Origin of the sequence: Vibrio superstes, from assembly GCF_003569005.1 — a bacterium.
In the GTDB taxonomy this organism is placed as follows: Bacteria; Pseudomonadota; Gammaproteobacteria; order Enterobacterales; family Vibrionaceae; genus Vibrio; species Vibrio superstes.
In genome coordinates, this window is the sequence record NZ_BCUR01000004.1 from 956,003 (window position 1) to 1,013,673 (window position 57,671).

The 57,671-nt window shown below is 43.9% G+C and carries 49 protein-coding genes, 1 tRNA gene, 1 other RNA gene and 3 pseudogenes; 26 read left to right on the top strand and 28 right to left on the bottom strand.

The window, feature by feature from the left end; all coding sequences use genetic code 11:
• Nucleotides 1–27: 27 nt before the first annotated feature.
• A tRNA-Tyr gene (locus D5I41_RS12390) sits at nucleotides 28–112 on the bottom strand.
• Between the two features lie 318 nt (nucleotides 113–430).
• Between D5I41_RS12390 and D5I41_RS12395 the strand changes: the two genes are divergently transcribed.
• Nucleotides 431–1,495, top strand: a complete 1,065-nt coding sequence (locus D5I41_RS12395; protein WP_119010040.1) for an efflux RND transporter periplasmic adaptor subunit — start codon at nucleotides 431–433, stop codon at nucleotides 1,493–1,495.
• Nucleotides 1,495–4,605 (top strand): multidrug efflux RND transporter permease subunit, encoded by a 3,111-nt coding sequence (locus D5I41_RS12400; protein WP_119010041.1) that lies wholly within the window; start codon nucleotides 1,495–1,497, stop codon nucleotides 4,603–4,605. The genes D5I41_RS12395 and D5I41_RS12400 overlap by 1 nt, the downstream gene beginning before the upstream one ends.
• Before the next feature lie 48 nt (nucleotides 4,606–4,653).
• Here D5I41_RS12400 and D5I41_RS21650 read toward each other — a convergent pair.
• The 3 genes and pseudogenes from D5I41_RS21650 to D5I41_RS12410 form a co-directional block, all read right to left on the bottom strand.
• Nucleotides 4,654–4,869: pseudogene (locus D5I41_RS21650) on the bottom strand (DNA-3-methyladenine glycosylase family protein); the annotation flags it as partial.
• Between the two features lie 216 nt (nucleotides 4,870–5,085).
• Nucleotides 5,086–5,454 (bottom strand): annotated as a pseudogene (locus tag D5I41_RS21655) (AlkA N-terminal domain-containing protein); the annotation flags it as partial.
• 27 nt (nucleotides 5,455–5,481) lie between these two features.
• Complete coding sequence (locus D5I41_RS12410; RefSeq protein ID WP_119010043.1) at nucleotides 5,482–6,039, bottom strand: outer membrane beta-barrel protein; 558 nt, start codon at nucleotides 6,037–6,039, stop codon at nucleotides 5,482–5,484.
• Nucleotides 6,040–6,208: 169 nt separating this feature from the next.
• On the opposite strand from D5I41_RS12410, the gene D5I41_RS12415 reads away from it, so the two are divergent.
• A complete protein-coding gene (locus tag D5I41_RS12415; RefSeq protein WP_119010044.1) occupies nucleotides 6,209–6,526 on the top strand; it encodes a DUF1244 domain-containing protein in 318 nt (105 codons plus the stop codon).
• 33 nt (nucleotides 6,527–6,559) lie between these two features.
• Here D5I41_RS12415 and D5I41_RS12420 read toward each other — a convergent pair whose 3' ends face one another.
• Both D5I41_RS12420 and D5I41_RS12425 read right to left on the bottom strand, forming a co-directional pair.
• Nucleotides 6,560–8,185, bottom strand: a complete 1,626-nt coding sequence (locus D5I41_RS12420) for a VRR-NUC domain-containing protein (RefSeq protein ID WP_119010045.1) — start codon at nucleotides 8,183–8,185, stop codon at nucleotides 6,560–6,562.
• Between the two features lie 123 nt (nucleotides 8,186–8,308).
• A complete protein-coding gene (locus tag D5I41_RS12425) occupies nucleotides 8,309–9,373 on the bottom strand; it encodes a PLP-dependent cysteine synthase family protein (RefSeq protein ID WP_119010046.1) in 1,065 nt (354 codons plus the stop codon).
• A 129-nt stretch (nucleotides 9,374–9,502) separates the two neighbouring features.
• Here D5I41_RS12425 and D5I41_RS12430 point away from each other — a divergent pair, with 129 nt between their 5' ends.
• The gene (locus tag D5I41_RS12430) at nucleotides 9,503–9,970 is read left to right on the top strand and encodes an Lrp/AsnC family transcriptional regulator (protein WP_119010047.1); all 468 of its coding nucleotides are present in this window, start codon (nucleotides 9,503–9,505) and stop codon (nucleotides 9,968–9,970) included.
• A 112-nt stretch (nucleotides 9,971–10,082) separates the two neighbouring features.
• Here D5I41_RS12430 and putP read toward each other — a convergent pair whose 3' ends face one another.
• Nucleotides 10,083–11,516, bottom strand: a complete 1,434-nt coding sequence (putP, locus tag D5I41_RS12435; RefSeq protein ID WP_119010048.1) for a sodium/proline symporter PutP — start codon at nucleotides 11,514–11,516, stop codon at nucleotides 10,083–10,085.
• A gap of 266 nt (nucleotides 11,517–11,782) precedes the next feature.
• Nucleotides 11,783–12,640 carry an acyl-CoA thioesterase II gene (gene tesB, locus D5I41_RS12440; RefSeq protein WP_119010049.1) on the bottom strand — a complete coding sequence of 286 codons (858 nt, stop codon included), beginning with the start codon at nucleotides 12,638–12,640 and terminating at the stop codon, nucleotides 11,783–11,785.
• Between the two features lie 150 nt (nucleotides 12,641–12,790).
• Between tesB and D5I41_RS12445 the strand changes: the two genes are divergently transcribed.
• Nucleotides 12,791–13,237, top strand: coding sequence for a YbaY family lipoprotein (locus D5I41_RS12445; protein ID WP_119010050.1), 447 nt, complete (start codon nucleotides 12,791–12,793; stop codon nucleotides 13,235–13,237).
• A gap of 53 nt (nucleotides 13,238–13,290) precedes the next feature.
• Here the strand turns inward: D5I41_RS12445 and D5I41_RS12450 are convergent, their stop codons facing one another.
• Nucleotides 13,291–13,593, bottom strand: a complete 303-nt coding sequence (locus D5I41_RS12450) for an MGMT family protein (RefSeq protein WP_119010051.1) — start codon at nucleotides 13,591–13,593, stop codon at nucleotides 13,291–13,293.
• Nucleotides 13,594–13,652: 59 nt separating this feature from the next.
• On the opposite strand from D5I41_RS12450, the gene D5I41_RS12455 reads away from it, so the two are divergent.
• The 5 genes from D5I41_RS12455 (at nucleotide 13,653) to D5I41_RS12475 (ending at nucleotide 19,448) form a co-directional block, all read left to right on the top strand.
• Nucleotides 13,653–14,387, top strand: coding sequence for a VP0952 family biofilm-associated protein (locus tag D5I41_RS12455; RefSeq protein WP_119010052.1), 735 nt, complete (start codon nucleotides 13,653–13,655; stop codon nucleotides 14,385–14,387).
• 112 nt (nucleotides 14,388–14,499) lie between these two features.
• Nucleotides 14,500–14,596: signal recognition particle sRNA small type (gene ffs / locus D5I41_RS12460), an RNA gene on the top strand.
• 151 nt (nucleotides 14,597–14,747) lie between these two features.
• Complete coding sequence (locus D5I41_RS12465) at nucleotides 14,748–16,766, top strand: site-specific integrase (protein WP_119010053.1); 2,019 nt, start codon at nucleotides 14,748–14,750, stop codon at nucleotides 16,764–16,766.
• 841 nt (nucleotides 16,767–17,607) lie between these two features.
• Nucleotides 17,608–18,534: a LysR family transcriptional regulator gene (locus tag D5I41_RS12470; RefSeq protein ID WP_235868964.1), complete on the top strand. Its 927-nt coding sequence runs from the start codon at nucleotides 17,608–17,610 to the stop codon at nucleotides 18,532–18,534.
• The gene (locus D5I41_RS12475; protein ID WP_119010055.1) at nucleotides 18,531–19,448 is read left to right on the top strand and encodes a LysR family transcriptional regulator; all 918 of its coding nucleotides are present in this window, start codon (nucleotides 18,531–18,533) and stop codon (nucleotides 19,446–19,448) included. Before D5I41_RS12470 ends, D5I41_RS12475 begins: the two co-directional genes overlap by 4 nt.
• 205 nt (nucleotides 19,449–19,653) lie before the next feature.
• On the opposite strand, the gene D5I41_RS12480 is transcribed toward D5I41_RS12475, so the two are convergent.
• On the bottom strand, nucleotides 19,654–20,040 hold the full coding sequence (locus D5I41_RS12480; protein WP_147094845.1) for a hypothetical protein: 387 nt from the start codon (nucleotides 20,038–20,040) through the stop codon (nucleotides 19,654–19,656).
• Nucleotides 20,041–20,251: 211 nt separating this feature from the next.
• On the opposite strand from D5I41_RS12480, the gene D5I41_RS12485 reads away from it, so the two are divergent.
• The gene (locus tag D5I41_RS12485) at nucleotides 20,252–21,205 is read left to right on the top strand and encodes a DUF2860 family protein (protein ID WP_119010057.1); all 954 of its coding nucleotides are present in this window, start codon (nucleotides 20,252–20,254) and stop codon (nucleotides 21,203–21,205) included.
• 94 nt (nucleotides 21,206–21,299) lie between these two features.
• Here D5I41_RS12485 and D5I41_RS12490 read toward each other — a convergent pair whose 3' ends face one another.
• From D5I41_RS12490 to D5I41_RS12515, 6 genes are all read right to left on the bottom strand, one after another.
• Nucleotides 21,300–22,235 (bottom strand): LysR family transcriptional regulator, encoded by a 936-nt coding sequence (locus D5I41_RS12490; RefSeq protein ID WP_119010058.1) that lies wholly within the window; start codon nucleotides 22,233–22,235, stop codon nucleotides 21,300–21,302.
• A gap of 244 nt (nucleotides 22,236–22,479) precedes the next feature.
• Complete coding sequence (locus D5I41_RS12495) at nucleotides 22,480–23,745, bottom strand: BamA/TamA family outer membrane protein (RefSeq protein ID WP_119010059.1); 1,266 nt, start codon at nucleotides 23,743–23,745, stop codon at nucleotides 22,480–22,482.
• A gap of 264 nt (nucleotides 23,746–24,009) precedes the next feature.
• A complete protein-coding gene (locus D5I41_RS12500; RefSeq protein WP_119010060.1) occupies nucleotides 24,010–25,359 on the bottom strand; it encodes a patatin-like phospholipase family protein in 1,350 nt (449 codons plus the stop codon).
• A 245-nt stretch (nucleotides 25,360–25,604) separates the two neighbouring features.
• On the bottom strand, nucleotides 25,605–28,664 hold the full coding sequence (locus D5I41_RS12505) for an efflux RND transporter permease subunit (RefSeq protein WP_119010061.1): 3,060 nt from the start codon (nucleotides 28,662–28,664) through the stop codon (nucleotides 25,605–25,607).
• Between the two features lies 1 nt (nucleotide 28,665).
• Nucleotides 28,666–29,751 (bottom strand): efflux RND transporter periplasmic adaptor subunit, encoded by a 1,086-nt coding sequence (locus D5I41_RS12510; RefSeq protein WP_162892832.1) that lies wholly within the window; start codon nucleotides 29,749–29,751, stop codon nucleotides 28,666–28,668.
• 104 nt (nucleotides 29,752–29,855) lie between these two features.
• A complete protein-coding gene (locus D5I41_RS12515) occupies nucleotides 29,856–30,095 on the bottom strand; it encodes a hypothetical protein (RefSeq protein ID WP_119010063.1) in 240 nt (79 codons plus the stop codon).
• Nucleotides 30,096–30,403: 308 nt separating this feature from the next.
• On the opposite strand from D5I41_RS12515, the gene gltS reads away from it, so the two are divergent.
• Complete coding sequence (gltS, locus tag D5I41_RS12520; RefSeq protein ID WP_119010064.1) at nucleotides 30,404–31,603, top strand: sodium/glutamate symporter; 1,200 nt, start codon at nucleotides 30,404–30,406, stop codon at nucleotides 31,601–31,603.
• A 357-nt stretch (nucleotides 31,604–31,960) separates the two neighbouring features.
• Here the strand turns inward: gltS and D5I41_RS12525 are convergent, their stop codons facing one another.
• Complete coding sequence (locus D5I41_RS12525) at nucleotides 31,961–32,296, bottom strand: hypothetical protein (protein ID WP_119010065.1); 336 nt, start codon at nucleotides 32,294–32,296, stop codon at nucleotides 31,961–31,963.
• 1,180 nt (nucleotides 32,297–33,476) lie between these two features.
• On the opposite strand from D5I41_RS12525, the gene D5I41_RS12530 reads away from it, so the two are divergent.
• Complete coding sequence (locus D5I41_RS12530) at nucleotides 33,477–34,289, top strand: integrase domain-containing protein (RefSeq protein WP_235868912.1); 813 nt, start codon at nucleotides 33,477–33,479, stop codon at nucleotides 34,287–34,289.
• 286 nt (nucleotides 34,290–34,575) lie between these two features.
• Nucleotides 34,576–34,866, top strand: coding sequence for a hypothetical protein (locus D5I41_RS12535; protein ID WP_119010067.1), 291 nt, complete (start codon nucleotides 34,576–34,578; stop codon nucleotides 34,864–34,866).
• Nucleotides 34,867–34,984: 118 nt separating this feature from the next.
• On the opposite strand, the gene D5I41_RS12540 is transcribed toward D5I41_RS12535, so the two are convergent.
• The 3 genes from D5I41_RS12540 to D5I41_RS12550 all read right to left on the bottom strand — a co-directional run bounded on the left by D5I41_RS12540 (nucleotide 34,985) and on the right by D5I41_RS12550 (nucleotide 38,361).
• Nucleotides 34,985–35,338, bottom strand: coding sequence for a hypothetical protein (locus D5I41_RS12540; RefSeq protein WP_119010068.1), 354 nt, complete (start codon nucleotides 35,336–35,338; stop codon nucleotides 34,985–34,987).
• 669 nt (nucleotides 35,339–36,007) lie between these two features.
• A complete protein-coding gene (locus D5I41_RS12545) occupies nucleotides 36,008–37,273 on the bottom strand; it encodes a dipeptidase (protein ID WP_162892833.1) in 1,266 nt (421 codons plus the stop codon).
• 89 nt (nucleotides 37,274–37,362) lie between these two features.
• Complete coding sequence (locus D5I41_RS12550) at nucleotides 37,363–38,361, bottom strand: helix-turn-helix domain-containing protein (RefSeq protein WP_119010070.1); 999 nt, start codon at nucleotides 38,359–38,361, stop codon at nucleotides 37,363–37,365.
• A gap of 344 nt (nucleotides 38,362–38,705) precedes the next feature.
• On the opposite strand from D5I41_RS12550, the gene D5I41_RS21660 reads away from it, so the two are divergent.
• Nucleotides 38,706–38,891 carry an RluA family pseudouridine synthase gene (locus tag D5I41_RS21660; protein ID WP_235868965.1) on the top strand — a complete coding sequence of 62 codons (186 nt, stop codon included), beginning with the start codon at nucleotides 38,706–38,708 and terminating at the stop codon, nucleotides 38,889–38,891.
• 250 nt (nucleotides 38,892–39,141) lie between these two features.
• Complete coding sequence (locus D5I41_RS12560) at nucleotides 39,142–39,612, top strand: hypothetical protein (protein ID WP_119010071.1); 471 nt, start codon at nucleotides 39,142–39,144, stop codon at nucleotides 39,610–39,612.
• A gap of 179 nt (nucleotides 39,613–39,791) precedes the next feature.
• Here D5I41_RS12560 and D5I41_RS12565 read toward each other — a convergent pair whose 3' ends face one another.
• Both D5I41_RS12565 and D5I41_RS12570 read right to left on the bottom strand, forming a co-directional pair.
• Nucleotides 39,792–40,151 carry a VOC family protein gene (locus D5I41_RS12565; RefSeq protein WP_119010072.1) on the bottom strand — a complete coding sequence of 120 codons (360 nt, stop codon included), beginning with the start codon at nucleotides 40,149–40,151 and terminating at the stop codon, nucleotides 39,792–39,794.
• Nucleotides 40,152–40,213: 62 nt separating this feature from the next.
• The gene (locus D5I41_RS12570) at nucleotides 40,214–40,915 is read right to left on the bottom strand and encodes a helix-turn-helix transcriptional regulator (protein ID WP_119011505.1); all 702 of its coding nucleotides are present in this window, start codon (nucleotides 40,913–40,915) and stop codon (nucleotides 40,214–40,216) included.
• Nucleotides 40,916–41,630: 715 nt separating this feature from the next.
• Between D5I41_RS12570 and D5I41_RS12575 the strand changes: the two genes are divergently transcribed.
• Together D5I41_RS12575 and D5I41_RS12580 are read left to right on the top strand one after the other, a co-directional pair.
• Entirely contained in the window at nucleotides 41,631–41,948 is a 318-nt protein-coding gene (locus tag D5I41_RS12575) for an HPF/RaiA family ribosome-associated protein (protein ID WP_119010073.1), read from the top strand.
• Between the two features lie 133 nt (nucleotides 41,949–42,081).
• Complete coding sequence (locus D5I41_RS12580; protein ID WP_119010074.1) at nucleotides 42,082–42,621, top strand: MAPEG family protein; 540 nt, start codon at nucleotides 42,082–42,084, stop codon at nucleotides 42,619–42,621.
• A gap of 393 nt (nucleotides 42,622–43,014) precedes the next feature.
• Here D5I41_RS12580 and D5I41_RS12585 read toward each other — a convergent pair whose 3' ends face one another.
• Nucleotides 43,015–43,800, bottom strand: coding sequence for an AraC family transcriptional regulator (locus D5I41_RS12585; protein ID WP_119011506.1), 786 nt, complete (start codon nucleotides 43,798–43,800; stop codon nucleotides 43,015–43,017).
• 99 nt (nucleotides 43,801–43,899) lie between these two features.
• On the opposite strand from D5I41_RS12585, the gene D5I41_RS12590 reads away from it, so the two are divergent.
• Nucleotides 43,900–45,018 carry a multidrug effflux MFS transporter gene (locus tag D5I41_RS12590; protein ID WP_119010075.1) on the top strand — a complete coding sequence of 373 codons (1,119 nt, stop codon included), beginning with the start codon at nucleotides 43,900–43,902 and terminating at the stop codon, nucleotides 45,016–45,018.
• Between the two features lie 372 nt (nucleotides 45,019–45,390).
• On the opposite strand, the gene D5I41_RS12595 is transcribed toward D5I41_RS12590, so the two are convergent.
• Nucleotides 45,391–46,422, bottom strand: a complete 1,032-nt coding sequence (locus D5I41_RS12595; RefSeq protein ID WP_119009197.1) for a linear amide C-N hydrolase — start codon at nucleotides 46,420–46,422, stop codon at nucleotides 45,391–45,393.
• Nucleotides 46,423–46,621: 199 nt separating this feature from the next.
• Between D5I41_RS12595 and D5I41_RS12600 the strand changes: the two genes are divergently transcribed.
• From D5I41_RS12600 to D5I41_RS21590, 4 genes and pseudogenes are all read left to right on the top strand, one after another.
• Complete coding sequence (locus tag D5I41_RS12600; protein WP_119009198.1) at nucleotides 46,622–47,527, top strand: LysR family transcriptional regulator; 906 nt, start codon at nucleotides 46,622–46,624, stop codon at nucleotides 47,525–47,527.
• Between the two features lie 97 nt (nucleotides 47,528–47,624).
• Nucleotides 47,625–47,756, top strand: a pseudogene (locus D5I41_RS12605) (transposase family protein); the annotation flags it as partial.
• A 268-nt stretch (nucleotides 47,757–48,024) separates the two neighbouring features.
• Nucleotides 48,025–49,545: an ISNCY family transposase gene (locus tag D5I41_RS12610; protein ID WP_119008727.1), complete on the top strand. Its 1,521-nt coding sequence runs from the start codon at nucleotides 48,025–48,027 to the stop codon at nucleotides 49,543–49,545.
• 49 nt (nucleotides 49,546–49,594) lie between these two features.
• Nucleotides 49,595–49,936 carry a DDE-type integrase/transposase/recombinase gene (locus D5I41_RS21590; RefSeq protein WP_119010076.1) on the top strand — a complete coding sequence of 114 codons (342 nt, stop codon included), beginning with the start codon at nucleotides 49,595–49,597 and terminating at the stop codon, nucleotides 49,934–49,936.
• Between the two features lie 32 nt (nucleotides 49,937–49,968).
• Here the strand turns inward: D5I41_RS21590 and D5I41_RS12620 are convergent, their stop codons facing one another.
• Nucleotides 49,969–51,411 carry a CoA transferase gene (locus D5I41_RS12620; protein ID WP_119010077.1) on the bottom strand — a complete coding sequence of 481 codons (1,443 nt, stop codon included), beginning with the start codon at nucleotides 51,409–51,411 and terminating at the stop codon, nucleotides 49,969–49,971.
• 85 nt (nucleotides 51,412–51,496) lie between these two features.
• Here D5I41_RS12620 and D5I41_RS12625 point away from each other — a divergent pair, with 85 nt between their 5' ends.
• The gene (locus tag D5I41_RS12625) at nucleotides 51,497–52,384 is read left to right on the top strand and encodes a LysR family transcriptional regulator (RefSeq protein ID WP_119010078.1); all 888 of its coding nucleotides are present in this window, start codon (nucleotides 51,497–51,499) and stop codon (nucleotides 52,382–52,384) included.
• A 177-nt stretch (nucleotides 52,385–52,561) separates the two neighbouring features.
• Here D5I41_RS12625 and D5I41_RS12630 read toward each other — a convergent pair whose 3' ends face one another.
• The 3 genes from D5I41_RS12630 to D5I41_RS12640 form a co-directional block, all read right to left on the bottom strand.
• Nucleotides 52,562–54,067 (bottom strand): CoA transferase, encoded by a 1,506-nt coding sequence (locus D5I41_RS12630; protein ID WP_119010079.1) that lies wholly within the window; start codon nucleotides 54,065–54,067, stop codon nucleotides 52,562–52,564.
• Nucleotides 54,068–54,150: 83 nt separating this feature from the next.
• The gene (locus D5I41_RS12635) at nucleotides 54,151–54,555 is read right to left on the bottom strand and encodes a hypothetical protein (protein WP_119010080.1); all 405 of its coding nucleotides are present in this window, start codon (nucleotides 54,553–54,555) and stop codon (nucleotides 54,151–54,153) included.
• Between the two features lie 100 nt (nucleotides 54,556–54,655).
• Complete coding sequence (locus D5I41_RS12640) at nucleotides 54,656–55,420, bottom strand: hypothetical protein (RefSeq protein ID WP_119010081.1); 765 nt, start codon at nucleotides 55,418–55,420, stop codon at nucleotides 54,656–54,658.
• Nucleotides 55,421–55,751: 331 nt separating this feature from the next.
• Between D5I41_RS12640 and D5I41_RS12645 the strand changes: the two genes are divergently transcribed.
• Together D5I41_RS12645 and D5I41_RS12650 are read left to right on the top strand one after the other, a co-directional pair.
• Nucleotides 55,752–56,354 (top strand): CoA transferase, encoded by a 603-nt coding sequence (locus tag D5I41_RS12645; protein ID WP_119010082.1) that lies wholly within the window; start codon nucleotides 55,752–55,754, stop codon nucleotides 56,352–56,354.
• Between the two features lie 15 nt (nucleotides 56,355–56,369).
• The gene (locus tag D5I41_RS12650) at nucleotides 56,370–57,170 is read left to right on the top strand and encodes a CoA transferase (RefSeq protein ID WP_119010083.1); all 801 of its coding nucleotides are present in this window, start codon (nucleotides 56,370–56,372) and stop codon (nucleotides 57,168–57,170) included.
• Nucleotides 57,171–57,671: the final 501 nt, after the last annotated feature.

Genomic DNA, 57,671 nt, shown 5'->3' on the forward strand with positions numbered 1-57,671 from the left:
TCAACTGATAAATCAATTAAGAGAATATGGTGGTGGGAGATGGATTCGAACCATCGAAGGCAGTGCCGTCAGATTTACAGTCTGATCCCTTTGGCCACTCGGGAACCCCACCAGGGTATTTTATACTTAAGAGCAGATTTCCCAACGCTATTCTCAAGTTCGGAGCGCATAATATCCAGACCTGGATTTTCTGTAAAGCATTTTCTTAAAAAAACAGTTTGTATGACCGATTTTTGCACGCAATGGCTAAAAAGCGTCATTTTTGATGCTCAATTGTACGCAAAGCTTAGCCTTAACGCCGATCGTATAATCACCTCAAAACGTATTAATGCTTCTAAATCCCAATACTTTACATTGATTGACGTTATGAACCCGTCCAGCTGATAAAATGAGGCCAGATTAGGAAAATCTACGAATTATTATGAAGAGAATGACTCAACAAATGGCAAAACCACTTTCTATCGCCTCTGCACTTTTGCTTGGCACTTTACTCTGTGCGCCATCTTTTGCAAAAGGACCTCGCGGGCCTTCACAAGTCGCAGTTACCACGCAAGACGTGGGTGTGCATGAGATTTCTCAAAGCTTAGCATTGGTTGGTAAGCTCAAAGCATCGCAATCTGTAATCATCGCCCCTGAAGTCAGCGGCACAATCGAACGTATTGCGGTTGGAACGAATCAGAAGGTTAAAACCGGACAGGTGTTGATTCGACTTAGTGATGACAAGGCAAAAGCATCGGTCGCTGAGGCGCAGGCGTATTTGAATGACGAGCAGCGTAAGCTCAATGAATATGAACGCTTGAGAAAGAGCGCAGCGATTACCCTGACTGAGATTGAAGGGCAAAAATCGAGTGTCGATATCGCGAAAGCTCGCCTAGATGCAGCGAAAGCTGAGTTACAAGACCGAACTCTTAGAGCCCCATTTTCTGGTCAGATCGGCTTTGTTGATTTTAGTTTAGGTAAATTAGTGAGCGCGGGCACTGAACTGCTTACCCTCGATAACCTAGAAAAGATGGAGCTGGATCTTCAGGTACCTGAACGATACTTGCCAATGCTGTCCACTGGCATGTCGGTTTCGGCTATCTCGAATGCATGGGGCGACCAGTTGTTTGAAGGTACGTTAGTGGGCATCGACTCACGCGTAAACCCAGACACCTTGAACCTTCGTGTGCGTATCGATATCGATAATGATACGGGTAAATTGAAGCCGGGTATGCTGGTTCAAGCTACGATGAAATTCCCACCGATAGAAGCAGCAATTATTCCTGTTCAAGCACTTGAGTACATGGGAACGAAGCGTTTTGTGTATGTGGTTGAGGAAGGTAACAAAGCGGTGCGTCGTGAGGTGTTCCTTGGTACTCGTGTAGAAAACGAAGTTGTTATCGAAAAAGGCTTAGAAGTCGGCGAAACTATCGTAGTGCAGGGCGTGGTAAATATGCGTGGCGGCGCTTTGGTTAAGGTGGTTGGCGAAGAAGAGAGCAGTGAGGTTAGTCAGTAATGTTGTTATCTGACATTTCGGTTAAACGACCGGTTGCCGCTATCGTTCTGAGCTTGTTGCTGTGCGTGTTTGGTATTGTGTCGTTCTCAAAGCTTGCTGTACGAGAGATGCCAGACATCGAAAGCTCAGTGGTGTCAATTAATACTCGCTATGACGGCGCTTCTGCCACCATCATTGAAAGCCAGATAACCTCGGTCATTGAAGATCAATTATCGGGTATCAGTGGTATCGATGAGATCACCTCCACCACTCGAAATGGTATGTCACGTATTACCGTGGTGTTTGACCTAGGCTATGACCTCAATACCGGGGTCAGTGACGTTCGTGATGCGGTGGCAAGGGCTCAGAATCAGTTACCCGACGAGGCCGATACCCCCACCGTTTATAAAAACAACGGCAGTGGTGAAGCCTCTATCTATATCAATTTAAGTTCCGACTTTTTAGATAGAACAGAGCTTACTGACTATGTAGATCGCGTATTATTAGACCGCTTTAGCCTTATCTCCGGCGTGAGTTCGGTGCAGGTATCTGGCGGTTTGTATAAGGTGATGTACGTTAAGCTCAAGCCAATCTTAATGGCAGGTCGAGCGGTGACTACTGCGGATATCACCTCAGCACTGCGCTCTGAAAACATTGAGAGCCCAGGCGGGCAAGTACGAAACGATGCCATCGTCATGTCAGTGCGAACCGACCGTACCTACAACAGCGCGGAAGATTTTGATTACTTAGTGGTAAGAAGAGCGGCAGACGGCACACCTATCTATCTAAAAGATGTGGCGGACGTTTATCTTGGCGCGAAAAACGAAGACTCTACCTTCAGAAGCGATGGTGTCGTCAACGTAAGCTTGGGTATTGTACCTCAGTCGGATGCTAACCCCTTGGATGTGGCGACAGCCGTTCACAAGCAAGTGGATGATATCCAAAAGTTCTTACCTGAGGGTACGCGCCTAGCGGTAGATTACGACTCCACAGTGTTTATCGACCGTTCTATTTCCGAGGTTTATAACACCTTGTTCATCACTGGTGGTCTAGTGGTGTTGGTGCTGTATATCTTTATTGGTCAGGCGAGAGCGACGCTGATCCCGGCGGTAACGGTGCCGGTATCGTTAATATCCTCATTTATCGCTGCATATTACTTTGGCTTCAGTATTAACCTCATCACGCTGATGGCGCTTATCTTGTCCATTGGTCTGGTAGTGGATGATGCCATTGTGGTAGTTGAGAATATCTTCCACCATATTGAGCGCGGTGAAACGCCATTGCTTGCGGCCTATAAGGGCACGCGAGAGGTAGGCTTTGCGGTTGTTGCGACCACATTGGTATTGGTGATGGTATTCCTGCCAATTTCCTTTATGGATGGCATGGTAGGTCTGCTATTTACTGAGTTCTCAGTGCTGCTGGCAATGTCCGTTATATTCTCGTCCTTGATTGCTTTGACCTTAACGCCAGTACTGGGTAGTAAAATCCTCTCGGCCAATGTGAAGCCAAATCGATTTAATCGTGGCGTAGAGTTCTTGTTTAAGAAGCTTGAGCGAGGCTATCGACGCGTACTGACTGTCGCCTTGAAGCTTAGATGGGCTGCGCCTGTGGTTATCCTTGCCTGTGTGGGCGGTTCATATCAATTAATGAATCATGTGCCAGCGCAGCTGACCCCGCAAGAAGACCGCGGCGTTATCTTTGCCTTTGCTAGGGGCGCAGACGCAACCAGTTATAACCGCATGGCGGTTAACATGGATATTATTGAAACACGTCTGTTACCTCTATTAGGGCAAGGGTTGCTTAAATCTTTCTCTATTCAATCGCCAGCCTTTGGCGGTAATGCGGGTGACCAAACAGGTTTTGTCATTATGATCTTGGAAGATTGGGAAGAGCGAGACCAATCAGCAAATGAAGCTTTGGGCGTTGTACGAAAAGCCCTTGGGGATATTGCTGATGTTCGCATCTATCCATTTTTGCCTGGTTTTAGAGGCGGTTCTAGTGAGCCTGTGCAGTTTGTTCTCGGTGGTCCAGATTATAGCGAGCTAGAAAAGTGGGCGGAGATCTTAAAGAACGAAGCCGATGATAGCCCATTCATGGATGGCGCGAGCACCGACTACTCTGAGAAAACCCCAGAGCTTGTGGTATCCATAGACAAAGAGCGTGCCGCCGAGCTTGGTATTACTCAAAGCGATATCTCTGACACCTTAGAGATCATGTTGGGGGGTAAAACAGAGACCACCTATGTTGACCGTGGTGAAGAGTACGACGTTTATCTGCGTGGTGATGAAAATAGCTTTAATAACATCACCGACCTGAGTCAGATTTATATGCGCACGGGTAATGGTGACCTAGTGACCCTAGATTCCATTACTAAGGTGGAAGAGATTGCCTCTGCCATTCGTTTGTCGCACTACAACAAGCAAAAATCAATTACGGTTAAGGCGAACCTAAAAGAGGGTGCGACGTTAGGCGATGCACTGGACTTCTTAGATCAGAAAGCCATTGAAATTTTGCCAAGTGATATCTCAATCTATTACTCCGGAGAGTCGAAAGACTTTAAAGAGAACCAATCGTCAATCTTGATTGTGTTTGCGTTAGCACTGCTGGTGGCCTACTTGGTGCTAGCGGCGCAGTTTGAGAGCTTCATTAACCCGCTGGTGGTAATGTTCACTGTACCTATGGGTATCTTTGGCGGTTTCCTTGGGCTAGTGATCATGTCGCAGGGGCTGAATGTGTATAGCCAAATCGGCATGATCATGCTTATTGGTATGGTGACCAAGAATGGTATCTTGATTGTCGAGTTTGCTAACCAGCTTCGAGACAAGGGCGTTGAATTTGAACAAGCGATCATCGATGCCTCGGCACGTCGTTTAAGACCTATCATGATGACTGCCTTTACTACTCTTGCGGGTGCTATTCCGTTGATTCTATCCACAGGCGCAGGTTATGAGAGTCGTATTGCGGTGGGTACTGTTATCTTCTTTGGTATGGCATTTGCGAGTTTAGTGACCTTGTTTGTTATCCCTGCGATGTACAGACTATTGTCGATTAAGACTCAGTCACCAGGTCATGTAGAAGAGATGCTAAATCAAGATCTTGAACATGATACTAAGGGGCGCATCAGTCACTAGTTGCTTACATAGCTGACTAAACGAATAAGCCAGATCTTCGGATCTGGCTTATTGATTCCACAGATGAAAAGTAGCGTAACTCCCATAAGGGTGGGCGGTGTTTTCATTCAGCCTAGCAAAATGAGCTAATGCCTTTTTCACCACCAAGTCTCCACTAAGAAAGCAGTCTTGTTCTGATAGTCCTCGTAGCTGCACATATTGCACAGTCCACGGCCCAATGCCTTTGATGGCTAGCCATTCATTGGGCGACGCACTTGGATGTTTAATTAGGTAGTCGGCAAGGGCGCTTAGGGAGTCTTTTCGGCGCTGAGGCATCTTTAGAAATGATAGGTCTGCACTCGCGACTATCTTTGGGCTAGGAAACTGAGTAAGGTCAGTCAATTGTTCGGTCAGCCTGTTTAGTTGAGTAATGGCGGCAGTAACGGAGACTTGCTGCCCAAGTACGGCTCTAACCCCTGCCTCCCATGAGCTCCACACTCCAGGGATACGAATACCTGTCCTTTTGATGAGATCAGGCTCAACAGCTTTAAGGTGAGCCTCAATAGCGTCAATGTCCGCATCAAGATCCAGCATCCTTCTTAGCTTGGCTATTAATGGTCGAAGCTCGGTATCAGACGCAACATCGTATTCTAGAGTGAGGGATTGAGGGCGGTTTTGGGTGAGCCTAAACCAAATAGGTTTGTCATTTAAAAAGGCGTATCGAGAGTAGCTATTTTCGTCAATGGACTCGATATGCTGGATCGCTCTGCGTTGATAAAACGACAGCATGAAAGACCAGTCTAGCGAGCCCTTATAATCGAGTTCTACGCTAGGTAAGACTTTTGTTTTAGGTAAATCCGATGCTGGCATTTTAGTGTCTACATAAACGCAACGACATCAAAAGTCGAGTCCAAGGCTGATCTGTAAGCCATCATAATCTGCATCATAATTGCCTACACCTGAGTTGGCATAGCCATAAATGTATTCAGCTCTTAACCAGTAGTCAGTGTTGATATTCCATATCAAGCCTGCTCCCACGGTAAAGACACCACCGGTAGTATCACCAATATCCTCTCTTGAGCCATTACTTATATCATGGCCTTGGATATTCGTCGCTATGGCACTGGTACGGCCAAAGATCTCTAGTGGGGTATCGCCCAATTCGCCCGTGGATAGCAATAAAGATAGGCCTAACTCGTAGTAGTTGATTTCATAGGTCTTGGCATCGTCAGAGGCCTCTGAATAACGAAAGAAACCCTCCATGCTGAGGTGCTCGTTGAAGGATTGTCCTCCGCCGATAATAAAGCTAGGGCTGGAGAAGCTATCGGTAGAGTCACCATCAGGAGAGAAGCCTACATCACCGACACCGAGGAAAAATGAGTTGTTACCTGCAGCGGCAGAAGAAAATGAGAATAGGGTTGCAGATATCAGGCTAATGAGCCGCAGCTTGTTCATAGTCATCCTTGATTACGTGTTAGTATTAACATTATCGATACTTAGCTTAGGTAAATAACAAACTGTTCGAAAGTGTATTTACATCATAAGCTTAACAGTTATATTACAACTAGGTTTCTATAAATATCAAAAACGTTATCTAGTGCTGTTTAGCATAAGGAGAAGAACATTGACTCAGGTAAAACATCAACAACTGTCTCAAGAAGAACAAGACAAGCTGGATGCTGCTGTATTTCGTCGTCTACTGGCTCATTTAGACAACAATAAAGATGTGCAAAACATCGACCTAATGATTCTGGCTGGGTTTTGCCGTAACTGCTTTAGTAAGTGGTATGCCGCTGAAGCCAAAGAGAATGGCTTAGATCTGGATATCGATGATGCTCGCATGCGCGTGTATGGCATGACCTATGATGAGTGGAAACAGAACCATCAATTGCCGGCTACACCAGAGCAACTTGCCGCATTCGAGGCAAAAGACAAGAAGTAACCCTCTTCGCTAGCTCTCTAAGATGGCAGAGAGCTAGTGATTCACGTAACACACCTCAGCCTTGATACCTAAATTAGAAAACTGCTTAAACCATCGAATCTGGTTGTCTTGCAATTTGTCTCCCGGTCCTTTTACTTCAATCCAGCGATAGTCATTATTCTTAAAGGCGATGAGATCCGGCATGCCGGTTCTAAAGCTGCGCACATCAGCGAGTATGATCTCAAATAGCCCTAACAATTCTTTCATCCTAAAACAGTGCTTAGCATGTTGCAGAACCGTCAAATCAAACATTGGCCAATGCACAAACGGGTTAGTGAGCCCTTGCTTGCATTGATAAACTCGTTCCAGCTCTGCAAAACCTAAGTGCTGCAATTCCTCTTTCCGAGTATCAATCAGCGGCTGACGCTTCTCGGTAAACTCAGGCGTATAGAGATCCTTTGGGCCAATCTGATAAGCATTTAGAAAGGCCCCCTCAATGGGCGCATAGATCACATCCCAAAAAGCCAGCCCAAATAGGCCCGTCAAAAAGGTGTTTTCCAGAAAGTAGGCTTGCCAACCCGTTTGTTCTAGGTGATGCACGACAGCGGACTCAACCCTTTGGGCGGTGAGATCGAGCTCAATATGGTATGAAGCGATAGTCGGTTTAGAAACCCTAGCTGTCTTTATGCCAAGCTTACGATTTAGCTGCTGGTGCAACCGCTGTGCTACCTCATGCTCGGGTTCGTCTTGTGGCGCTTCTAGCATTTGCTCAACAAGGGATTTAGCCTCACTCAGCCTATCACGCTTAATGAGTATACGTACTCTGCGTTCTCTTGAAGGGGCAAGAGTCGATTGCTCAAATAATTGAATCGCTTTGTCGAAGTCTTCTAGGCGCTCTAAATCACGAGCAATATTATTGATTAACCTTTGATGTCGTCTCGTTACATAAGAGTGTTCTATGTTGACTGGCATTGCATCGAGTAGTGCTGACAGGGTTTCAATCTTATCTGTCTTTGAGGCAGATTTTTCCATTTGGTAATAACGGTCGCTAACCTGTGCCAGCGATAGCAATTGCTCGACCTCAACTCTGCGGTTAAAAAAGCGTAATTCCTTGCTTAGGCTGTACTGCTCAAATTGATGAAGCCCGAGGTCACTAAGGACAAATTGACTCAAATCCTGTCTTGCGTTGGCAAAGAACAGTGTGGTTAATGTGTCGAGAAAGGCGCTGTACTCTAGGTGTACCAAGGTAAAATCGAGCTGGTCGGTCGCAATTTCCTCGCACTCTTCAGCGGCCTGTTGCACGAGGTTTGATTTAGATAAGGATTTGCCTAGCTGGGGAAATAGCTTAAGAACCTCTGGCTTGGTGAGGATAGAGCGGCAAAGAACCTCGGTGTCTATGGCATCGGGTATGGAGATAAAACTAAGGCGTACAAGTTGCTCAAACGCTCGATCTAAATCGGGGATTTCAGCATAGTGTAATTTGTCACTGCGAAACCACTCTCCCTTTCTTGAATACAAGCGAACGAGTAGTCGCTGCGCTTCTCTATCGAGAGCGTAATAATCCTTTATCCACTGAAGTTCTTCCCTGTGCAACAAATCAGAATAATGATTTTGAGCATGCTCAATTAGGGCATTGAAATTGCGATGGTAATAGCCTTCAGGAAGTTCCATTTGCTGCATTGTGTCTTTAAATAAACCCAAGTATTTTAGTTATGGATTAAGGATACAACAAAAAGATAGGGGCTTATCTATCTCTAGTTAAGCCCCTATCCTTTATAGCCTTGTTTAGCTCTAATGATTAGATTATGCCAATAGTGTGAGCAGGTGATCGCGACTGGCGCTGATGTCACCAATGGTCTCTTTAACCCACTGCGGATTGTAGTAAGTGTCAAGGTAGCGCTCGCCACTGTCACACAACAAAGTGACAATAGAACCCGTTTCGCCATTATCTCGCATCTTTCTTGCTAGCTGGAAAACACCGTATAAGTTAGTGCCAGTAGACGGACCAACCTTACGTCCCAGTTTTTCTTCTAGCCATTGCATAGTCACGATAGAGTGCGCATCAGGCACTTTGATCATCTCGTCAACCACACCAGGAATAAAGCTTGGCTCAACACGAGGGCGACCAATGCCTTCAATGTTACTGCCACGATCTAGGGTGATCTTAGCATCACGCGATTGGTAGTAGTCGTAGAAAACAGAGTGCTCGGGATCGACAACACAAAGCTGAGTTTCACATTGCTGATAGCGAATGAAGCGACCAATGGTTGCAGACGTGCCACCTGTACCTGGGCTCATTACGATCCACTTTGGAATTGGATGTTGTTCCATCTTCATTTGACCGAAGATAGAGTTTGCTATGTTGTTGTTACCACGCCAGTCGGTGGCGCGCTCAGCGTAAGTAAACTGGTCCATATAGTGACCGCCTAGCTCATCAGCCAAGCGATGCGACTCTGCATAGATCTCATCAGAGCGTTCAACAAGGTGTGCCTTACCGCCGTAGAATTCAATTTGCTCAATCTTTTTCTTTGCTGTGCCTTTTGGCATAACCGCAATAAACGGCAGGCCTAGCAAGCGGGCAAAGTAAGCCTCTGAAACCGCAGTGCTCCCTGAAGAAGACTCAATGATTGGCGTTTTTGGGCCAATCCAGCCATTACATAGTGCATACAAGAACAGTGAACGGGCAAGGCGGTGCTTAAGAGAACCGGTTGGATGGGTGCTTTCATCTTTTAGATAGATATCAATGCCAGGAAACTCGTCCACATCTAGCTTAATAAGGTGAGTGTCTGCAGAACGTTGATAGTCAGATTCAATGATTTGAATAGCGCGATTGATCCAACTGTGAGTGCAAGTAGATTCAGTGTTCATGATGTGATTCCAGAAGTCTTTGACCGAATACAGATAATTTACCCCTTCCCCCTGAGAAAAACTTACCCATAAATGCAGTGTTTAGCCTAAAATGTAGAATAATTTTCTCTTTGTGTGGGTTTTAATGAAATGAAACTGGACCGAACGGACAAAACACTACTTACTATGCTGCAAAAAGATGCCACGGTATCTCTTGCTGATCTTTCAGAAGCTGTGAACCTGACGACAACGCCGTGCTGGAAACGACTCAAGCGATTGGAAGAAGATGGGGTTATTCAAAACAGAGTGGCATTGCTCGACCCTGAAAAGTTGGGGTTGTCTTTCACTGCCTTTGTATTGATAAAAACCAGTGATCACTCCCATGAGTGGTATCAGCAGTTTGTAGAGACGGTTTCTGAGTTTGAACAGGTGATGGAGTTCTACCGAATGGCAGGGGACTATGACTATATGCTCAAGGTATTGGCGAAGGATATGCAGAGCTTCGATAACTTTTATAAGACCTTAGTGAACTCGGTCTCAGGAATATCGAACGTAACCTCAACCTTTGCCATGGAGTCCATCAAGTACACGACTGAATTGCCACTTGGTGCGGTTTAACCTTTGGTTGGTATTACTCTGATTGCGGACCATGAATAGAATGAAATCTAGATACAAAAAAGCGAGGCACTAGGCCTCGCTTTTGACATCCGTTTTTAAGGTCTAAGTTTAATTAGATCTTAAATTGTTCCAACGTCTTTTGCGATGGAGCTTGGGTTACCTTGCTCACAACAACAATAGAGATGAATGACAGAATGAATGCAGGTAGTAACTCATAGAAGTATTCGCCTTCAATTGAGATGTAGTTCTTAACGATAAAGATACTCAGAGCACCCACGATCATACCGGTAACCGCGCCGGCCTTAGTGGTTCCTTTCCAGCAAAGAGATAGAATCATTAGTGGACCAAATGCCGCACCAAATCCGCCCCATGCATAACCCACCATGGATAGGATTGAGCCATCATCGTTTGCTGCAATTACTAGTGCGAACACGGCAAAACCAACCACACCCATACGACTAATCCATGCTTTCTTCTTCTCGTCCATCTTGCTAATGAAGCCAATGTCTTCAGTAAGAGAGGAGGTCAGAACTAATAGCTGTGAATCAGCAGTAGACATAACCGCTGCCAATACTGCAGCAAGAATAAAGCCTGCGAATACAGGGTGGAATAGGGCATCCGTTAGCGCTAAGAAAATGCGCTCGCTGTTACCGCCTTCTCCAGAAACGCTCTGCAGTGGGTGGGTAGCATCGTAACCGATACCAATAAGAGCGATAGACACGGACAGCACTAGTGTCAGGATCATCCAAGTGATACCAATGCGGCGCGCTTTAGGGATGTTCTCAACCTTGTCGATACCAATAAAGCGAGCAAGGATGTGTGGCTGACCAAAGTAACCTAGGCCCCAAGCAACGAGAGAGGCTCCTGTAATAAAGCTGGTTGAGAACTTAAATGCTTCAGGTCTCACCTCACTGATCACAACACTTGAATCAGCAATCGCCATGTAGCCGAGCAACATACAGAAGAACAAGGCCGCTAGCATTAGAATGCCCTGAATAAGGTCAGTCCAACATACCGCCATGTAACCACCAAGGAAGGTGTAGGAAATCACGACAAACGCGGTGACATAAAGAGCCACCTCTTCTGTTGCACCAAAGCTATGAGCAAATAGCAATGTGCCGCCTTTCAAACCCGAAGCCACATATAGAGTGAAGAAGAAAAGAATAACTAGGGTAGAAACGGTTTTGATCAAACCTGAATTATCTTCGAATCGTTTTGAGAGGAAGCTAGGCAGGGTGACGGTGTTGCTTGCTTCTGTGGCAACGCGCAGACGCGGAGCGACGATAAGCCAGTTTAGGTATGCACCCATGGTGAGACCAAAACCAATCCAAACACCTTCAACCAAACCACTGGCAAAAACGGCACCAGGTAGTCCAAGTAATAGCCAGCCACTCATGTCTGAGGCGCCAGCACTGACCGCTGAAGTTACAGGGCCTAAAGAACGACCACCAATAATGAAGTCTTGGTTATCGTGTGTTTTTCTCATTGAGTAATAGCCAATCCCTAGCATAAGCACTAGGTACAGGCCGAATTGTATATAGATCATGTTCTGCCTTTACATCTGAGGGAGAAAAGAAATGGAGGATTTGCAATATTAATTGCTAAAGGGATGTTAACAGTGATGTTGTGAATGTTAATCCAAACAGCCATTTATAGTCGGCCAGCTCACAAAATAAGCAAGTAATTCCGATGTTTAGCGTATTTTACGGATAGTTATGCGGATAACAAACAGATTAGATCAACATTTGTGTCGAAACCAAAAAGCACACCCCAATATGAGTGTGCTTTACTATGTTTTGCGTCGGTGTTTGGTTATTTAAAGCGCATTACACCTTCTTGAACGGCGCTTGCTACCATGTTGCCAGAGCGGTCGAAGATTTCACCGCGCACTAAGCCCCTTGAGTTAGCCGCATTTGGACTCTCAATCGCATAAAGTAGCCAATCATCCATCTTAAATGGGCGGTGGAACCACATAGAGTGGTCAATAGTAGCCACTTGGAACTTAGGAGTGAACAAGCTGACTTCATGAGGATGAAGCGCTGTTACCAAGAAGCCCCAGTCTGATGCATAAGCCATAATATACTGATGGATTAATTGGCTCTCAGGAAGTTCGCCATTCGCTTTTATCCAAAGATATTGCTTAGGCTCTTCTTTATGCGGCTTGAGCGGGTTGACTACCTTAACTGGGCGAACCTCAATAGCCTTCTCACCGCAAAAGGTTTGACGAATTGGCTCTGGCAAAAACTCAGCAATCTTGGAAGCAAGTTCGCCTTCTGATGCAAAGTTATCAGGGCCCGGGATGTCAGGCATTGCATTTTGATGCTCAAATCCGGGCTGATCGCCATGATAAGATGCTGTGAGATAGAAGATGGGACGGCCGTTCTGTATGGCTTTTACACGTCGAGTGCTAAAACTTCTTCCGTCTCTAAGATTCTCAACATCATAGATGATGCTTTTGTTGGGATCGCCGGGGTGCAAGAAGTAGCTGTGAAAAGAGTGGACGCTGCGATCGCTTGGCACGGTATAACGAGAAGCCGAGAGTGCTTGCCCTAACACTTGACCACCGTACACTTGCGGTAATCCAAGGTGTTCGCTTTCACCTCGGAACAAACCGAGTTCTAGTTGCTCTAACTGTAAAAGTGTTAATAGTTCATTTAGTGGCTTGCTCATCCGACCTCCGATTCAGTTGCAATCCGAAAATACCCGTTAATGACCTATTAAACAAGAGCTATTTGTGACAGAGCGCGCGTTTTATATTGAGTAACATCGGTAACTAAGCGTAGGATATAGTTAGAAAAACCCAACAATAAGAGAGAATCAATGACCATGAACTTACGAAATTGGATGTTGGCATCAGCAGTGGGCGTATTGCTAGTAGGGTGTGCACAAACCGAGAGTGACGCAATGAAAGTGAATATGGCAGAAAGCGCAGAAATGGTAGAGGTGACAGGGACTCTTGCCTATAGAGAAAGAATAGCCTTGCCGGATAATGCCGAGGTAACGGTGACCCTTGAAGATACCTCCCTTGCAGATGCGAAAGCTGTGGTTCTAGATACTCAAACCTTTACCACAGAGGGCAAGCAAGTGCCGTTTGGCTTCAGCCTAAGCTATAACAGCGCGGATATTGACCCTAGACACACCTACAATGTTCGAGCGCAAATTCGTGTGGACGGTAAGCTTAGATTCACTACCGATACGGCGGTAAGAGTGATTACCGATATCGAACAAACTCACGACGTAGCGATTCAATTAGTTGGAGTTCGTTAGTTTTTTACATTTGGATAACATCTGATGAAAAGTGGCGATCCTGAGCTTTTGGCTTAGGGTTGCCAGCGAAACTGCCTTAACTTCACTTTTCCTGCTGTACTAAACACAATTCCTTCTTCAACTAGCCGTAATTTCTGGCGTTGTAAATCCTCACCTTTAAGCGAAATCTCCCCTTTACTATTGATTACTCTATGCCAGGGCAGGGCTGAGCCTTCTGGTAAATTACTTAAAATGGCGCCTACCTGCCTCGCGTAACCCGGATAGCCCGAAAATTTAGCAATATCTCCGTAGGTACTGACCATTCCTAGCGGAATTTGGTGAACTACCGCAAAGACTTTGTATTTTAATTGGTGCATAATGTTATCGACTGTTAAATAAATTGAGGAATAAAAACAGTAATCGCAAGGAGGCGAGTATGATGTTTTCTACAGTTCAGTTCTTTATTACCACGTTGTTGGCCATTATATGTGCTCAGTCCATCGATGTCAGTCAGGGAAATGTTCCCGTTCTGGCTCTGGCTATCCCAGCACTGTGGATTATCTCGCGCTCACGTGCATCAGGCATTTTCCTACTTGTCGGCCTCTGTCTATACGGCTTCACTCTCTCATATCAACCTACAGCACTTTCAGTATCGATGTGGATCTTATTTCCTCTATTGATGGTGGCGTTTTCTAAGCGTTGTAACATTGGCGCTCGATTGTGTGTGTTCTCGTTTTTCTTATTCATGCAGTCAGGGATTATCTACTCCCAAGTTATTGGTGCGCTAAGCGGAGAAGCTATCTACACACTGCTGCAAATAGTCAGTGTGGCGATGATTTGGCTGGCGGCCGTATCATGGAAAACCTCCTCTAAGCACGGCTGGTGGGCTCTTTTCTTAGTGCTGCCTTTGCTGGTGGCTGATATGACTCACGCAGCGCTTATCTCGTTGACGATTGTCGGTATCATGTTCTCAATGGAAAGCATGGTGAAGAGCAAGTCTAAGCTTCTTAAACTGCAATGCTGGACACTGCCAACCGCAGCGTTCGCTTCACTGGTTGCAATGCCAAGCGGAAATGTACAAGGAATCGTACTGCTGGTTTGGTTACTGATTTTGGGTGCAATCTGGATGACAGATTACATCCTGCGTATAAATGAAGAGATTGGCGATTAAACTTTCAACGGTTAACACCAAAGCCAGAAAAAGCGCTTGTATAAACTCAGGGGATGATGAATAATCCCCACACTTCTTTAGCAAAGCTATTTGTTGGAGATGCTCTATGGAGGCCTGGTCCTCCCGCAACAATAGTTCGTGAACTCGGTCAGGTCCGGAAGGAAGCAGCCGCAGCGGATGACTTGTGTGCCGGGATGTGGCTGGGTCTCCACCCAATCTAAAGAAGCCGCTTTTATAGCGGCTTTTTGCTATCTAAAGCATTGAAATAAATCGCTATTTACGCAAAGTAAACCTTTACCTCAAATTATTTTTGCGAGTCTTCACGCATTTCGGACTGGTACTAAACCTTGGTACTACACTATGCGATATCTTTCTCTCAGCTCAAATGGGATCTGGCGTTTTCGATACCAGATCCCTGTGCTTGCTCGGCCGTTTTTTGGCTTTCGACGTGAGGTAAAAACGTCCTTAGGTTCGATATCCAAACAGGCGGCTCAAATTAAAGCCTTGCAACTTGAAGTTGAGATAAAAATAAAGATGAAGACACTGCATACTCATTGTATTACCAGTACTGAACTTACGCTCCAGACTGTGCCAGTTATCATTCACCTGTGTGCTTTGGATAGTCAAAGGCTAATAGAGAAAGCGTTGGAGCTACTTGAGAACGTTCCCGAGAATCAGGAGAAATTACGCCAGCTGAATCAGGTATTTACGAAAGAGCGTATACCACCCAATAAGATGTATCTTCTCGACTTGAGCCTCACTCCATCGCTTGCGGTAGTGAATGAGATTTATGCGGGAGGATTAGCTCCCTCACAGTTTGTTAAGAACATGATGAAGCAGATCAGCTTTATTGACGGTACATCACCTGCCCCTGAAGCGATGGATCTGCTGATGATGAAGTTCACGAATCTACTTGATTTAAGGTTGGATGCACGCCGAGCATTCGAGTCACTGGATTTTCCATTGATAAAGAAGATCCACAATCAGTTAAGTCAGCTCTCTGAAAGTACCCAATATCTTGATAATGAGTGTTTTGATCACAGCTACACAGAGCCGATTGATGTAAAGAGTCGACAAGATGAAGCCTCGCAACAATGCCCAACGAGTTCATCACAACCGTTCAGCCAACCGCAGACCAGTGCCACCGTTTCTCACTCAAATGCAGAGGCAGATCCTATGCCTGCTCCTTCGTGTCCTCGCCATTGGCATATCCAAACGGTGCTTGAGGCGCAGAAGAAGGAAAAGGAACAGCTGTTGGTTGTGAATTCGAATAGATCAGAGCTTCCCCCTGAGGGAGATCGTGCACAGCGTCGATGTTTGGTGGTGCATGAAGTGCTAGGTACGGATGATGTGCGTAACATTTCGCGAGATCAGGCCATTAGAGCCGCCGCGATCATCACCACTTTGCCTGTTGACCCACTAAAGACACGTCATAAGGCATTATTTGAGGGGCGTTCGAGAACCGAATGGCCTGAGATTAATGTGAGCCTAGACTCGCCATTACCCACGCTGAAACAAAAAACGGTCAGCGACTATATCGGCTCGATATCTACGCTTTATGCTTGGGCCTCGAAGCATTATGACAAAAAACACATACAGAATCCTTGGGTAGGCATCGTTAAGAAGCGTCCTCAAGGGCAAAAGGAAGTGGATGACCGATTACCAATGGACGAGACTGATTTAGCCATGGTCTTTGGCCATCGGGTGTTCTCGAAGGGGCAACTTGGGGTGAATCCACGTACGAAAACCCCTTGTGCTTATCAATATTGGCTACCACTGCTGAGCTTATATGATATGTTGCGAGGCAACGAGGGGGCGCAATTATATCGCGATGATATTAAAACCGAGTGCAGCATCCCCTATATTGAGGTGCGCGCGGGTAGGGAGCTTCAGAGTGTCAAGAATCCTCAATCCATTCGGAAGCTGCCGATACATGCACGATTGATAGAGTTAGGGTTTATCGATTACGTGTCTTTGTTTGAGCCCAATGAACGTATTTTTCCAGAGTTAAGTTATCACCAGAAAGATAAATACTTTCGAGGTGCCGGTGACTGGTTTTCACGAACGTTCAGTAAAAAATATCAAGAGAGCCCTGAATTAAAGTCATTCTACAGCTTGCGCCATAATTGCCTTGGTTTCTATAAAGATAACATCGGGATAAATCAACCCCTGATAAAGGCGCTGGCCGGGCATATTAATGCAGACATTACGTTTGAGCGATATGGAAAAGAAGTCGCGCTGAAAATGTTAAAAGAACAGCTTGATGCGCTGCATTTTCCGTGTGTTCCTGAGCACATTACCCCATTTTTTGAGGGGAATTACCTGCAATACCACAAAGAGCATCGTGAGAAATATCTCGCCATGCAGTCTAAAAAATAGATATTGTATTCGAGCTCTTATCAGTTCAGCACCATCGCTATATAAATCGCTTATGTCTCAAACGTGCTTAAGGACTCTTCGCTAGCAAGGTTTTGCCCCATTTCGTGCTAGCACCGCTTACCTCTTCTTGGGATATCCGTCCTAATTGGCTAATTTTTCTTTATGTCTGTAATGCAAGGTAATACCCCTTTACTCTTTCTAGAATTTTTTAGGTTTATTAATGTCAATTCATTTAGGCTTCTTAAATACACAGTTAGATTATCGTGAGAATTAATGGCTGTATACTTAGCGATGTTTTCTTATTGGGCAAATTTCTTAAAGATTTTATTTGAGAATCATTGTATTTTGGTACTAACGCTGCTTGATTGTAACTACAGCTAACATCGATAAGAACGTCACTTAGCGAACGTAAACCTAGTCCAGAGACAGTGCTGCAGTGTGCTTTCTATCTAGTCGCTCTTCAGTTGCTGGGTCGAATCGTATGAAATGTCTTATGAATATTAAAGCTTCCTCAGAATCATAGAGTACTATGATCGGATGCTGCGTTAACCCAATCCCTTATTTGAAAGGTATTTCTTCGCTTAATCAAAATAAGAACTTAGTTATTCTATAATTAAAGAGCATTTCTTGTTTTTGTGACTTAAAGCTCTAAAAACCAGACAGGTTAGTTACTATAGTAAATAGTGTCCTACTGCATGGTCAGCTAAGAAAGTGATAATTAATTACGCAGAATAATTTGCCAAAACGGACTAAATGGTTTACGTAATCAGTAGATTCTTCAGCAAGGTTAATGGGGAGAGGCTTATTAGGATGACACACATCGAGGGTGTAATATATTAATATTCATGATTTAGACCTAAATCTATTAAAAGTATTACGAGCGATCGTAGAGACGAAAAGCGCAAGTTCAGCAGCGGTGAGGTTAGGGATTTCTCAAGCCAGCGTGAGTCGTGGAATAGTGAAGCTCAGAGAGCATTTTGGGCCACAGTTCATTGTTCGACAACATCACGGGTTAGCACCCTCTGAATTAGCGATTAAACTAGCTCAAGCTTCTGCAGAAATTCTGTTGCCTATTGAGAAAGTACTGGACGCCTATTTAGACTTTGAACCACAGCAGTACACTGGCAAGATCACTATTCTGGTGAATACGTTTTTGCTCGAATTTTTTGGCCCAGAATTGGTGCTTCAATTAAGGCGATCTTTCCCAAACGCGACGTTTAATCTATCTCAATGGCAAAAAGACTCATTGAACGACGTGCTCAAAGGCAACGTTGATTACGTTATTCAATTGCAATCTTACCAATTCCCACAACAACTGCACTGCCGCGGCTTAGCTCAGCTAGAGAATGTTCTTATTGCGCGTAAAAACCATCCAGTGCTATCGAAAAGCAGCGATTGGGAGAGCATTCATCACTTGCCCATAGCTCGGTTGTATTTGGATGGCATCAATCCTAATAAAGGCATTTTAGAGACTCTCTACGAACAAAGAGGTTACAAGGCGAATTTCTTACTGACTACGCACAGCATTCGTGCGGCTGTGGCTTTGATAAAAAATAGCGATGCGATTCTATTCTCAAACCGATATGTGTGTGTGAACGATCCGGTACTCTCAGAATATGCGCTTCCACCGACGCCAGAGACATTCAACCTTTTGGACATCAATGGCTTGTATTTGCAAGACCGACGAGGGAACCCCTTAACTCAGGCCCTTCATCAATCAATACAAACCTTTTTTGACTCCAACTCTCTCATTAAGGGTAAGCAATGAAAACAAAACTGCACGACCTCGACCTTAACTTACTGAAATATCTGGAAGCTATTGTCCATTCAGGCAGCACCGCAGCGGCAGCGGAACACTTAGGTGTCTCACAGGCGAGCGTGAGCCGAGGTTTAGCGACACTGAGAGAAACGTTTGGTGATGAGCTTTTTATTAGAAGAGCTCATGGGGTCGAACCTTCTGATTTGGCGGTTAAACTCGCTGAAGCCAACGCTGAAATGCTTAGGCCATTGAGCCAAATCATTGACTCATACCAAGACTTCGACCCAAAGATGTTTGAGGGGACAATAAGAATAGCGATCAACATCATCATATTAGAGTTGCATGGGGATGGGCTCTTTAGTCAATTGAGAAACACCTTTCCGAAAGCTGATTTTGAATTGATTTACTGGCAAGAAAATTCATTAAGTCAGGTATTAGACGGCAACATTGATTACATCGTTCTTTTTGCCTCTCAAAACCTCCCACAAAACATCTATCGTCATACTTTAAAGGAAGTCGATCTTTGTCTTGTGGCTAGGAAAGATCATCCGATCCTTAGTTTAAACTCAGATTGGGAGAATATTCATGACTTGCCGATCGCTAAAATCATTGTTGATGGCGTCAAAACTAAACACTCAAAGATAGAAGAGTATTACGCCTACAAGGGCTATCGAGCTAGAGTCTCACTATCCACACACAGTGTACGTGTAATCATTAACAAATTAGTGAACTCCGATGCCATTATGTTTGGCAGTCAGTTTGTCAGCACATTAGATGAGCAGTTATGCCGTTATAGTTTGCCGCTTTTACCCGAAGGGTTGAGAACAAGTGAAGTGTGTGGTGGGTACTTGCAGTCCAGAAGAGGAGTGCCTTTCTACTCCGCGTTACAGCAATCTGTTCAACACTATTTCACTAAAATATAGAACAGCCAACAATTCAACAGCCTTTTCGGTAGGAAGCACTCCTATTGGCCAAATATGAAAATGCCATGCCATCGTTTAGGCGCTGTTTAAGCACGATGGCGACACCTCTTTTCTCATGTCGCTTTAAGCCTAATTAAATGTGTTAGCAGCCTCTCTATTTTTCAGAGTTATATCACATTGGTCGATGGCCTTTGGTGGCGTGAAACTAGAAATTGCTTTTTAGCAGTGAGCGTGAGTACTTTCTCAATGCAACAACGTCAAAAACGGCAGTCATATCGACATGCTTGACCTCTGATTTTATTTGAACATCCTCTAGCCAAAAAACATCAAAGAGGAGGTGAAGGTCATTCGCCAGCAATTGCGAGATCACTTCCTTTTTATCGATGTACTTTTCGAGCATTTTGGTAATGTCCACCAAGATAACACGATTTTTAACCCTCGCTTTAGTGAGCTGCTCGATGTGCGATCCAATATTGTTCACTATGATGATTGAACACTGTCCTTCTCCAGTATCGAAAACATCATAGGGTCTGTCGTTCAGATAGATAGTTGTTTGGTATTGCTCTTCTTTAAGCATCAAATTTAGGGTCATTTTAATTTTCCAAATAAGAATAGATAGCGACATATTATATTTAGCAATGGACAGTAAAAATGAATAAGAGATATTCATTTTTACCATTGAAGATAAACAAATTTGCATAGCTGTTATTCATTTTAAAAATAAAAATAACACTTAATATAGCGCTCACTAAATGGATGTAACGAAGTCAACATAAGGAAAGAAATATTAAGAGAGTTATAAAATGAAAACTAAAAGCATACTATCCGCAGCCATTCTATCTTCATTAGCAGCAGGCGCTTTCGCCTTCGATTCTTCACGCTTGAGCGGTGAGATCATATTAGCAACAGGTTATGTGTCGACAAACTCAAACCTCAGCACTGAAAGCGATGCGCAGCTAAACGATAGAACGAGTAAAGGTTCCCATAACGATGACGTTATTGTGATGCCTCTAGGTCACATCTCGTACGAACTGGTTGATAACCATACTCAGAGGGTTTATATGGGTACTTCTCGTGACGATTTGGCTGTTGGTGACCTCGCTTTTGAGATTGGCTATCAGTTTGATATGCAAAACGGTACTCAGGTAGATATTGCTTACCTACCAACCGTTCTATCTGGTGAAGTATGGAAAGACCCATACTTACAAGGCCGTCGAAGCAAAACGGATATTGATGGGCACGCTTATCGATTGAAGTTGAATAACATTGTAGGCTCTGGCTTCTCTGTTGATATGGCGTACGCAACCCAAGAAATTGATGAAGAGCACATTCAAGAAGCAGAGCTATTGCGTGACAGCGATATGTACGCGCTAAAAGGTAGCTATTTAGCACACTTTGGACCAAACATGGGACTGAGTACAAGCCTTGGCTATCTAAATAATGACGCAGATGGTAAAGCAGAGACGTTTGAACAATATGAATTAGAAATGACGTACTTTGTGACTCATGCAACGCACACACTTGCTGTGACGAGCAGCTACGCGTACCGAGACTACGATGGCCATAACTCTTTGTATGGTAAAACGCGCTCAGACAACAAATACAAATTGTTTGTCGCTTATGAGTACGCTAACTTTGCTGGTTTAGATAACTGGAGCTTAGTGTCGTTTGCGGGTGTGAACTATAACGATTCCAACATCGATTTCTACAAGAATGAAGAGTATCTCGCATCAGTTGGTATGAGCTACAAGTTCTAAGTTTATAAAGAATTAAAGCCTCTTATGTATTTCCTTTCCCAACTCCCCTTTTGAGTTAGGAATACAGAGAGGCTTTTTTTGTTTGGATAAACCACTATTCAATTGTTGGTTGGACAATAGAATTAAAAAAACCTTGCACTGCTTGATGTAAGTGTTGATTAAGTGGATAACCTCGCTTGGACTGCAAATATCCCCCCGACACACTGATCTCTTTTAGTCGCTCTGGCAACGGAGGCAAGGCATAGCAAGCCAGCTGGTCATCATGGGTCAGCAGGTAGCTGCTGTTAAATGCGATGGCATCCGAGTTGATCAGCTTATCCACCAGAATCGGAACACTATGACTGACTAATACGACGTTTGGCTCTGCGCCTTGATCTAGAAACAGCTCATCGTAAGGGTCGTATCTACCTTTCATCGAGTCCGATACATACTTCACTAACGGGAGGTGTTTAATGGACTCCCAATCTGATGTGTTGCTTAACACAGGGTGATCTTTCTTGGCGACAAGGTTGATAACGATGTTCGATAGGTGGTGAGTGTAAATATCTTGCGGCAATTGGAACATGGTGTAATGAAGGATGTAGTCGACTTCTCTGTTTAATGTATCTTGCAAGGAGTTTTGTTGCCAATAAGTAATCTTGAACTTTGTCTTTGGTAATGCTTTTGTCAATGCTTGATAGAGCCCTTTACCAAATATGTCGAGTAAGGTTAATTCACACGCAATCACAATGTTGCCATCATATTCAAGTGGGTCAAAATCTTGATAAGACTCTAATACTTGACTAAAAGGCACCAACATATGCTCAGCGGCTTCTGCTAGTTTCTCTGCTAATTCCGAAGGTTCAACCCCGTGTGCTTTGCGGATGAACAATTGATCACCAAACGTTTCTCGGAGCTTCGCCATTCCACGACTGACACTGGTTTGAGAAATGCCAAGTTTTTCCGCCGTGATCGAGGTGTTTTGAGTCTCTACCACCACCTTTAATAACCTGAGTAGGTTTAAATCGAGGTTTTCTAGATTCTTATCCATGTCTGACGTCATCCTCTTTAAAGTCTCATTCTGACTCACAACATAGCATAAATAGGTGAAAAATAGAGACTTATCCGCTGAGAAAGCGAGCTTAGAGATTGGAAGCAATCACATTGAAGAAGATGGGAGATAAATCATTGAGAAGAGATGGCAGTAGTTACCTAGATAACGCTTATCCTTGATAGTCATAGGTATTACTGCTGATACACGAAGAGATGGATTCGATGCATCAGCAATCGCAATGTTAGAAGGCTTGGTTAACCGTGAAGCGAAGGATTGAATCGTCTTGACTGAACGCAAAGTCAGCGCGAGCGACGATGTTCTCTATGAACACCCTTACACCCACACCACTGCTCCATTGCATGTCTTTGTGTAGCTCGATCATATCGAATTTGTTTTCAACGCTCCCAAGTTCTGCAAACACGGCAAATTGCCACCAAGGAAAATTGTAGTGCCTTAGCAGTGGCGCTGTGGTTTGCGGTTGCCAGTTCGGAACAAGTCGATATTCCGCGCCATAAAAGAGTGCACTGCGATCATGGAAGTAATTATCGCCATAACCACGCATTCGGTCAGGGCCACCCAATGTTGACTGTGCAAACCAATCTGGCTGGGTACTCGCGACACTGTTTTTCCAGGTGGGCATGTCTGATAGATACCCAGTTAATGAGAGCGTCTGCTGTTGACTCCATGTGTTGCTACCAAGGTCTAGATATTGTGTATGTTGCGCTTCCCATCGAGTGTAGCTAGCTCTCGTTGAGTTACCCCAGTCACGGATAATGCTGGCGTAACTATGGGAGCCATTGCTTGCCGAAGGCGCGTAATTTCTTGTGTCACGGTCTAGCTTCATGCTCATGCCATACGTTACACCTTCCACATTCTCAACGTCAGGAGAGATAAAATCTCGACTTCGGTAAAAGGGCTCTATTTCGAAGACTGTCCGTATGGGGTTGGCAGAGTAGGTTGTTAATGAATTATGCGTGGTCGGATAGCTCGTTTTAACCTTGTCCTGAGAAAGGAGATACCGAAAGGTCATGAGCACATCTCTTTGAAGGTGGGACGCATTACTTGAGGCGTTACTCTCTCGATCACCAATAAAAAAATCGGTGTCGGTAAACTCAGCCTGAAGTGCAGATATATCAAGGGTCCAGCGATCGGACAATCCATAGTTGAAATAACCTAGGTAGCTAAGATAGCTGTCATTGACTGAATAGGCGCCAAAGGCTACGGCTTGGGCTTGACGCTGTCCAACGCCTGTTTTCGAAATCAGTGAGCCTGCGAGTAAACCGGTACTTTCCATCGCCCCTACAATAGGGATGATGACCGTATCTTTCGTCGATTGGGAGGTTTCAATTGGGTAAACTTCAAGATCGCCTTCGTCAGCACGTAGTTCAAACCCAGCCACGAAAAGAACGGAAAAGCCAACAGATAGAGCGGAGCTCTTAACCTGGCTAAGCTTGGCTTTCCTTAGCGAAACTCTATTTGTATTGTGTTTGTGTGCACCAAAATTCATTGTCGTTTACTCAAGTTTGCTTGCTAAACCGCGAATGTGGCGATCATTTAAAACATTAATGATTTTAAGGTTTACGGCGGTTTTAACTATGAATTAGAGATATCCAAATATGAGCATTCGGCGACAATTTGGTGTTTGGATTGGCAGTAGGAAATGACCGCTGAACATGGGTTTGTGTTCAGCGGTACTGATGGGTTTGTTTTAAGTTGAGATAGCTCTCGCGGGTGTTTTTAAAGGTGTGATCTTATCTGGGATTGCTGGCCTTTATTCGCTGTCTATAGTGAGCAAGCATGTCTGTATTTGCTTGCTCAATCCGCTGTCAAGTTGCTCCCAGTCAAAATCACGAATACTAGTCGCACCATTTCTCATTTGATGTGCCGCGCCTTCTTCGTGGATCTGAGCGTAATTGGGAAGGTCGCTATTCCAGTGGCTTTGATTTAAACCTAGAGCGTAACCGTAACAATAGAGATTTTGCATGTAGATCTTATCAAAAGGCGCGTCTTCAGGTGCGTCGGGTAGACGGTCGGGTATGTATGAGTAGTTAAACGATGATTCCGTTAACTGACTTTGTTGGTAAACTTGAGCAATGCTGTTTCGGCCTTGGAATTTGATCATCGTGGATATTGAACGGCTGACAATATCTGTGATTGAGAGTGCCGTGGGGTGCCAACTGGCTCCAATTCGAGCGTTGCTGATCAACCAAACATAGCTCTCTTTCCCACGTTGAACATCAAGGCCTCGCTGTTTAAGATTAAGCTTTTCCACTTCGGCTACCGCTTCAATATCCAGATCTTCAGGGATAAAGAAGACTTGTGCGATCACCCCACCATCCACGTGCATTTCATCATAGAGAACACCGTCGACATTAACTGGAATTAATACGGGCTCAAATATGCCAGGAATCGAAGCGGACGCTAAAATAACACTCTCAAATAAGGCTTCTGCTTCAGGACTGTCGTGCATCGCAATCGCCCCCATGTTCCAAATCACGGGGCGTTGCTCGTCAAGATTGGTGGTTTGAACGAGGAAACTTCGGCCTCTTAAATACTGCTTTTTCACCTCATTGAGTAATTCCCTGTCGATTTCCTCTCTCACACGCGTCTCAAATGCTGCAGTATCAAGCAGCGATGAGCTAGAAAATAGCTGCCAAATGTAGCGAGTTTGATAGAGGTCTTGGTCAGACAGCTGGGTATAGAAACTCTTTAGTTTGTCATCGTATTCTTCGCCAAGAAAGGCGTACAAGCCAATGATTGCTCCTGTGCTGATCCCCGTGACTAGGCGGTATTCAGGACGTTCACCGCTTTGTGTTAATCCATTCAGTAAGCCCGCACCATAGGCCCCATTTGCACCACCACCAGAGATAGTTAGGTGATGTTGCGGCTTGGGTTGCCCATCTTCGTCAATGATCAAAGAAATATCCAAACTGTCTTTGCGCTGTGTTTCACTCTCAATCAACTGTTCGACGGATAGAGGAACGTCTCCCCAAACCCTTATTGTGGGGTCACTGAACAGTGAATTAACGGACATTGGGTTCGCTGGGGCAGCTACACGGTTTACTCCACTACTGCACGCAACAAGGAGTAGGGACAGACAAACAACACTGAAAATTTTCATTATGGTCAATAAGTTCCAATCATTTTATGGCTTTAATGGAGTATAGGTTTTTATCTCTACTAAAGAATGCTTTTAAATTCGAGATAGTTATAAGTGCTGGCTTGTATCACTTTGTCGATTGTTAGCATACTTACTCGCACTGAGCGCCTTCTATCTACTTGACAGTTCTTCAGAGAACAGCAGATAAAAATAAAGCCCAATAAGATCTTGGGCTTTATTATTCGACGATTTTCCTTAACCCACGGTTAGTGCGTAGCTAGCGATTTAGGCTTCACTCTGAAGAAAAGCGCATAGTTCAATGGAATCACAACAAGAGTCAGCACCGTTGCGAACAGCAGACCAAACATAATGGTCACAGCCATACTCTTGAAGAATGGGTCGACCAGCAGCGGCGCAACACCAAGAATTGTCGTGGTTGCTCCGAGTATTACTGGGCGAGCCCTGCTCATTGCCGCATCAATAATCGCATCGTAGGCTTCTTTACCTTGTTTGATTTCATTCTCAGCTTGGTCGACGAGAACAATCGCATTTTTCACCATCATGCCCACAAGACTTAAGAAACCAAGCGTCGCCATGAACTCGAAAGGTGTTTGGAATATCACCAAACCAACAGCAACACCTAATACCGCAAGTGGCACCGTACACCAGATAACCAAGGCCTGACGAATGCCGTTGAACATAAACACGACCGCAAGCACCATGGCAGCGAAGCCATAAGGGGCTGAAATAGCAAGCCCTTCGTCTGCATCTTTAGCGTCTTTGTATTCACCGTGCCATTCCATTTGGTAACCCAAAGGCAGTGGCATCTCTTCGATCTTCGCCTTGATTGCTTCGAGCGCTTCTGATGAAAGTACGCCTGTTTGAGGGTCGGCTTGTGCCTTAATTGTTGGCACACGGTCTACACGGCGCAGCATAGAGTCTTGCCAAGTAAGGTCAACACGCTCAACAAACTGCTCTAGTTGTAAATATTGGCCAGCGGTTGGGCTAAATACTTGTGTATTCTCAATGGTTCTATCGTGTGTGCGCTCGTGCTCTGGCGATCTCACCACAATTGGAATCAAGTCATTACCTTCGCGGAAAACACCCACGTTCTTACCAACCAACGATTGCTCTAACGCTTGGTTCAACTCTTGAGTTGTTAAGCCAAATTGTTGCGCTTTTTCTGAAGAGTAAACAGGGGTAACAACAGGGACTTGTTGTCTCCAGTTATCTTGGATCGCAATCAGTTCAGGTGTTTCTGCCATCAGCTGTTTTGCTTGCTCAGCCAGTTCTCTGAGTACTTTACTGTCTGGGCCGCTAAATGCCGCTTCAATCTTTTTACCGCCGCCTGGACCAAGCACAAATTTCCAAACGTTTACGGCTGCTTCTTCGTATTGTTCATTTAACTCAACTTGTAGCTTTTCAATTAGAGGAGCGATTACATCAAAATCGTCAACATCAACCAACATTTGAGCATAGCTGGTGTTCTGCGCTTCCGGCGAGTATATCAACATAAAGCGTAAGCCGCCTGAGCCGATGAAACTTGTCGTATTGGTTACGCCTTCGTTTGCACGAACATCGCGTTCAATATCCAGCATCACACTTTCAGTGGTACGAATATCGGTACCTTGAGGCAGAAATACATCAATGACGAACTGTTCTCTTTGAGATTCAGGCATGAACCCAGGAGGCACGTGACCAAACATTTTGACACCAAGTACAAACAGAAGAACGACAACACCTAGACTTCTTTTCTGGTTGTTTAGCACCCACTCTAGAACGCTTTTGTACCAGATACTCAGCTTACTTGGTCCTTTGTCCTTCTTATTTTCACTTACTTTTAAGAAGTCATGACAAAGCAGTGGAGTCACCGTAATAGCTAGTACCCAGCTCAGGAACATTGAATACAGAATGACCCAAAACAGTGAACCCGCATATTCGCCCATATCAGAAGGTGAAAGGCCGATTGCGCTGAACGCACAGATACCGACAATGGTGCCACCCAGCAGAGGCCATTTTGTTTCGTTCACAATGTCATTAACAACGGCTTTCTTATCCGCGTTAGGGTTCTTTTGTAAACGAGTGATGACGCCATCGGTTACAACAATCGCATTATCAACCAACATGCCAAGCGCGATGATCAGTGCGCCCAACGAGATACGTTGCATAGCAATGTCGTCTATCAGCATCACAACGAGCGTACCCGCAACGGTGAGAATTAAGACAAAGCCAATCACAATACCCGTTCTCAAGCCCATGAATAGCAACAGTACAACAAAAACAATAACAACAGCGGCAATAAGGTTGTTAATAAAGTCAGCGACGGAGTCTCGAACCGAATCTGATTGAATGGAAATATCGTGAAGCTCAATGCCATGGGGGCGCTGAGTTTCTAATTCTGCAATTCTTGCTTTCACAGCGTCGCCCATTTCGACAACGTTACCGCCAGCAATGTTAGAAATACCTAGCCCCACTGCGCGCATGCCGTTAAAACGCATGAGTTCTGAAGCGGGCTCTTCAAAGCCGCGAATGACAGTAGCAATGTCTTCAAGACGCATCACAGTGTTGTTGTCGCCAAGACTAATTTGCAGCGATTTCAACTGTTCGAAAGAGCTAATGTTGGCACTAGGAATGACGGAAACTCGCATGCCATCAGCGTTCATCGCGCCAGCCACCGTCACCACGTTTTGCTTTTCTAATACCTGGTAGATCTGCTGAGCTGATACGCCAAATTGAGCTAAACGATCGTTAGAGAGCTCGACGAAAATCGACTCTTGTTTCTCTGCGTAGGTAGCCGTCTTCGATACTCCCGGAACCAGAACCAATTCTCTTCTTAGCTCGTCGACGTAGTCTTGTAATTGTTTGTCAGAAAAGCCTTCACCTGTCACCGCATAAAATTGGGCATAAACATCGGCAAAGTCATCGTTAACAATAGAGGGTGCCGCGCCGGGTGGCAGTGAACGTTGGGCATCGCTGATCTTTCTTCTTAACTTATCCCAAACTTGTTGAAGTTCAGCTTCGTTACCGGAAAATTCACGTTTGATTTCAACCGTCACCTCAGACATACCTTGCTTGGATACCGAGGTGATTTCATCGACTTCTTGCAGTGATTGAGCTGCACCTTCAATGATATCGGTGACCTCGTCCGCGACCTCTTGAGCGGTAGCGCCAGGGTAAGGTGTGACGATGACCGACTGACGAATAATAAATTCTGGGTCTTCGAAACGTCCTAGTTTTAGGTAACTGATGTAGCCGCCAATGAGCATGAGCGCCACGATAACCCAAACACTGGTTCGTTTAGCTATGGTTTGTTGAGCGATATTCATCTTATTGTGCCTCTACAATTTCAGGTTGTACAACAAGCCCTTCTTGCAGGTTTTGAGTACCAGAAACAACAATCTGCTCTCCCAATTGCAAATTTGACTCGATGGCAACTCGCTCTCCATTTAGGCTGCCGGTAGTGATGGTTCGTTTGCGCAATACGTTTTCATTGTCTACAACCCAAACATATTGGTTGCCAAGGTTGTCTGGATTAATTGCAGTCAGTGGAATTTGTATCTCTTTCGAATCCAGTTGTTCTGCGCTTGAGTACAATTGAATTCTCATTCCTGGCAATAGGCGAGAGTTCTCAGAAGTAGCGACAGAAAAGGTAATCGAGTATGTACCGGTGACCGGGTCTGGTTCCGTTTCATACTTCTTCAGCGTTAATTCATAGGTTTCGTTAGGAATGATGGAAGAGCGTGCAAAAGTTTTTAGTGCGCCACTGTCACGAGTCATTACACTTTCAGGAACATGAATTTCGGCTTCAAGATTATTGAGGTCATGCAAAGAGACAACCATTTCGTTCGATTGAACCAAAACATGATTGTCAACGAAAGTACGGCTAATAACACCCGCGAATGGAGCACGAAGATTGGTATCATCAAGACGACGCTCCGCTTCAGCATAATGATTTTCAGCAAGTCTAAAGCGCAGGGTTAGCTCTTCAAATTGGCTCTTAGATATGGACTGTTGTCTTTCAAACAGCGTTTTTGCTCGTTGATATTCGGCACGCGCATTCATTAATTCATTGTGTGCAGAGGTCAGAGCAAGCTGGGCGTCAACAGAATCAAGCTTTGCGATGACTTGGTTTTCTTCGACCGAATCCCCTTCCTTTATCAGCATTTCAACGATACGACCGCTGGTTCTAAACGAAAGGTCGGCGCGTGAGGCAGAGTGCACGGTACCGCTGAATGAGAGGTCGCTGACTTCAACAGTAGAAACGACTTCGGTAAAGACAGGGCGAACAACCGGGTCTAGGGCTACAACTTCAGACTCTGATTTACAACCCGCTAAAAATACAGTCAGGGACATTGCTACCGCTATGGCTGTTGGTCGAAATTTTTGTGCTGTTGTTGTGTTTAAATTGTTCACTACCATCTCCAAATGAGTTCGTTGATTGTTCGCGTGATTCGCCGTGTACGCCTATCATCCTTAATCGCTTTCCCTCATGCCGAGCAGTTTACCGAGTTAGATATTTATCTCGATGGATAAGAGTTATTCATTTTTGCATTGAATGGTTCTTTAGTGACCGATTCAAGTCTGTTCTTGTTTTCGCCGCTATTATTTTGCAGTGATTCTTTGTCCCCTGAAGGGGTGTGAGAGTTCTCTGATACGAACTGTAGGTACGACGGAAATGAATGATCCGTCAGTAAGTCAGTACCGGTGTAGTAACTCATCGAAGTGAGTGTAGAAAGAAGTTCTCGAATGTATCGCATACCGTTTCTCCTTTGAGATTTGTGGCAATGCACAAACCTTAAAGTATTTTTATCGGTAGACGCCACGGTTTAGAGATATTCAATATTGAGGAATGTCAGTTTTCATAAATGAATACCTCCTATTCATTTTTACTTGATATAAAAAGAAGCAAGATATAACCAAATACACTAAATGCGAATTAAAAAATGAAAAAGCACCTTCCAATTATTATTATATTTTCTAGTTATTTAGCGTTCTTTTTCTTACTTGTTGGAAGGTTGGCTTAGCCATTATTAATATTTAAATAGTTCAATACGGTTATTAATTTATGCAAGTTTTAGAAATAGATGGTTTTATCTCATTTACGTTGGCAATCGTGCTGTTATTTATCGGTAAGTTTGCAACAATGCGATATCAATTATTACAGAAATACAGTATTCCGGAGCCTGTGATCGGTGGTTTTTTATGTGCTATCGTGGTGGCGGCGGTGTATTGGTTATTCGATCTGACCATTGAGTTCGATTTGGCCATTAGGGACACATTGCTGCTGTACTTCTTTGCGGGAATCGGCCTCAGTGCCAATCTGAAAACCTTGGTGTCTGGAGGAAAGCCGCTATTGATTCTGACGTTCCTTGCGATTGTCTACATAGTGCTTCAAAACATTATTGGCGTGAGTGTGGCTTCGCTGCTTGGGTTAGAGCCAATCTTAGGTCTGATGGCGGGATCGATCTCTTTGATTGGTGGCGTGGGCACGACAATGGCTTGGTCTCCAATCTATGCGGATATGGGCATTGAAAGCGCGGCAGAAGTTGGGTTAGCGGCAAATACGCTCGGTTTAATATCAGCCTGTTTGGTTGGTGGCCCAATTGCAAAATACTTAATCACCAAACACAAACTCACCCCAAACCCAGACCACAATCTGGATATTGGTGTGTGTCACAATGAAACCACAAAACTGGATCACTTTGGCTATCTTTACGCTTGGTTAATGCTCAACCTGAGCCTGATTTTTGGTTACTTCCTCAATATTGGATTTGAACATATTGGCTTACAACTGCCTATGTTTGTCGCATGTTTGGTTGGGGGCATCATTCTAGGCAATGGCAAGTCGATGTTGCTGAAAAAGAAGAAGAGTAACAATGCGCACCTTGGGCAAGCGCTTATCTCTGACATCTGTCTGGGTATGTTCTTAACCATGGCGTTAATGGGGCTTCAGCTGTGGCAACTGCAGAGTACTATTCTGTTCTTAACCATTGTTATGTTTTTCCAAATTGTTCTGTCGATTGTGTTCACCATCTGGGTTGTCTTTCGCTTCATGGGCAAAGATTACGAGGCCGCGGTTATTGGTTCCGGCTTTGGTGGTATTACCTTGGGTTCAACCGCAACAGCGATTGTGAATATGACAGCGGTGAGTCAGCGATATGGCGCAGCTCATAAGGCGTTCATTATTGTCCCGTTGGTGTGTGGATTCTTCATCGATATTGCCAATGCCTTGATCATCAACTCTTTTATCACCTTTAGTTTTTAGGGTGTGTTGATCTTTTGAGGTGTTCATTAAACATACATTGGACACCACATGATTATAAATGTCAGTGATAGCAGGCTGGCATGAATTTGGGCTCATTAATCGTTAGGACTATATGTAGCCCAAATTAATAACGAAAGATTAACGTGCAAGTGTTGTGTTAACCACTAGGCGATGTTGATGATGAGTAGTTCTATTGTGTGTCGGTGTGAAAGTAACAATATTCTTATAGTGGAAAATTGACACTAAATGATTTCTGTCCAAAAACGTTTTACGACACTCGTAATCAGGCTCGCTCGTGAACAATTATGAGTTCAGTCACTAGTAATCTGACCTTCACACTAGTCATAAGGATTGAAACTACGCCTTAATATTCAGGCGCTTCTCACGGTGCAAACATACTAATAGAACGCTGGTTTTGCCCTGGTGATCAGTACATAAGGCAACCATTTTCCAATGTTCAATAACGTCATTGTTAGAGAAGGTTATGATCCTACTTTTGGGGGCGATGGACATAGGCTTTCGTTTCGAATAACAAGCATTCATGTCGAAGAAACAGTAGGCCAGCAATTGCTGAGAAGAGGGTGTACCAAAAATAGGTCCTTTGATTTCCACGAGTTGTAGTGGAGCGTTGTGTAGGAGACTGAAATCAGTCTCTTCAAACAGTGTTAGCGTATGGCTCTTTGAGTTATTCATTAGGCTCTCCAAAAAATAAACGGTCTGTATCCACTTTTTGAGTACCTAAGGACCGTATCATTAGTCATCTTTCCCGAAAGTCTTCGCAGCCCCTTTTTTTGGGACGTCTTTTTCTTCTAGGTGAGAGGGGGATTTACCTTGTATTTGATGGTGTTGAAATCAAATACAAAGGATTTAAGAAATAGCGTCGAAGAGAGAGGGAGTCGCTATCCATTAAATCGAAGGCACGCTATGTCACTGGGCGATAAAGCGCCAAAATAAAAGCATCACTTCTTCATCAACCTTAAAAGCGAGACATACTCTTTAGTGAGGCGCAGCAGCGTCGTTCAAAACCTCCTCTACAGAGGACACACCGAGAGGTCAGTTAAGGTTTCATCATTCCTACTCGCTCGGAGATATCCGCTTGCACAGCGAACTCGAAAGAGTGAGCGAATCAGTGCAAGCGACAGGCTCAATAGAGCGCACGCTTAGACTTCGTCTAATTATCGAAAGAAATTAGACGAAGTCTCCCACTGTAAGCCCAGCCCTTGAATTACGGGAGTTGCGGAATCAAAGACTCAGAAGTATTCGGAAGTCACGGTATTCAAGCTTACCCTTGAAGCCCATCTCTGAATTTCGGCATTCACGAAATCCACGGACTTGGTACAGATAGAAGCAACTTCGGTTTGGCGTTCTATCTCTAATGCAATCCAAGTCGATTTCATGAATCAATCATTGAATACATAGCTCTAGGTAGAGGATGCAATAAGCCGCCTGCTGATGCCAACAGCACTGCCTAATGGACCGAGGATGCAATAAGCCCACAGCCCTTAAAGTACAAGGGAGCGGTCACCACACTGATGCGAGGATGCAACAAGCCCTTCAGACTCTGCGATGGAGTAGCACATCAGATAAAAAAGGCGTCATCATTTATCGAGACAGAGGTGAAACACTCTGCGCAACATACGCTATGTGACACAGTAAAAAGGCCATAACATGACAAAAAGACAATACAGTGGGGTGATGCCCAGCCCCCATCAGGAACTTCAATAAGCTCAATTTTGGCTTAGGTGCTAGGCAAATTGATCGAGGTTTAATTAATGCGTCTCTTGAACGGGTAGGGGACTTAAAAGACAATACGCATAAAGCTAGGATTTCAGCTTGCCGCGACTTTGCGCAGTATTTAAAAGACGAAACTGACGTGAAGCGTTTAATTGACATTGAAAAGGCCCACGTCGTGAATTACGGCGAGCATTTGAGAGCACGATTTGAGTCTGATGTGAAATTTACGGCCAGTACGGCGAGAGATTATATCAGTCATATCAACGTGTGTATGGCGCAGGCTCGAGGTGACGACAAACTGAACGTCACTGCGAGTAAAGAGTTAGATTACCCTCCCAAGTCAGGTATTGCGACAGTAGACCGCTCAACAACACTCGAGCAACATCAATCCATTCTTCATCATGCCAGTGAGCCAGTGGCGCTAGCTGCGCAACTGGAGCGCACTCTGGGTCTTCGAACGCGAGAGGCTTGCTTGCTGGATTCACACAAGGCTCTGGTTGAATATAAAAAGACGGGCGTCATCACCGTAGGCCGCGGGACCAAAGGGGGGCAACCACGCATGATACCGATTGAGAATGATGAACAAATTACTGCTCTCGAGCGTGGAGAGAAGCTTCAAGAAACCACAGGACATAACAACCTAGTGCCTGTTGACCAAAGCTTCAAAGCGTTTCAGAGCCACATCTATAAAGAAACCAAAGCGATTGACCCCATCTACAACTGTCATGGCGAACGAAAGTTCTTTGCTTGTCAGTTCTATCAAACCCAAATGGGAGTAGAAGCGCCAGTTCGAGTCGGGATTGAGCATGGCCGTGCTCATCATGAGTACATTGCTAAGACCTTGTGCATCTCTTTGAGCGAGGCTAAAGCGCGAGATAAAGCCGTGCGCTTACAACTGTCAAAAATAATGGGTCATCACAGACCTGGGATCACCAACGCCTACCTTGGGTAATGAAAAACGTTATGTGTTATGAATAGAAAAAAGCCTGCAAAAACAGACTTGTGATTAACGTTGCTGTAGGGCACTCTCGTTATCTAGACGCGGACTTTAACCGATAACGTGTTACGTGTTCCATCTTCATCAGACCATACATATTGCCAGCCGAATCAAGCGCTTTCATTTTCCCAAAACTCACCTTGAAAGACATCTCCTGTTTCTACAACGTTAAAACCTAATTCAAGATTGATAGTTGCGTCAGGAGCATAACATTCCTCTAAGTAATGAGGAGAAGAATGTTATGAACCCCACAACCTATAAACAAATCCGTACTGTCATGGCGCCATTTATGAAAAAAGGCATCCCGTATCGCAAGAAACAGCTAAAGCGATTGCTGGCCATCATTGAGGACATTTTTGAACATGAGTCTTATCTGCACGAAAACTTAAGCCGGATTGGGCGTAAGCAAATGATGGGCTATTGGAGAAGAACGGCACACGAAACACGCAAGACGCGAAAAGAAAAATACGACGTACTGAAGCTGTTTTTTGATACAGCAAAACTTCAAGGAAAAGTGCCTCGTCCCAAATAGGCGCAAGGTCTACCTCGGGTGTTCTGATCAACATCAAAAAGAAAGGGCATAGCTCAGGTGCTGTGCCCTTTATGCGTAAACGTATGTGCGCTTTGGTCTCTATTAAATGCCGTCACTATCACCCATTGAAGCTATGTTGCCTCTTTGCATTGGAAGGTTCCATAAGGGTAAAGACGGCATGAACAAGCCCTACGTTATCGGTTGAAAAACAAAACAGCTCCCACGTTTGAGTGAAGGTACCACTCTTTACTTGAAACCTCCCCAGACACAGGTCGATATCGAGCAATACCCAACCTGAGCGTGCGAGTGATTGAATGAGGTATTCTGCATGCCGTTCTGCGCCCAACTTGTCGGGTGCGTTTTGGTCCACTGCAACAGGCACAAACAGAGCAGGCCTACTCGCAATGATGTTGCTCAGCTGCGCGTTCATTTTCATGAGCGGGACGAGTTTGGGTTGAGTTCGTTCAGACATAGTGACTCTCCGTAGTGATAGTGAATGAAAGCAATCCATTGATTGCATGTAATGACGTTATCATTTGATTTCGGTCCGGAAAGTGAATGGTGCATTTTAATCGGGTGGAAGTGAGACGCTAACGAATCATAAAGCCTTGCCGATATCAAAAATCCAGTGATGCCAAAAACGAAGAGGGTGGCAATCGAGCTCATTCGAACTAAGATTAGAGGGTACAATGCAGGGGTACTGAACTCCGTAAACTCAACTCTACCACCGATGTGAATCTCCGGTAAGTAATTGAATTATAATGGTTTTATTGTGTGATGCATGGGAGTGGCTGGGTCTCCACCCAATCTAAAGAAGCCGCTTTTATAGCGGCTTTTTGCTATCTAAAGCATTGAAATAAATCGCTATTTACGCAAAGTAAACCTTTACCTCAAATTATTTTTGCGAGTCTTCACGCATTTCGGACTGGTACTAAACCTTGGTACTACACTATGCGATATCTTTCTCTCTGCCCCAAGGTACGATAGCTCTGTTAACAAGACATGAGATTAATCATTAGAAACCGCTGTTTCCCAAATGCCCAAAATCTGTCATGCACCATTTGGTATGACAGATTGATTCATTGTGGCAAGACTTTATATTCTTCCCCTAACGCCTTACTGCATAATTGATAGCGAATGGTTATTTTCTCCAGTTCGCTTCGTATACCCGCATGAGGTTCTCACCTAGGAAGCCAACGATCTCATCATGCGTCCACTTGTACTTGTCCTCTAGAACAGAGACAACCGACCAAATATGCTTTGCGTGCAGGTTTGAGATAGGTGCGGCCATGCCAAGCTCAGGCGGGTATATATCAGCACGAGGCACAGCCACGGCATAAAAATCAGCCACGTTGTGCGCGACGTCTGTCGAGTAGCAGGTCTTGTCTTTACCGATCAGCTTAGCGATATGAACCACATGTTCAGCAAACACCTCAGGCGTTGCCTTGCCATCTTCAGCCAAGAAACCACCTGCGCCAGTAGGGCATACAGCGCCGTCCGTCTCACCAATTGCAAGGATAGCATCATCGCTTAGGTTACGCGTATGGTTATACACTGCCGCAGCGTTGCTGTGCGAAGCAATCATAGGTTTGTTTGTAGCTTCTGCCGTGTCAATACATGTCTGGTTTGAGGCGTGTGAACAGTCGAGCACAATACCCTGTTGGTTTGCATACTTAACAAAGCGCTTGCCAGCGTCAGTCAGTCCGGTTTCAACCTTATCCGAGCCACCGCCCGCCAGTGCATTGGCGTTGTTGTATGTGGTGTTCATCACCTTGATCTGGTTGCGTGCTGACCAGATGGTTTGACTCTCAATGTCACCAACCACATAGTCAGCGCCTTGAGTGTTGAACATAACTGCGACCTTTCCTTCCTGCTTAGCCTTGCGAATGTCCGCAACCTTATCAACGACCACACCACCGTAATTCACAGTCGATGCCTTGCTGTCTTTTAGAATCGTCGGCATCGTATCACCGAAGATTTTCTCGGTGTTGTACACAGACGCAGAGATGAGCGTAATGCCTGCCTCTTCATTATCGCGCACACCCTTTTGGAAGTGTGACTCATTCATCGCCATAGCGGGAGCAACCGCTGTCGCCATTAATGAGTTAATCGCAATATATTCTGCGTAATTCTTGCGCGCTAAAGCGTCTCTTGCTTCCTGTTCTGGGGTACTCGGCGGAATATACGCCTCGGTCAAAAATTGGATACGAGTAGCAATCTCTTCCTTGCTTTTTCCCCTTGGGTTCCAGAGATAAGACTTAGGATCCGTGTCTGATACATAACCGGCTTTGGAATTCCAGCCTCCATCAAGGTGTTCATGCTCATGGCCAATATCATGGCTGTGAACGGCCGTTACGTTAAACAAAGACGCCATTATGGTGCAAAGGGAGAGAGTTAGATTTTTCATGTGAATTCCTACGATGGAGAGACTTTGCATATCTTATCGCTCATCCTAGGTTGCGATTTATCTATTGACGCCAGAGTCATTAACCAAGTTTATTTATCGGACAAGACCCTCATGTACTCTGTGGCAGTCACACCGGTTATGCGACGAAATGCCCGAGAGAAGTGAGATATGTTTTGGAACCCAAGTTGCTCGGCAATGTATGTAAGATTTTGACCTTGCTGCATCATTTGACAAGACAGCGAATAGAGGACGCTGTCTTTAATGTTTCTATAGGTGGTACTCTCCGCCTTCAGTTTACGCTGGAGTGTTCGCTCTGATAAACCAAGAATATCGGCAGCTTCTGTTATAGAAAGATTCTGCTCTCGTGAGTAACTCTCGACTAAATCAAAAACAGTATCCGAAAAGGTGGTGTGCCATTTGGCAAATATCTCTGGTTTGGTCGCGTTGTTATCTGAGAACGATATTGCCTGGTCTAATATATCTTCCGAAATATAGATAGCCGTATGGGCTTGGTTGATATAAAGCTGGCACTGTTTTCCTACGAGAAGGTCTACAAGATCGCAGTTAACCACCTGTAACTTCAGCTCTGATGGCACCCACTGTTTTTGAGTCAGTGCAAAAATCAACTCCATCACATAGGCAATGACAAAGGGTTCATGCCATTGAATAGAATCGACAGGTTCATTGTATGGAGAACGACAGAACCAGCTTTTACCATACTCTGAATGCAAATAAACCGAGCTACCTGGTGAATCTAGTGTGAAAATCGATTCAGCATTGCTCAGGGCTTCGCGTATGGTGGAATACTCAGAGAACAGATGCAGAACACTTGGGATTGCCTTGTTTCGAAAAACGGATTGGATAATCTCTAGTGTCACTTTGTCACCTAACTCCTTGGCTGCAGAGTAAATCAGACGCCGTAAAGACAAAGTAGGGATAAGCTCTTGTTCATCACTCACTATGTCAGCGGGTAGACGATTCTCATTAAGCAGCTTTACTTTGTTAAGACCCGCATCTGTAAAGGCGGAGACAAAAACATTGATATAGGAAGAGCGTGTTACAGGGACATGATAAGCAGTAGACGACATAGTGACACAAGCTTTAATCAGGAATATCTTTAAAGCTAGTTGAAATATAAGATCATTTAAAGGTTCATGTTATCCAGTAGTGAAGTTGTATTTGAGACTGACATATAGCAAAGAGTGGATGTGTAGTTGCATAGTGAATTTGACCACCAGATTAGATATTTGCTATATCTCAGATAATCCATGAATGGCTAATTTAGCAAGGTCTCTGGCACGGTTTTGTCCAAAAGAGTGTTATATCACTCAGTAATGTTAACGGTCAAAGTGCTACCTTAACTGAAAAGGCAACCCCCGCTTTTTTGAGTGCTAAATTACCACACCGTCTAGACTTGGGCATTTCTGGCATTATGGTCGTAAGCCTTAACAGTGCGGCATCCAAGAGTCTGAAAAAACAGTTTCAAGAACGCACCGTACAAAAACGTTACCTTGCTATGTTAGCTGGGTGGGTTGAAGCTGACAGTGGCCAAATATCTGCGCCTATTGCTAAAGATAGGGCGATATTCCCACGGGTAAAGATATGCCACAACGCTTAATGTTGCATGCCAGTGATATCTATTTTACTCACCCAGCAAGAGGTGAAGCTATCCATGGACAAAGGCCAAACCCGTTTTAAGTAGACACTCTCCCAGACTTATTCTCGATAACCTTTGCTTTAGACCCTATGTCGACAAACCTAAAGGCAAGTAGGTAACAATGTAAGTCGTTGCATAAAATTACGAAAGGTAACACGTGTATGCTATAGAATCTGGAACCCCATTCCTGAGATAATATAAGAGCATATAAATGCCAAATAATAATCTTCCATCGTCAGTTATTACGATTCTTAAGCAGACCCTCTATGACGGGTTACCTATTTTTATTCACCCTAGTATGGGGCCCTCAAAAACCCATTTTGTAGAAGCCACCGACTGCGTTAACTTGCGGTTCGGAACGTCCACCAGCGAAGGTCGCTTTAACCTCTTACCCCAGTCAACAAAAGAAGCCTGCCCATCATTGATTAATGCAGGGTTTGAGCTGTGGCATGAAAACACATTGGTTGGTCTGTTTGTTGTGACGATCAACGATATGGCTCATGAAGGAAATAACTATAAAGTGATTGCATCTATGTGTATGCACTTAGAGCCAGAGTATCGCTCATACACACTATCAGCTTACACCCAAGGTTTGATTGAAAGCGAAGTAGAGAAGGCTTGGAAGAGTAATTCAGGTGACGACTCGTTAAGAGTCATGACCTACATGAGCCCATGCTGTTAAGTTGAACCCCTAGGTTTCGTCTAGATTAAATGAGAAAAGCTGCGTCAATAATCATTCGACAAGCTCTTATATCTTGTGCTGTCTCAATATCAGCTTGGGACAGTGGCACGATGGCAATTTACCATCGTGCCAATTAAGCATCGGGAAGCTAACATCTTTGTTGGCCTCGCAAATCTGGTTTAAGAAAATACTCGTAGACGATGACCATCAGGGTCAACAGCCACAAAGTTAACACCATATACTGATTCTTCACGCTCTTGAGAAAATTCAATCCCCTGCTGTTGCCAATTATCAAATAGAGTATCGAATGTTTCTCTATTTGCTATTGGGATAGAAAGTTCAGTGCCTCCGCCTCGGACTGGACTGCTTGGTGTCAGTGCATCCGCCTGCTTCAGGGTGATCTTAACGTTGCTGGCAAAATCTAGAGTTGCAAACGTCGGAGACAAAAGCTTGGGTTCGCAATTGAAGGCTTTAGCATAGAACGCCATGCTAGATTGGACATCTTCAACATACAGAACGATGGAATCGAGAGTAAACATAATAACTTCTTCACTGGGTATAATAGAAACGAGAGTATAGTAAGAACGACTGACAGTTTTTGTCAGTAGCGATAAAACCTATTATTGATCTGCTCTAATTTTTCCCATTCTAGAAGTAACTCATGCCGAGACCGTTGATATTTTTGTTCTACGTGTTGCCAAGTCTTTATTCTGTCTAGCCTAAAGTTGCGAAAAGCTTGCCTTGTTTCACACCATGCAACTAACACGTGGTATTGCTCAAACAAACCAATCAGCATGGGCCATATGATTCGTGTGCTTGTGTTCTCTTTGGCATCTAGATAAGTAATTTCCGCTTTGTGCTCTTTTTTAATCGCTTGCTTGATTTCGGATAGTTCAACCAACACTTTGGGAATATCGATGATAGAAGCGACACGCACTATGTCTTCGCTGTATTTGACTTGATGCTCTGGCGGTAAAACAGCTGAAATCTTAGCAAGAGCATTACCCACAGCCTCACTAAACTCACCATTAGCCTGTTTCGCAACCCACTGAGCTCCGAGCCTTAGAGCTTCAAGTTCCTCCAGGGTAAACATCATGGGTGGTAAATCAAAGCTAGGCTTTAATATATAACCAAGACCCGCTTCTCCCTCGATATCAGCACCTTGAGATTGCAAGGTAGCAATATCTCGATAGATAGTTCGTACGCTAACATCTAACTTTCCTGCTAATTTTTCTGCAGAAACGGGAAATTTATAACAGCGAAGTAGTTGGAGGAGATCAAAAAGGCGTTGGCTTCGAGACATAGCAATACTTGAACCTGACAAGATAGATAATAGGTATAACACATTCATCTTGATTTAAAAAAGAGAAGCCAAAGATAGGTTGCTGTAGCTCTAGTTGGCAGTGGAACCGTTTAAATACAACAAGACAATGTCACTGTACCCTACCCCAACTAGTACACCCTGCATAGCAACCGAAGGTGGAACTGACTATGGCACAGGCTTAGTAATTCCGTTTCGAGGGTTTGTTATAACCGGACTTTTCACACTGCCACTCAACAACCAATTATCACCCAACAGCCTGTCTCTTGATCACAAATCGGACTTTAGGGTATCCGTCATGCCCTCGGGACGACGTTTATTAATCGCTTGAACATCAGAGTAGTGATCTAATAAGGCATACACTCTGTTCGATCACATTTAGATCGACTATCAATACTTATGTATGAAAGTCAGCCCTGCAGTTATTCGCTCGAATCATTAGAATACAACCAACCTTGAGTGCTCTGCTTAAGTCAAACACGATTCATATCTCTATTTAATATTAGTTAATCTACATTAAAGACTTCTTCAATAGTGCTCAGAAAAGAGAACAGGCATGCTTGTATCTCAAAAGAAATATGGACCAAAGGCATGACGAATATGTCCTAACCAGGAGATGCAGCAAAGCTTTTCTCTATGCTGAACCTCCTTCGAACTAGCGCATATTCACTCGCCCATAAATAGCACGAGAGGCACTATGAATATTACAGCGAAAGGCGTAACCCTAACTGAATCAATGAAAACATTGGTTGCTGAACGGTTTACTCATTTAGAGAGCCATACACCTGATATGGACAAAATGCATTGCCATATTACCTACCATGAGAGTTATCAGGAGTTCGAGTGTGAAGTGTCTGTTCATCATGGAAAAAAGACGTTGTTTGCTAAAGAGCGTGGAGCTGAGTTTAAGTCTACATTGATGCATACTTTTTATGCTGTAGAACATCAACTAGAGAAACAAAAAACACAACAAATCTCTAAGCAAAAACACAGTTCAATGCCTCTAGAGCAGTAAGAATTTTACTTTCGAGGATTGATAGATTTCTCAGCGCTCTTGGTACCGTCCAGCGTTGAAAGCTTCAGCTAGAAAATAGCTAACCCCATCAGCAGAGAGTTAGCTATACGCAATCAATATTAAGGGGATATCTATGTCACTTACCGACAAACAAGTTGGTGTTTTGAAAGGAATGATTAAAGGAGGAGCAATTGCAGTTTCCATCGTTGCACTTGGCTCTTTTTTCAATCCTTTCGGATTCGAAGAATTGATGACTCCCATCGAAAAGATCAGCATCGCTATTCTATGGAGCTTGATTCCAACACTATTCTTAGCCGTTTCTATTGGTCGCCTAGCTAAGCATCGCTTTTTCACAGCGGAAGACATCGATGGTGGTGGCTTATCTGCCGGCACCCAACAAGCAAAGTTATTGCAGTCCCTCTTACAAAACACCTTCGAGCAGACGGTACTTGCTGTGCTCGTATATTTAGCCTGGTCAGTCGCAATGCCAGCCTCTTGCTTGTCTGTAATTCCAATTGCAGCTCTGGCTTTTGGTTTAGGCCGTATCTTATTTTTTGCAGGTTATGAAAAGGGAGCGCCTTCGAGAGCCGTCGGGTTTACTATATGCTTTTACCCTTCTATCGCAATGCTAATTACAATAGCGATTGCTATTACTTATCAACAGCTTAGCTAGTAAAGTGTTCAATCGGATCTGATAACTCGGAGTCAGGTAATAATCTGGGTGCTGTTGTCTATATCATTTCGACCATATCAAAAGTAACCCTGAAGACTGACGCAGATACACAAAGAGTTTAGCGCGAAAGGACGCAGAGATAGGTTGCCATTATGTGGCTTTGAGTATTTTCGTATGCTCTCTTAGGCGAATTAGGGCAAGCATATTTAAGCATTACCCTAATATAAACCAAACAAGTAATGAATATCGTCATCTTATTTAGTTCACGATCATCCCTTATTTCAGTAAGTCTTGGGGGGCATGGCATCTAGAACAGCACCCCGCAACAGTTCTGCATCACCACCTAGTTCAAGAGGGTGAGCGTAATAACAGTAACCTGTCTATTTGATTATTTTAACTCAATATAACAGTGTTACTTTTTATAAAGTTCAATGGTGTCTGCCCTGTTTGTTTCTTAAAGAATGCGATAAAGGCACTATCAGAACAAAAGCCTAGGCTATGAGCAACGTCGTTAACTTGCATTTCTCTAGACAGCAACTCAATCGCCTTTAATAACCGCCATTGATGCCTCCAATCTTGGTAGGACATTCCAGTTTCTATTTTAAATAGCCTAGTGACGGTTTTAGTGCTAGCTCCAACGGAATCTGCAATCGAAGTGAGGTCTGGCACTAAAAAGCTTTCTTCCATCAATTGCTGTCGGAATTTTGTAAATCGACGGTTTGATGGCAAGGGTAGTTGGAAAGAGTGGCGTTTAGCGTCATAAAACTCTTCCCAAAAAAGGGCTGCGGTATTCTGCATCTCATCTTCAGGTTTATCCCATGCCCATAATGCCATCCTATCAATGAGCGCTTTTAGCAGAGCATTCACTTCAATCATTATTATGTCACTGGGGCATTTAAACGCAGTGCAATCGAAGTACAGGGAACGGTAAGCAACGACATTTGTCATCATCGCGCGATGTTGGGTAGATGGAGGAATCCAAACCGCTTTTGTAGGAGGTAAAATGCAGATGGAGTTCCCTAATGCAAAGCTCATACAACCTTGAGGTGCAAACAGTAATTGGCCTTTCTTATGTTGATGCATGCCAGAGTCATGCCTGCCTACCTCGGCCGCTATCCCAACAACGCTAATGTTTAAACTATCAGGGTTGAATTGGGTTTTCTGATCAATAATTGCCATTTGTCCGAATTTTGATGTTTTTGGTTTTAATGTTGTTAATGGGTAAAGAGTAGTCCCATTTATACTGTGCGCCAAGTTAATTCATAGTCAGGACTCAAGATGAATACTAAACCTTCTTTATGGCTGATGGTTGTCATGCTGATGTTTCCACAAGTCGTAGAAACCATTTACAGCCCTGCATTGGGCTCTATTGCCCAATCATTTTCTGTAAGTTATCCGCAAGCAGCGCAAACGTTATCTATTTACTTTTTAGCCTTTGCCGTGGGTGTTGTTGCTTGGGGGATATTGGCGGATAAATTGGGCAGACGGCCAACAATGATGATTGGTCTATTTATTTACGGTTTTGCCACTTTAGTTGCAATGCAGACCGACAGTTTTTTGACACTTATGCTGGCGCGAGCACTGAGCGCATTCGGAATAGCGGTTGGCTCTGTCGTCACACAGACGATGCTTCGTGATGCGTTTACAGGCGAGGACTTAGGCAAAGTATTTAGTTTAATGGGAATGGGGATCTCAATTAGCCCCGTGCTAGGAATGCTATTGGGTGGTCAACTAACTGCAGCTGGTGGTCATCAATATGTGTTCTTGGCCCTTTTTACCATGGCACTGGTGTTATTTGTTTATAACCTGTTTAAACTCCCTGAGACGCAACAAGAAAAACGACCGATAAAATTAACGCAGTTAGCCATTAGTATGCTGAAAGACAAACAAATATTGCTGTCAGCACTCTTAGTAGCGCTATACAACATTGCCTTATTTTCTTATTACCAACTTGGCGCGTTTATTTTTTTCGGTCTAGGTTTTGACTCGGAGCAATTTGGTTACAGCGGCATCGTATTAGGTATTAGTACATTACTTGGAAGCTATACAAACAAAGTTCTACTATCAAGAAACATGCCTGCGCGTTTTCTATTGTGGGTATCCGCTGCACTGCTAACAATTGGCGCTTTTGGGGTTTACCTTAGACTGGGTTCAATCTGGTTTATTGCCCCCATGATACTCGTGGTTATGTCATTTGGTGTTGCTATCCCAAATTTACTGAGTGTTGCTTTAGCCGAATATAAACAACAAGCTGGTAGCGCAGGTGCACTCTTCGGACTCATGTATTACCTTATGATTGGTGGCGGCTTGGCACTAACTGGCGCAGTTCAGCATTTAGGTATTGTACTCATCACATGCAGTATAGTGACTGTGTTGGCAACAGTGTTACGTAAATAATAAGTGACCGATATTGATATGCTAAATCTTCCCTTACTTCTACTATTTTGAATATGACAGTTTTAAGTAGAAGTTCTAACTCGCTTTTGTCCAAATCTGTGTTGGCGGGGTAGATCACCTTAATTCAGAAATGCCCCATTATCATCCAGAGTAAATACTCTTTCACATATTGTTCAAATGTATTTCCCCTACTAAATCTAAGGGGCTAGACAATGCTATTTTTGTGTAAGAAGTTAAAAATCGTATTTTTAGGGCGGGAGGATTACCGTACAGAATGAGAATTCTGTCTGTTTACTGGAACATCTAAAAGCAATTCAACAGAAAATGAGTATGGAAAAAGGTCGCAACACGCGACCTTCTGTATACTTTATCTTACCACTGGATATCACTGTACTCAGTTTTTGACTTGTAGATATCACGATGCGTAAACTTGACATTGGCAAAGTCAATTTTGTTCAGATCAATTTTCTGGATATCCATATTGTCAAAGGTGCGTAGGTAGTAATCAGTGTTTTTCAGATCCACTACGTTAAAATAGCCCACCATCTGTGGTTTCGCGTCTAGCCATTTCCAGTATAGAGAACCTTGTGGAATATCCATGGTGTTGAGCATGGTCCAAGCGTGGTTGACTGCATCAAAGTCATTTTTAACACGCGCAAAATCGTTGGTGTAGTTCATTGAAACAATGTGTTTAGTACGACCAAATGGGGTGCGCTCAAACGCAGGGAAACCCAAGTCAGACCATTTCACATCAGACGCTTCATAATCAGCTACACCGCCCAAATGTAATGCCGCTTCTTCCATTTGCAGTGGGTATGCTGGCTCATTAGTCATAACACCTAGTTTATTTTCATGGATTTCTGGGTAGCCAGAGCCATCCGTCCACTCAACCACAATGGCTTTCTCGGTGTCAGTGATCGCTAGGTGTAAGCCCACATCGATACCATGTGCAACAGGCAGATCAGAGTTTTCAACTTTCACTTTCTTCAGCAGTTCAATGGCTTCATCAACTGACTTTGCGTTTGCCAAAATATAAACTGAGATATTCTGTTGATTGTAATCACCCTCACCAATTTCAGCGTATTTACTATGGTTTCCACCACCGCCTAGACCGAGGGTTTCAACGTTTAGGCCTTGCTCGTTTAGACCTGAAGAAACCCAGTCTGTATCGCCGTGCATGATGCCAACATAACCGATGCTACCTGTAACACCACCGAATCCTTCATAGTTACGTGGTGCCATGAAAACACGTTCTTCCAATTTAATTGGCGATTCCATAGAACGACCAACGATGCGGTTGTCCTGTGGAGTGTCAAAGAAAAAAGTAGAACATGCGTTTGCAGTGCCAGCCAAACCAGCAGAAACTGCTGCAGCGATAGCTAAAGTTTTAAATGTGTTTTTCATCTCAATTACCTCGTGGATTTAAATTCTTCGACATCCGTTGCCGTGTTGTCCTTGCGTGGTTTGAATTATTCCAACAAACAAGTTCCTCAACAAACCGCTATGAGCACCTTTTGGGTGCTCTAAAATCATTGATAGCCCTTTCATTGTCAATTACACTTTTACTCAATGAGAAAATACGACACTTTCACAAAGGGCAAACATGGAATACTCATTGAACCAAATAGAAGCCTTTGTTCACACCGTCGAAACTGGCAGTTTTAAAGACGCGGGCATTCGATTAGACAAGCGCCGACAAGTGGTTGCTCGCAGCGTGGCCTCGCTTGAAGAAACATGTAACGTATCTTTATTTACAAGACATACGCGTCACGTAGAAATAACTGAGGAAGGAAAAAAGTTATATAGAACCGCAAAAAGAGTACTACTTGATGCCCGAAATTTTGAAAATCAGTTAGCGAGTTTTAATCGCCAATTACCCAACTCTTTCTCTGTAGCAATTGATAGCAGCCTAGCCTGTCCTGAGATAGCAAACTGTTACCTCGCAGTTCTTGAAGAAATCCCTAGCATCGATTTGAAAATATCTATGGGAGGCACCAAGCAAGTGATTGACTGGGTGAGCGAGGGCACGGTTGAAATGGCATTGTTATTTTCTCCATTACTTAACCTAGATAACTTACAAAATATCACAGTATTAGACTTTCCTGTTGTGGATGTTGGTCCACCCAACCTGGTCAATTTCGGAGAGATAAAAGAACAAGACACACTCTCTGACATGACGCAAATTGTCCCTCAATCTGTTTTGGACTTTGGTTATCAACAAGGTTACATCGATAGCGATAAGAACATTTTTGTCAATGACTTACAAGAGAGTGTCAATATGATGTTAGCGGGTGTCGGTTGGGCGAGGCTACCTGAATTTATCGCCCGTCCTCATATAGAAGCCGGTCGTCTCAACGCTTTCTCTCGCTTAGGGGGCAGTTCAGGAAATTGGTATGCTGAAGTGATTTATGCCAATGATGAAATGCTCACGTTGGCAGGAGATATATTTTTAGAGCACGCCTTGCGGTTGCGTGAAAAGTTATACAAACGCAATGGAGTCAGATCTTGATTTACGGTGAGATAGCGAACGTTTATTGAACGATTTCATCCTGTTTGACCTAATGATCCAGCTGTGATCTTATACTCTCTTTTACGGGAGTATCTTCATGAGCATCGACGCTTTTTCTGAGCACTTCGGCCAACTAAATGACCCTCGCCAATCTGCCAAGATCAGCTATCCATTATTTGACGTCTTGTTTCTGACGATCTGCGCCACTATTGCTGGTGCTGAAGGCTGGAATATAGTGGCATAGTGAATTGGGCCACCAGATTAGAGGTTTGCAATACGTCAGGTAATCCATGAATTACTAATTTAGTGAAATCACTGACACGAAAATGTCCAAAAGCTTGCTAGAAGTCGGTCAATAGGGATGTGATCACCAAGCAATTCTGTCGTACCTTAATTACCAAGCGACTTTGTCATTACATTAACTACCAAGGGATTTTGACGGAACTCATTTAGCTTACCTTTTAAAGTAATTAATGGAGCTTTAGAAGGGGCGAAGGATGTTCTATATGGATTCTAAATCCCAATTTACCGTCGATATTATCTGCAAAATCATCGATGGAAAAATCAGTATCAATAGCGCTACTACCTTGCTCAACAAGTCTCGTCGAACCGTTGAACGTTATCTCTGTCGATATCGGAAAGAAGGTATTCGCTTCATCATTCACGGTAATCGAGGGCGAACTCCAGCCAATAAGATCCCTGAATCGCTCAAGAAAGAAGTTCAAAGCCTCATACAAACTAAGTACTTCGATTTCAATTTGCAGCATCTTTCTGAAGTTCTCAAAAAGAATGAAGGTATCGTCATTAAGCGTGAAACTTTACGCTCTTGGGCACACGATATCCATCATGTTAAACGTGCAAAGCGACGTAGAAGCCGCGTCAGAAAGTACCGAGAGCGTATGGAGTTACCTGGGCTTATGCTTCAAATGGATGGGAGCCCTCATCGTTGGTTTGGGGATGAGAAATCTTGTTTGATAGCGATGATTGATGACGCTACGAGTGATATTCATGCTCAGTTTTTTCCCTCGGAGACCACTGAAGGCTGCATGAAGGTGATGAGAGCTTACATTGAGAAGCGAGGGATATTTAAGACGCTCTACGTCGATAGAGCGGGCATCTTCGGTGGTCCCAAACGGAGCAACTTCTCGCAGATGCAACGAGCTTGTGAAGAGCTCGGTATTGAAATTATCTTTGCTAACTCCCCACAAGGGAAAGGGCGTATCGAACGATCATTCGATACTTTCCAAGATAGGCTGGTACCAGAGCTACGAGTACGCAAGGTCACCGACATGGAGAGTGCAAATCGGTATCTACAAGAAGAGTTCATCCCTAATTACTGGGATAAAAAGGTTCGAGTTCAGCCCAAAAGTTCCCGCTCTGCTTTTAAGCGCTTACCTCCCAATTTAGATCTGAATGGCATCTGCGTACAAAAAGAATATCGAACAATACGACGTGATCATACGTTCGGCTTTAATAACAAAAGGTATGTCATCGATTCGCCCATTCGTTACTCTATTGAAAATCAAAAAATAGAGATCCGATGCCAGTTCGATGGCACATTCTGCGCTTATTTTGGCCACCGCCGATTAGATATCACGGAGTTGGTTGAGCCTCGTAAATGCAGTGAATATGGCAAAGAGGTTCAGCGGAAAATTGAAGCACTGGAACTCGTTGAACAGCTCGGCAGTATATCTAAAGCCGCCCGTATCCTTGGCTGTTCTCGCCAATCGCTTTATACCTATCAGAAAATCATGGCAGAAGAAGGGCCTATAGGTCTGAAACGGATCAATAAACCCCTCAAGCGCAACAAGAAGCGTATATCGGAGCATGCAGAAGACAAGATTATCGAGCTGACGCTACAGAACCCTTACTTTACATTGATGCAATTGATGATGGAGTTAAAACAACATGACATCACCGTGAGTATCGGCACGATTAAAAACATCTGGAAGGAAGAAAACCTTAATACCAGAGAGCTTAGGATTAAAAAATCACAATCGCTGAATATCGAGGTTTAAGGCGAGAAGTATCAATCCTAGCTAGAATGAAAGAGCATGACAGAATCGGTTGGTACTTATCCCGTCAAGATCCCTCAGTAATGACAAGTCGGTCAATAGGGAACTCATCCCAGAATCGATACATGATAAAGAAAAGTATCATGATAACCGGTGCGAAAGTTCCCATGAGCCGACAAGAGTGAGAGAAAGACAAATGAGGAAAGTTAAGAGTAGGGAACAAGCTAATCGTTTCCTCAGAGTTTTCTCGTCCGTTTATAACCTGTTCAATTTGCAACGTCATTTATGTAGTGCGCATTTTTACAAAATTCGAAGAACTGCGGTATTTGGCATGATATTACCGCAGTTAATCTATTATTTGTCGAACCGTAGAGGCCAAAACCGGTTAAGTTGACAGTACCCTTCAATGCAATAGGTAGTCCCTTATCAATCCCAAGTCGGGAAATTTGAACCCAAAGGTGAGGTTGGTTTGTCCCAGTAAGCCGGTGTGTGTGAGTACTCTAAGACAGGTTTTAAATGAGTAATTACTCCAAATGGCGTTGGCGTTTTTATCGTGTTGTTGCTGATGTTTCCACCCGAAATTACCTTATGTATTGTGGCGAATTTCTTATCAATGTTCTCTTGGTCTTTCTTTTGACTTCTTAGTCGATTCTGCGGGTTCGAATTCAAACTTTGGTTTTGATACCACATACAAGTTTGGGCCAATGAAACACTGACACGTTGAGATCCACCAATGAAGGCTCGATTGTGAAGTGCTTTCAGGATGCCAATAGAGCCCATTAAGCCAGTGCCGTAGTCGGTAATGAAACCGTACGGGCATAAAATTGGTTGGTTCTCGGTGCCGTGATCAAAGGCTGAACCGACAGCCGCTTGTGCAATATTTTCCCACCCATGTCGATTTGCCCAAGGGCCGATTTCACCAAATGCAGAGCTGGTTACGATGATTAAGTTAGGGTTAAGTGACAGTAACTTCTCTTCAGTTAAGCCAAACTTTTCTTGAAGTCGACCAGGTGCATAGCCATTTACATACACATCAGTTTCTGTGATCAGTTGATAGAACGTCTCGAGATCCTTTTGTTTATTAAAGTTGAGGTAGGCATTGCGTTTACCAAAGCCAGTATCAAGATAGTTTGACGTAATACGCTCAGCTGCAGGGTTGGCAATATGCAAGACCTGAGCACCTTGTTCTGCTAAAAAGGTCGACATGGAAGGCCCAGCAATGATATGGCTGACGTCCAGCACTTTTACGTCACTGAGCGGTCTTTCGCTCGGTTTGAACGGAACTTTAGAACCCGTGCCGAGTGTTTTGACTTGGATTGGTGGAAGCTTACTTAGAGCTTGGCCTTGTGGGTGCGCTTGAAACTCTTGTTGGGTTCGAATCTTGGTGCCACTTAACCCATGTTCATTAAAGATATCTTCCCACTCTTGTGCTGTTTTAGATAAGTAGGCGGCTTCAATAGCTTCCTGTTCTGGTGGGCAGTTCAGTACTTTTAAAGTCTCGTCGTGTAAGTGTTCCAGCGCCGTAATGGTTTCAAAATATCCATCTTTTGTTTTGTGAGTAAGCGATTCAAAGCGCTTGAATGCATCCAGCGAGAGTGGCTGACCATTAATGTGGAGGAAGTTCGGGCGATAAAGCATTTCCATCGCTTTTTTATGATCGACAGTGACGGTTTGAGCTTCGCCAGTTTTGTACTTCCAAATATTGGCAACCAGCAAACCATTCATCATTAACAGAGACGAAAAACTGTCAGACATATTGTACGGTGATAGTTCATCTGAGCTAGCCTCGTAATTCGTATCAATGCATTTAATATCCGATGATATTTCAATATCGACCATTTTTTTTAAGTTTTCTAGACCATGTAACATAAATAAACCTTTGTTGTTTTCGTAATAGATAATCAGCTTACTTCAGTCTATATTTAGGATAAACTCCTACAAATGAGGAAGAGTTTTGCACAGAAGCAATAATAATTTTGACTTAAATACACTAACGATTTTCAGACGAGTGGTAGAGCTTAATTCGCTATCTAAGACAGCGGAAGAGTTGGTCATTAACCCATCCACAGTGAGCCGAAAAATATCAGATTTAGAGTCTTTCTATGGGGTTAAGTTATTGCTAAGAACAACGCGGACTCTTACTCTTACTGAAGAGGGCAAGGCGTTTTATGGCTATTGTCAGAGCATTGACGACTTATTGGTGCGTTCGGAAAACGAGATAACCAATACACAAGTTGAGCCTACCGGTTTGTTGCGATTGGTGATCCCCGTTGATACTGGAAACCTGGCTATGAGTGATGCACTTAATGAATTTGCGATTAAGTATCCTAAAGTGGTTCTGGACTTAGAATTTTCAAACCGAACCGTAGATGTTGTCGAAGAGGGCGTTGATGTTTGGTTTTGTGTTGGTGAAGCTGCGAACCAAAGTTTAATCTCAAAACGTGTCATGACACATAGACGTTATTTGATGGCCTCGAAAGAATATTTGTCCAAATACGGCAACATCGAATCGATTGATGATATTGCTCCCCCTCATAGACAAGTTCTGAACAAGAACCCGTTCAATTACAAAAATAAGAATGCGATAAAGCATCTGCCGTATTCGATCGGAGTAAACAGTAGCTATGCGGTATTTAAATCTTGTTTAGCTGGTCTTGGTTTAGCGTACGTTGCCGAATCTCTCGTCAATAAATATGACACGGAAAACCAGTTGGTGACTATCTTGGGAGAAGAGCTATGGTCTGAGGCGGTGATTAGCATGGTGTATCCAGAACGGAAGTTAAAACCAATGAGGACAGAGTATTTCCTTGATTTTATGTCGAACTATTTCCGATACATATAGCCGAATAAAATTTAGATAAAACAAGCTTTTATTTGGTCTAAACCTCTATGGTTACTCATGGGTGTTTCGCTTGCTTTACTTTCTTTTGGCAGGGCCTGAAGTTAGAAAACGAAACACTCATCTCTTAACGCTAGTTGTATTTATCAAGATGACTTGTTTAGTTATTAAACGAGTCAATTAGCGATGCATTATATCTTCATGGCCATAGCCTGGCATAAATCCAAATAAGCCTCGGTTAACCACTTCAGATGGTCGGTGAGTCACAACACCATTTCCTGCGGGGTCGTCACTCCATGTCGTTGCGATAGGGTCGTGCGACCCCATGACTGACGGGCCCGTTTGGCAATAAGCTGGAGTCTCAGACAACTGCACATAAGGCATAATGCGAGTGAACACCGAACCGGATTCACTAGTTTGGTCGATTAAGTACTCGCGCATGTCAGCCATTGAAATTGGCACCACTTCTTCTTTATGAACATCTAAGCTCAGAAGCTCCATGGCTGAACGCGCTAGCATGGTTTCTACGTTCCAAAATCCACCCTTTTTCTCGCGTTGGATAAGCGCTGAAATCGTCCCGATTGCTGCTAAGAACCCAGTGCTGAAATCGAGTGCAAGGGCGCCAACAAGGTGGTGCTGATCGCGACCTTGTGATGCAATGTGCGTCATGCCAGTACAAGTTTGAGCTAATTGTTCCCAACCTTTACGTTTGCTCCAAGGGCCCGTTGGACCGTATGCAGATATCTGAGTTACGACAAGGTTTGGGTTAATTTCCATTAGTGTTTCTTGGTCAAACCCTAATCTTTCTAAAGAGTTAGGTCCATAACCCCACACAAGAGCATCGGCATCTTTCAATAACTCAGTAAATTTGTCTTTGTGTTGCTGCTGCTTCAGGTCAAGCTGAATTTGCTTTTTACCGTAGCTTTGTTCAAAAATCACTGGGTACAGGAAGGGAAACTCAGGATTACGAATTGAGATAACGTCTGCGCCATACTCTGACAGTTGGCGAGTTGACCATGGGCCAGCGACAACGTGTGTTACATCAATAATCTTAAGTCCTTCAAGTGGGCGATGCTTTGCCTGAGTGAGTTTCTTAGATTTTGCATTACCTTGGTGATCCATCAACACTAGTGGGTGTTTAGCCATAGCTTGACCCTGTGGGTGTTCTCGCCATTGTTCAGGTGTGTATAGCGGAGCCATACATAGACCTTGTTCTTCAAAATCGGCTTCAATCTTTGCTATGTCAACCTTGGCAACTTGGTCACTCAAGCTTTGGTAGTTATTTGCCGAATCGAAGTAATTTAGAATACCGTCGCGTAGATGTGGGTAAGCGCCGTTCATACACATCCACTGGCCGTCTTTTGATTGTTGGATGCTGTTCACCGGTACCTCGATTTCGCCACCAAGAATCAATGTACCGTTTAGGTAATGATAAGCCGGATCGTTTAGGCTGATCGTCGCATGACGTCGGTCAACAGTAACGTTCTGTTTTGGCAAGCCTCTTAGTTCGCCTATTTCCTCTAAGCTAGCACCAAACGCTGCAATAACACCGGTAATGTAGTCTGCTGTTGCGAGGTTTTCTTTTAGGTAAGTTGGCGTTTGAATGACATTAATATCCGATGCTGGTGTGCTCAGGTTTAGTGTCTCTGTAATGTGTTGGTATACTTTTCTTTGATTAATATTCATATTGTTCTCACTAATTTTTTACTTAATTGAGCGCTGCTAGGTTTAACAGCAGCGCATCTAACTAATGCCGTTGGGCATGACGGTTAGTCCTGCGGTTTGTGTTGCTCCAGCTCTGGCGGATAATCAACGACATAACGCTCAACTCGGTTGTTTTCGTCCAGCCACAGAATATTCAGCAGTGTGTCGACGACAATAACGTTGTCTAGGTTCTGTTTTTCGGTGATCTGAGCACCACCATGCATAATGATCGCGCTACCAACTTGGTAAACATCGTGGATGAAATGCTCCGTGATGTATGGTTCATCGATTTTTTTGAAATAGGCTTTGGCCGTTTCAATTCCGACGATCATTTCCTGTCCAAATTGCATCACAATGTCGTCACGCAAGATCTCGAAACCTGAGTTTTCAGAGAAATCTAAGGAATCAATTGCCTGAAATAGTTTTGGCAACCAGATTGGTATTTCGATTTTTTTCATTTGTGTTTTCATGAGGTTTCCCTAACTCCAATAAACAAGTAAATGTTTGTTTATCATTCGATTGCTTATCTGGAGTACTGTTAACTAAACTTAATCGGGTATTTATGTATGGTTAGAACTTGTAGTTGAATTCGAATCCACGGGTTGCGTCTGAGTAGTCTTGCTCTGAATCCCACTCTTCATGATATTGAACGTCGAAGTTGGTGGTGATTCGGTAAGTTAGGCGGATCTCGTTGGTGAATTGAGTATCGTCACCGTTGTAGTAGCCGTTTGTGTAAGCCGCTGCACCGCCCAGTGTGCTGCGCCATTCTGGGTTATACATAAAGTCCAAGTTGTCCAAGATGTTAACTTTTGCGTACGCACCGATTTGGCCGTAAGTACCGGGTAGGGTGTAGCCAGTAACGTGGTCATCAGCTGCGATACCATGTTCTTCAAGAGGTATTTCGCCATTCAGGATAGTTAAGCCAACACCCGCATAAGGTAAAATTTCAAGGCGGTTGAATTGGTATCTCCAAGTGATGTTTGCTGATAGGTCGAGTTTTTCTTGTTCTACGTCGTACTCTGTATCGACGTAACTACCGAAGTTCGATGCCTTGTCAGTATTGAAGTAGCGAGCACGAACACTATCAATTGAATCATCGCGCTCGTTTGAGCCAGACCAACCTAGACTGTCTCCCGCAATGCCTTTTACTTCAAGAATACCTTTGGTTTGATGTGCTTCAGTCTGGTCGTCAATTTGCACTTTTACGCTTGCGCCGTAGTTGTCAAAGCCAATACCTGCGGTAACAGAAGAAGTGTCTTCATTGCTAGCAGCTAGAGCGCTAGTTGAAGCTAATGAAGCAATGAGGATAGCGGTTGTTGTGGCATTCAGTTTCATGGTGGTTCTCTCTTTCAATTTAAAATTTGGCGTAGTGCCGTGTTGTTGAGGGAGAGTATATTCACCACCTTATTTTCGATAAATATCTTGAATTACACTTCATAATTGCATTGATGCAACAATAGGGTTGCTATCGATTTCGTATATAGCGGGCAGTTTTTATTTGAGAAGTTCTGGGCGAGAAGTTAAATATGAGAGGCTTTTGCGTGTACCCAATATTGATTAAAGATTCTTGCATGAAAACAAGAGTGTTTACGAATGTCAGGTGTATTTCCACAAGCAGACGTTGAATACGATGAGCGCATATTCAAATCATTGATTAGGAAATAGCATGTTACAAGCACTTGAAAATCTGAAAGAAATGGTCGGTATTGAGATCGCACCTTCAATTACTTATTGCGATATTAATAAACAAGGTCCAGATAAGTACAACCTAGTAAATTGGGATATTAGTGATGCTTACTCATCATTGATCATGATGCAGGGGTTGTTAGTCGCAAACATTTGGGAAAAGAAAACGGGGGAAGGTCAGCACATCGAAATCGATCATGAGCGTGCGATGGAGCAAATGTATCGTCCATTTTTCATTCATGTGAATGGTAAACCACAGAATATCGCTGGTTTGGGGCGTCATACTTCCCTAACTCATAAAACGAAAGACGGACGTTTCATTGAAACGATGAACACGTTTAACCGTTTACATGAGAAAACGTTAGAAGTATTAGACTCCTCACCAAGCAAAGATAAAGTAGATGCTGCCTATGCCAGCAAAACCGCCCTAGAATGGGAAGAACAGTTGAACGCCGAAGGGCTGAGCTGCGCTATTCACCGCACAAGAGATGAGTTTAGAGCAACTGAACAAGGGCAATATTTGGATTCGATTACGCCTTTCGAAGTCACGCCTTTAGGTACTGGCTCTATTGTTCCTTTTTAAAAGAGTGATCGACCATTGAGTGACATTCAAATAGTCGATCTGAGCCATGTGTTGGCAGGGCCTTCAATGTCGAATTTATTGGCAGAGCAAGGTGCTAACGTGATTCATGTATCTAATCCAGGAGCTGAACGTGTACCTCTTAATGTATTAGACACAAGTCACGGTAAGAAAAATGTCGAGCTTGATCTGAATGCCCCTGAAGATTTGGAGACACTGAAAGGTCTTATCAAAGATGCCGATGTTTTCGTCAATGGTTATTCTCCAAGTCGCCTACAAGAGAAGTTTGGATTGAGCTTTGATTCGTTAACCGAGTTAAACCCAAATCTTATTATTGTCACTGAAAGCATGTATGGCGGTGGCCCGTGGGCAAATCGTCCAGGTTGGGAAAACCTAGGTCAAGCAGTCACCGGTATGATGATGGAAATCGGGACGGAAGAGCAGCCATTGCCATTTCCTTATGGTGCGCTGAACGATTACAGTACTGGCATTATGGGCGCGATTGGCGTGTTGAAAGCGTTGCACATTCGTGCGACGGAAGGTGGCAGCCAACATGTGAGTGCGGCTTTAACCAAAACGGCAATGTGGTACCAAGACCAACCTAAAACTAAACAAGTCAAAAGTTTACCAGCGTTCAAGGCGTTCTTAGGAGGGATACTTAAAGGAGGTCATTACAGTGAACACTCGATTGATACGCCTTCACCGTTCGGTGTCATTACTCACTTGAAGCCAGTGCTTGAGTATTCGAAAACCCCCGCGTATTGGGATAAACCAGCATCACCACTAGGCAGTTCATACCCATCTTGGGATGTTGATTAATCTAAATATAGCCACTTAGTGTTAGTAGATATGAGTAATTGAGACCATGTAGGAGGTTATTGCGGTCTCGTTTATTCGTTCTAATTCCGAAACTCTGATTTAGCACATCGTACAACACGTTTTTGTCCAAAGACGAGTCAGATGCTTCAGTAATGACATGAGGCTCATTGCTTCAACATGCATCACATCGCTAGCATAAGCCGACTATTCTCAATTCAGCACATAACCTCTTGCTTGTTGTAGCCATAGAACAAGCGTTAGAACTAAACTATTTGCACTCTTCTTAAAATGCGATGTCACACATAGTAATTTCCGGATTGTCTTAAATTTCTGCTGTTTATACCTAAATAACACATAAGTGTTGAAGCCTTATGCTCTTATTATTTCTATCTTATGTATCTGATTAAATTTGGTTTACTGGTTTATTTCTTAACTATTAAGTTTCTGATTTTAGTGTAGTTTGCAACGTATCTGTCATTGGCAAGTTGTTGAATAAGTTCG

What these genes read in the sequence shown, in the direction of transcription:
- D5I41_RS12425 (WP_119010046.1), bottom strand. Translation starts at nt 9,373, where the DNA reads ATGAACACTGAATCTACTTGCACTCACAGTTGGATCAATCGCGCTATT.
- putP (WP_119010048.1), bottom strand. Translation starts at nt 11,516, where the DNA reads ATGATCTATATACAATTCGGCCTGTACCTAGTGCTTATGCTAGGGATT.
- D5I41_RS12525 (WP_119010065.1), bottom strand. Translation starts at nt 32,296, where the DNA reads ATGAATAACTCAAAGAGCCATACGCTAACACTGTTTGAAGAGACTGAT.
- D5I41_RS12450 (WP_119010051.1), bottom strand. Translation starts at nt 13,593, where the DNA reads ATGCACCAATTAAAATACAAAGTCTTTGCGGTAGTTCACCAAATTCCG.
- D5I41_RS12550 (WP_119010070.1), bottom strand. Translation starts at nt 38,361, where the DNA reads ATGTCGTCTACTGCTTATCATGTCCCTGTAACACGCTCTTCCTATATC.
- D5I41_RS12570 (WP_119011505.1), bottom strand. Translation starts at nt 40,915, where the DNA reads ATGTCTCGAAGCCAACGCCTTTTTGATCTCCTCCAACTACTTCGCTGT.
- D5I41_RS12480 (WP_147094845.1), bottom strand. Translation starts at nt 20,040, where the DNA reads ATGACCCTAAATTTGATGCTTAAAGAAGAGCAATACCAAACAACTATC.
- D5I41_RS12575 (WP_119010073.1), top strand. Translation starts at nt 41,631, where the DNA reads ATGAATATTACAGCGAAAGGCGTAACCCTAACTGAATCAATGAAAACA.
- tesB (WP_119010049.1), bottom strand. Translation starts at nt 12,640, where the DNA reads ATGAGCAAGCCACTAAATGAACTATTAACACTTTTACAGTTAGAGCAA.
- D5I41_RS21660 (WP_235868965.1), top strand. Translation starts at nt 38,706, where the DNA reads ATGGTCGTAAGCCTTAACAGTGCGGCATCCAAGAGTCTGAAAAAACAG.
- D5I41_RS12560 (WP_119010071.1), top strand. Translation starts at nt 39,142, where the DNA reads ATGCCAAATAATAATCTTCCATCGTCAGTTATTACGATTCTTAAGCAG.
- D5I41_RS12485 (WP_119010057.1), top strand. Translation starts at nt 20,252, where the DNA reads ATGAAAACTAAAAGCATACTATCCGCAGCCATTCTATCTTCATTAGCA.
- D5I41_RS12410 (WP_119010043.1), bottom strand. Translation starts at nt 6,039, where the DNA reads ATGAACAAGCTGCGGCTCATTAGCCTGATATCTGCAACCCTATTCTCA.
- D5I41_RS12505 (WP_119010061.1), bottom strand. Translation starts at nt 28,664, where the DNA reads ATGAATATCGCTCAACAAACCATAGCTAAACGAACCAGTGTTTGGGTT.
- D5I41_RS12445 (WP_119010050.1), top strand. Translation starts at nt 12,791, where the DNA reads ATGACCATGAACTTACGAAATTGGATGTTGGCATCAGCAGTGGGCGTA.
- D5I41_RS12645 (WP_119010082.1), top strand. Translation starts at nt 55,752, where the DNA reads ATGTTACAAGCACTTGAAAATCTGAAAGAAATGGTCGGTATTGAGATC.
- D5I41_RS12565 (WP_119010072.1), bottom strand. Translation starts at nt 40,151, where the DNA reads ATGTTTACTCTCGATTCCATCGTTCTGTATGTTGAAGATGTCCAATCT.
- D5I41_RS12545 (WP_162892833.1), bottom strand. Translation starts at nt 37,273, where the DNA reads ATGAAAAATCTAACTCTCTCCCTTTGCACCATAATGGCGTCTTTGTTT.
- D5I41_RS12640 (WP_119010081.1), bottom strand. Translation starts at nt 55,420, where the DNA reads ATGAAACTGAATGCCACAACAACCGCTATCCTCATTGCTTCATTAGCT.
- D5I41_RS12465 (WP_119010053.1), top strand. Translation starts at nt 14,748, where the DNA reads ATGCGATATCTTTCTCTCAGCTCAAATGGGATCTGGCGTTTTCGATAC.
- D5I41_RS12535 (WP_119010067.1), top strand. Translation starts at nt 34,576, where the DNA reads ATGAACCCCACAACCTATAAACAAATCCGTACTGTCATGGCGCCATTT.
- D5I41_RS12580 (WP_119010074.1), top strand. Translation starts at nt 42,082, where the DNA reads ATGTCACTTACCGACAAACAAGTTGGTGTTTTGAAAGGAATGATTAAA.
- D5I41_RS12590 (WP_119010075.1), top strand. Translation starts at nt 43,900, where the DNA reads ATGAATACTAAACCTTCTTTATGGCTGATGGTTGTCATGCTGATGTTT.
- D5I41_RS12420 (WP_119010045.1), bottom strand. Translation starts at nt 8,185, where the DNA reads ATGCAGCAAATGGAACTTCCTGAAGGCTATTACCATCGCAATTTCAAT.
- D5I41_RS12610 (WP_119008727.1), top strand. Translation starts at nt 48,025, where the DNA reads ATGTTCTATATGGATTCTAAATCCCAATTTACCGTCGATATTATCTGC.
- D5I41_RS12400 (WP_119010041.1), top strand. Translation starts at nt 1,495, where the DNA reads ATGTTGTTATCTGACATTTCGGTTAAACGACCGGTTGCCGCTATCGTT.
- D5I41_RS12585 (WP_119011506.1), bottom strand. Translation starts at nt 43,800, where the DNA reads ATGGCAATTATTGATCAGAAAACCCAATTCAACCCTGATAGTTTAAAC.
- D5I41_RS12595 (WP_119009197.1), bottom strand. Translation starts at nt 46,422, where the DNA reads ATGAAAAACACATTTAAAACTTTAGCTATCGCTGCAGCAGTTTCTGCT.
- D5I41_RS12430 (WP_119010047.1), top strand. Translation starts at nt 9,503, where the DNA reads ATGAAACTGGACCGAACGGACAAAACACTACTTACTATGCTGCAAAAA.
- D5I41_RS12475 (WP_119010055.1), top strand. Translation starts at nt 18,531, where the DNA reads ATGAAAACAAAACTGCACGACCTCGACCTTAACTTACTGAAATATCTG.
- D5I41_RS12600 (WP_119009198.1), top strand. Translation starts at nt 46,622, where the DNA reads ATGGAATACTCATTGAACCAAATAGAAGCCTTTGTTCACACCGTCGAA.
- D5I41_RS12455 (WP_119010052.1), top strand. Translation starts at nt 13,653, where the DNA reads ATGATGTTTTCTACAGTTCAGTTCTTTATTACCACGTTGTTGGCCATT.
- D5I41_RS12620 (WP_119010077.1), bottom strand. Translation starts at nt 51,411, where the DNA reads ATGTTACATGGTCTAGAAAACTTAAAAAAAATGGTCGATATTGAAATA.
- D5I41_RS12635 (WP_119010080.1), bottom strand. Translation starts at nt 54,555, where the DNA reads ATGAAAACACAAATGAAAAAAATCGAAATACCAATCTGGTTGCCAAAA.
- D5I41_RS12490 (WP_119010058.1), bottom strand. Translation starts at nt 22,235, where the DNA reads ATGGATAAGAATCTAGAAAACCTCGATTTAAACCTACTCAGGTTATTA.
- gltS (WP_119010064.1), top strand. Translation starts at nt 30,404, where the DNA reads ATGCAAGTTTTAGAAATAGATGGTTTTATCTCATTTACGTTGGCAATC.
- D5I41_RS12500 (WP_119010060.1), bottom strand. Translation starts at nt 25,359, where the DNA reads ATGAAAATTTTCAGTGTTGTTTGTCTGTCCCTACTCCTTGTTGCGTGC.
- D5I41_RS12630 (WP_119010079.1), bottom strand. Translation starts at nt 54,067, where the DNA reads ATGAATATTAATCAAAGAAAAGTATACCAACACATTACAGAGACACTA.
- D5I41_RS12495 (WP_119010059.1), bottom strand. Translation starts at nt 23,745, where the DNA reads ATGAATTTTGGTGCACACAAACACAATACAAATAGAGTTTCGCTAAGG.
- D5I41_RS12540 (WP_119010068.1), bottom strand. Translation starts at nt 35,338, where the DNA reads ATGTCTGAACGAACTCAACCCAAACTCGTCCCGCTCATGAAAATGAAC.
- D5I41_RS12395 (WP_119010040.1), top strand. Translation starts at nt 431, where the DNA reads ATGACTCAACAAATGGCAAAACCACTTTCTATCGCCTCTGCACTTTTG.
- D5I41_RS12515 (WP_119010063.1), bottom strand. Translation starts at nt 30,095, where the DNA reads ATGCGATACATTCGAGAACTTCTTTCTACACTCACTTCGATGAGTTAC.